This window comes from Streptomyces sp. NPDC091376 (assembly GCF_044757085.1).
Classification (GTDB): domain Bacteria; phylum Actinomycetota; class Actinomycetes; order Streptomycetales; family Streptomycetaceae; genus Streptomyces; species Streptomyces pratisoli.
The window spans coordinates 339,956-394,800 of sequence record NZ_JBIVUF010000006.1; the positions used below are offsets into that span (position 1 = coordinate 339,956).

The window sequence follows — 54,845 nt, forward strand, 5'->3', positions numbered from 1 at the left end:
CTGGCGGATCTCGGCAGCGCCGTGCTGACGGTGAAGTCGCTGCTGGCCGAGGGCGACGAACTGCCGGAGGGGACCCGGCTCGTGGACGCGCCGTTCGTCGAGGGCGCGGTCGCCGCGGTGGTCACCGCGGCGGCGGGAGGCGCTCTGGACGAAGTGGAGGCGGCGGCCCAGGAAGCGTACTCGTATCACAAGGTCTGACGGCGCGCCTCCGTGCGCGGCTTGTGATGTACCTGGTCAAAGCACTAATGTCGCACCGCCTTGGTGAACGGGAAACCGGTGCGGTACCGGTGCGGCCCTCGCCACTGTGATCGGGAAGTCCGGCTCCATCCGCAAGGAAGCCACTGGACCGCCGTGGGAGACCGCGGCGTCCGGGAAGGCGGAGCCCGGGCGGATTGACCCGTCAGCCAGGAGACCGGCCAAGGCGCGTTGTCCATCCACGAGGTGTTGGAGAGGGTCTCCCGACCATGCACATAGCCGAGGGGTATCTGCCCCCGTTGCACGCGGCCGCCTGGGGCGCCGCGTCCGCCCCCTTCGTCATCCACGGCGTCCGGGCGCTCACCCGTGAGGTCAAGGCCCATCCCGAGTCGACTCTGCTGCTCGGCGCCTCCGGGGCCTTCACCTTCGTCCTTTCCGCGCTGAAGATCCCGTCCGTGACCGGGAGTTGCTCCCATCCGACCGGTACGGGACTGGGCGCGATCCTGTTCAGACCACCCATCATGGCGGTACTGGGCACGATCACCCTGCTGTTCCAGTCGCTGCTGCTGGCCCACGGCGGGCTCACCACACTCGGCGCCAACGCCTTCTCCATGGCGATCGTCGGGCCCTGGGCCGGGTACGCGGTGTACCGGCTGCTGCGGCGGTTCGAACTGCCGCTGATGGTGAGCGTGTTCTTCGGCGCGTTCGTCGCGGATCTGTCCACGTACTGCGTCACCAGTGTGCAACTGGCGCTGGCGTTCCCCGACCCGGGCAGCGGCTTCGCCGGCGCACTCGCCAAGTTCGGCGGCATCTTCGCGATCACCCAGATCCCGCTGGCGGTCAGCGAGGGTCTGCTCACCGTGCTGGTGATGCGTCTCCTCGTCCAGTCGAGCAAGGGTGAGCTGACCCGGCTCGGTGTGCTGCTCCAGGGTGGGAACAAGAAGGAGGCCGCGGTCCGATGAGCCGTAACGCGAAGATCAACACACTGCTGCTGGTGATCGTGGCCGCGCTGGCCGTGTTCCCCCTCGTGCTGGGACTGGGCGACCACAAGGAGGAGCCCTTCGCCGGCGCGGACGCCGAGGCGGAGACGGCGATCACCGAGATCGCGCCGGACTACGAGCCCTGGTTCTCCCCGTTGTACGAGCCCCCGTCCGGCGAGGTCGAGTCCGCGCTGTTCGCCCTGCAGGCGGCGCTCGGCGCGGGGGTCCTGGCCTACTACTTCGGGCTGCGCAAGGGCCGCCGTCAGGGCGAGGCCCGTGCCGCGGCGGCCGCTCCCGGGGACGCATCGCGGGCAGCCGTCCCCTCCGACGGTCCCGCTGCCTGATCACCGGTGCTGCCGATCGACGCGGCGGCGCACAGCAGTCGCTGGCGCCGCCGCCATCCCTGCGAGAAGGCGGCGCTGGGACTCGGGCTGACGTTCTGTGCGATCTCACTGCCGCCGTGGCCGGGTGCCGTGCTGGTCGCCGCCGCCGCGCTCGCCGTGCTGCTCGGCCCGGCGGGTGTGGCGCCGCGGCAGCTGTGGCGGGCGTGGCGCGTTCCGCTGGGCTTCTGCGTGACGGGTGCGGCGCCGCTGCTGTTCGCCGTCGGCGGGCCGGACGGCTTCGTGGCGTTCGCGCCGGGCGGCCCGGCGCACGCGGGCGAGCTTCTGTTGCGGACGTCGGCCGCCTCGCTCGGGGTGCTGCTGTTCGCGTTCACCACTCCCGTGTCCGACGTCCTGCCGCGGCTGGTACGGGCGGGTGTTCCGGCGCCGGTGGTCGATGTCGCGCTCGTCATGTACCGCATCAGCTTCCTGCTGCTGGACACGGTCCACCGGATCCGTGAGGCGCAGGCCGCCAGGCTCGGGCACACCTCCCGGGCGGCCACGTGGCGTTCCCTCGCCGGGCTCGGCGCCACCGCCTTCGTGCGGGCCTTCGACCGGGCCCAGCGGCTCCACACAGGGCTGGCCGGGCGCGGCTACGACGGGACGCTGCGCGTACTGGTGCCGCGGGCGACGGTGTCCGCGCGCTTCCTCGCGGCCACCGCCGGGCTGCTCGCCGGGATCGTCGCCCTCACCTTCGTCCTGGAAAGGTCGGTCCTGTGAACACATCGCCCGTGGTGGAGCTGGCCGGCGCGGGATTCGCGTACGCCGACGACCCACCGGTGCTCAGTGGCGTCGACTTTGCCGTGGCCGCCGGCCGGTCCCTGGCGCTGCTCGGCCGCAACGGCAGTGGCAAGACGACCCTCATGCGGCTGCTCAGCGGCGGTCTGCGGTGCGCCGAGGGCCGGCTGCTGCTGGACGGCGAGCCGATCACGTACGACCGCAAGGGGCTGACCCGGCTCCGGTCGACCGTGCAGCTGGTCGTGCAGGACCCGGACGATCAGCTGTTCGCCGCGTCGGTCGGGCAGGACGTGTCGTTCGGGCCGATGAACCTGGGCCTGCCGGAGCGGGAGGTACGGGCGCGGGTCGCCGAGGCACTGGAGGCGCTGGACATCGCCGCCCTGGAGGACCGGCCGACGCATCTCCTCTCCTACGGGCAGCGCAAGCGGGCGGCGATCGCGGGTGCCGTGGCGATGCGGCCCCGGGTGCTGGTCCTGGACGAGCCGACCGCGGGTCTCGATCCGCACGGCCAGGAGCGCCTCCTGGCCGTGCTCGGGCGGCTCGGCGAGGGTGGTACGACCGTGGTGATGGCCACGCACGACGTGGATCTGGCACTGCGGTGGGCCGACGACGCGGCCGTGCTGTCCCCCTCGGGGCTGCGGACGGGGCCGGTCGCCGGGCTGCTGGCCGACGGGGAACTGCTGGACGCGGCGCGGCTGCGGCGGCCGTGGGCGATGGCCGCGGCGGAGGTCCTGCGTGCGCACGGCCTGCTGGCCGCGGACGACCCGGGGCCTCGAACGGCCGAGGAGCTGGGCCGCTGGGCGGTGCCGGCGTAGCGCATCTCACCTCCACCCCGTTGTGCAACTTGTTGCACAACGGGGGGTCAGGCGTCTACAAAGAGGGTCGACGCTCGTTGCGCGAGGAGGAACCCCCGATGACCCCGACCCCCACCCCGGGCCCGTACCCGCATCTGCTGAGCCCGCTCGACCTCGGGTTCACCACGCTCCCGAACCGGGTGCTGATGGGATCGATGCACATCGGTCTGGAAGAGGCGGAGAACGGCTTCGAGCGCATGGCGGCCTTCTACGCCGCCCGTGCGCGCGGCGGCGTCGGCCTGATCGTGACCGGCGGGATCTCCCCCAACGACGCGGGACGGCCGTACGACGGCGGCGCCAAGCTCACCACCGAGGCGGAGGCCGCGCAGCACCGCACGGTGACCGCGGCCGTGCACGAGTCGGGCGGCCGGATCGCCATGCAGATCCTGCACTTCGGCCGGTACGCGTACCACCCGCAGCTCGTCGCGCCCAGTGCGCTCCAGGCGCCGATCAGCCCGTTCGTGCCGAACGCCCTCACCGACGAGGAGGTCGAGCAGACGGTCGAGGACTACGTACGGGCCGCACAGCTGGCGAAGTCCGCGGGATACGACGGCGTCGAGATCATGGGCTCCGAGGGCTACCTCATCAACGAGTTCATCGCCGGCGCCACCAACCGCCGGGACGACCGCTGGGGCGGCTCGTACGAGAACCGGACCCGCTTCCCGCGCGAGATCGTCCGCCGCACCCGCGAGCGCCTCGGCGAGGACTTCATCATCATCTACCGCCTCTCGATGCTCGACCTGGTGCCCGGCGGCTCGTCGCTCGACGAGGTCGTCGCGCTCGCCAAGGAGATCGAGGCGGCCGGCGCGACGATCATCAACACCGGCATCGGCTGGCACGAGGCGCGCATCCCCACGATCGCGACCTCGGTGCCGCGAGGGGCGTACACCTGGGTGACGCGCAAGCTGATGGGGGCGGTCTCGGTGCCGCTCGTCACCAGCAACCGGATCAACACCCCCGAGGTGGCCGAGAAGCTGCTCGCCGAGGGCCGCGCGGACATGGTGTCGATGGCTCGGCCCTTCCTGGCCGACCCGGAGTTCGTCGCGAAGGCCCGCGAGGACCGCGCCGACGCGATCAACACCTGCATCGGCTGCAACCAGGCCTGCCTCGACCACACCTTCAGCGGGAAGATCACCTCCTGCCTGGTCAATCCGCGCGCCTGCCACGAGACCGAGCTGGTCCTCTCCCCCACCCGGAGGAAGAAGCGCCTGGCCGTCGTCGGGGCCGGGCCGGCCGGTCTCGCCTTCTCGGTGTCGGCGGCGGAACGCGGGCATGAAGTAACGCTCTTCGACGCCGCCGAGGAGATCGGCGGGCAGCTGAACATCGCCAAGCGGGTGCCTGGCAAGGAGGAGTTCGAGGAGACGCTCCGCTACTTCCGCACGCAGCTCCGGCTGCGCGGAGTGGAGGTACGGCTGGGGACCCACGTCACGCCCGGGCTGCTGACCGGCTACGACGAGATCGTCGTCGCCACCGGCGTCTCCCCCCGTACGCCCGCGATCGAGGGCGTCGGCCACACGAGCGTCGTCAACTACCTCGATGTGCTGCGTGACGGCGCGGAGGTCGGTGAGCGCGTGGCCGTCGTCGGCGCCGGCGGAATCGGCTTCGACGTCGCGGAGTTCCTCACCGACGGCGGCGAGGGAGCGAGCCTCGACCCGGAGACGTACTTCCGGCAGTGGGGCGTCGACACGGACTACGCGACGCCCGGCGGGCTGCGTGCGCCGGAGCGGCCGAAGCCGCCCCGTCAGGTGCATCTGCTGCAGCGCAAGACGTCCAAGGTCGGCGCGGGCCTCGGCAAGACCACCGGCTGGATCCACCGCACGGAGCTCAGGCACCGGGGCGTCACGATGGTCGCCGGGGCGACGTACGACCGGATCGACGACGAGGGCCTGCACCTCACGGTCGACGGCGCCTCGACGACGCTCGCCGTGGACACGGTGGTGCTCTGCGCGGGCCAGGAGCCGAGGCGTGACCTGTACGACGAGCTGAGCGCGGCGGGCCACACGGTCCATCTGATCGGCGGCGCCGATGTCGCGGCGGAACTCGACGCCAAGCGCGCCATCGACCAGGGCACGCGACTGGCGGCGGCGATCTAGGGGGTGTCCGGTGGGTCAGGCTGGATCAGCGAGCGGCGTCATGCGGCTTCGGATCCCAGGCGGAGGAGGAAGACAACGCGGAGCGTTGGCGCCCGACGACAACGCCGGAGACGGAGTCGCAGGGCGTCGCGAGCCCAGCAAGACCCGCCGGACACCCCCTAGGGCGTCCGCGCCCCTGCCTAGGATGCGGTCATGTCACTCCCGCACGCGATCCTCACCGCCCTGCTCGAGAAGCCGTCGTCAGGGCTGGAGCTGACCCGGCGCTTCGACAGGTCGATCGGCTACTTCTGGTCCGCCACGCATCAGCAGATCTACCGGGAGCTGGGGAAACTGGAGGAGGCGGGGCACATCCGGGCCCTGCCCTCCGGCCGGCCCACCCGGGGCCAGAAGAAGGAGTACGAGGTCCTGCCCGCGGGCCGTGCGGAGCTGACCGCTTGGGTGGGCAGGACCGAGGACCCGAAGCCGATCCGCGACGCCCTGCTGCTGCGGATGCGCGCGGCGGCCGTCGTGGGCACGGCGGGCCTCGAGGCGGAGCTGCGCCGCCATCTCGCTCTGCACGAAGGCCAGTTGGCCGAGTACGAGGACATCGAGAAGCGCCACTTCCCGCCCGAGAGGGACACGGTCGAGGACCGGCTCCGTCATGTGGTGCTGCGGGGCGGGATCGATCTGGAGCGGTTCTGGATCGAGTGGGTCAGGGCCGCGCTGCGGGAACTGGCGGCCCTGCCCACGGCCCCCCGGTAGGGCCGGGCCACGGCCCTCCGGCGAGCGGTCGCCGGAGGGTTCAGGAACGCGCGGGCCGCCTGCCGGACACCGGGCGCAAGGCGATGAGGCACCACACGGCGGCGGCCGTCAGCGCGACGGCCGCCAGTGTCCCCAGCAGCGGCGCTTCGGGCCGCCAGCCCAGCGACAGTCGCGTCCCGAGGCACGTGAGGCCGAAGGCGACGGCCCCCGGAGCGTAGACCGGCACCCTGGCGGCGACCGCACGCAGCGCGGTGGCGGCCAGCAGACCGACCACGGTCCATGCGGCCAGATAGGGCAGCAGGGGGCCGGGGGCGATCACGGGCAGACCGTATTCGTCGGGGCCGATTCGGGACAGCGAGGAGAACCAGCCGAACCCCACTCCCAGGGCGGTGACACCCACCACCCACACCGCATGCCGCCAGAGCGGGCCGGTCAGAACCTCCCCCTCCGATCCGTCCAGGTCGTCGCCTGTGGAGGGTCCCATGTCTTCGATCACGACCGGGAGGACGCCGCCGTGGCGTCGGGGGTTGCCTGCCGGAGCCGGTCAGCCGTCAACGGCCTCCACGGCGTCGGCGACCTGGTCGAAGAAGCGGGCGTGGGCGCCGTCGCTGCAGGGGGCTTCGGGGTTCCAGGGGACGATGCGGGCACCGGAAGCCGCGGCCTGCCAGGACGCGTCGGCGCGAAGGGCGTCGAGGGGGTGGGCGTTGGCGCGTACGTCGACGAGGAGGACGTCGGCGGAGAGTTCCGCGATGGCGGACCAGTCGGCGGTGAACCAGTTGGCGCTCGGACCGCCCTGCGGGGACACCAGGTCGAGGCCGAACGCGGTGAGTTCCCGCAGGTCGGGCCAGGACGGCGGCTTGGCCAGATAGGCGCTGTCGGCGGACGCGGGCGACAGGGCAAGCAGGGCCGGGCGGCGGCCGGCGGCCCCTCGGGCCAGGGCCCGGAGCCTGTTGACGGCACGGGCGAGGGCGATGGCGCCCGCGGTGTCCTGGGCGGCGCCCAGGGCCCGGGCCAGGGCGGCGAACCGTGCGCGGACGTCGGCGAGGGACTGGCCCTGGCCGACGTCGAGCACGACGAGGGGCACCCGCTCCTCGACGTGCTTCGCGGCTTCGGGGTCGATCCCGTACACCTGCCCGCCGCCGTAGGTGACCGCGACCACGAGGTCGGGCGCGCCACGGAGCAGCGCTTCGGCGTCGAGCGCGGCGCCGGAGCCCAGGTAGTCGATGCCGTCGAGCGGCAGCGATCCGGCCTTGACGGGGTCCGGCCCGTCACCGTCGTGGTTCGAGCCGAACAGTCCGGCGGATCGTATGCCGTGCTCCCAGAGGGTCGCTCCGGCCTGTATGTAGGTGACGACTTTCTCCGGCCGCCGGTCGGACGTCGCCAAGTGGCCCCGGTCGTCGAGGAATTGCCAGTTCGTCTGCCGCTCCATGATCGCGCGCTCCTGCCCCTCGCCTGCGACTCGCTGCCTGTCTTCCTGCCCACGGATCACACGGAACGAACGGGAGAACGAACCGGGAGCGAGCGGGGGAACGCACGGGCCCGGGTACGCGCCGTTCGACGCGTACCCGGGCCCGCCGCCGTCACGCCGGGGAGCGGGCTCAGACGATGCCCTCGGCGATCTCCGCCTGCTCGCGGTCGTTCCCGTACGCGGACGGCGTGCTGTACGAGCGCCGGGCGACGTACCACCACACGCTGGCCAGGGCGAGGACGACGACCAGGGCTATGGAGGCGTAGTTCATGGAGTTCACCGTGAGCGGCGAGGACTGCGGCAGACAGAACAGCACCGTCACCACGGCCACCCAGGACACCGCGATCCAGCCGATCGGCCGGCTCCAGCGGCCGAGGTGCCACGGCCCCGGCTGGAAGCGGTCCCCGGCGCGCAGCCGCAGATAGATGGGTATCGCGTAGGCGGGGGTGATGCCGATGACGTTGATGGCGGTGACGGCCCCGTAGGCGGTGGCCGAGTACAGCGACGGCAGCGCGAGCAGAGCGGCCACGCCGACCGAGAGCCACACCGCGGGGACGGGCGTCTGGGTGCCGCTGCTGACCTTGCGCCACAGGGCGGATCCCGGCAGCGCGTTGTCGCGGCTGAAGGCGAACACCATCCGGCTGGCGGCGGCCACCTCGGCGTTGCCGCAGAACAGCTGGGCGACGATCACGACGAGGAGCAGCGCCGAGGCACCCGCGGAGCCGAGCGCGTCCAGCAGGATCTGGGCGGGTGGCACTCCGGTCGCGCTCTCCTGGGTGCCGGCGTAGTCCTGGATGGCGAAGGTCAGCCCGGCGAGCAGGACGAAGCCGGCGATCCAGGAGACCCAGATGGCGCGGACGATGCCCTTGGCGGCGGAGACGGAGGCGTTGGAGGTCTCCTCGGACAGATGGGCGGAGGCGTCGTACCCCGAGAACGTGTACTGCGCGAGCAGCAGGCCGATGGCCGCCACGTAGAACGGGTTGGCCCAGCCGGTGTCGTTGACGAACTCGGTGAACACGAACGAGGGCGACTGGTGGCGGTCGGGCACGATCGCGAGGGCGCCGACGATCACGGCGACACCGGTGAGGTGCCACCACACGCTGATGGAGTTGAGGACGCTGACGAGGCGTACCCCGAACAGGTTGAGCGTCGCGTGCAGCAGCAGGATGCACAGGAAGATGACGAACGTCGACCCGGGGGTGGGGTCGAAGCCCCACTGGAGGTTGAGGAAGGCCCCGGTGAACAGGGCCGCGCCGTAGTCGATTCCGGCGATCGCGCCCAGCAGCCCGAGCAGGTTGAGCCAGCCCGTGTACCAGCCCCAGCGTCGTCCGCCGAGCCGGTCGGCCATGTAGTACAGGGCTCCGGAGGTGGGGTACGCGCTGGTGACCTCGGCGAGGGCGAGACCCACGCACAGGACGAACAGCCCGACGCCCGCCCAGCCCCACATCATCACGGCGGGGCCGCCGGTGTTCAGCCCGAATCCGTAGAGGGTCATGCAGCCGGACAGGATGGATATGACGGAGAAGCTGATGGCGAAGTTGCCGAAGCCTCCCATCCGGCGCGCGAGGACGGGCTGGTAGCCGAGCTCGCGCAGCCGCTGTTCCTCATCCCTGGGCGGAGCCTGGTCCTTGGCGGACCACGCTGTACGGGACATGGACGGACCTCCGGGGGAAGAGAGTTGGACACAACAGGGGGACGGGACGGGGCGTGCCGACCGGCTGAGGGAGCCGTCGGGGGTCATCTGCCGGGGGCGTCGCGTGCCGCCGTGAGGCACCGCCCGCGCGCCCGCAGGAACAGCTCCTCGGTGGCTGCCTTGTCGTTCTGGTCCGCGGTGCGGTAGGTCCAGGGAACGGCGGTGTAGTACGGCCCCAGCGCCTCGAAGACGCGCCCGGCCTCCTCGAAGTGCAGGGCCCCCCACAGGGCGTGGGCGAGATGGCTGAGGTCGAGGAGTGAGCTGGTGGCGGGCCGGGCGTGGTCGAACCAGCCGTGCAGCGCCCGTACGGAGTCGCGGATGGCGTCCTCGGCGACCCAGTGCAGGTCCAGCGCCCGGCGGTGGCCCTGCTCCCTGCGGTAGCGCTCCACCCGTGCGTACAGCGGCAGGGCGTGCAGCGGTGATCCGGGGGCGGCGGTGGAGGCCGCCCATTGCACGAAGTTCACGGCCTCCGACAGGGCGCCCGACCGGCGCACGTAGAGGAACTGCAGCATCCGGTGGTAGGCCTCGCGGTTGCCGGGGTCGCGCTTGTCGGCCTCGCCCAGCAGCCCCCACGGGCCGGGCGGCAGCATCGGCCCGGGCGGGGGCACCCGGTGCTCCTCCATGAACTGCTGGTCGTCGAGCTGCGCGAGAGCGAGCAGGCACACCCAGGGCACAGGATCGTCCGGCGCCATACGGGCGGTCCCGCCACACGCGTCCCAGGCCTCGTGCCACAGGTCCCGGGTCCTGTGGTGACCCTCGCGGTGCGCGCGGACGGCCCGTTCGACGGCGACCCGGGCGTGCATCACGGCGGCGGCGACGCTGTGCGGTTCCTCCGCACGCCAGGCCTTGACGACGTCCGAACCGGCCGCGACCGCCGCGAGGACCTGGGTCCGCTGGGTCCACAGCGACCGGTCGCGGGTGTCGGCGAGGAGATCCCGCATCGACACCCAGCGTCCCGTCCGCAGGTCCTGGAGCGCGCCGCGCAGCGCGTTGTCGTGGCCAGCGGGATGGTAGACGGGGCGGAAGTGGTCATGGGCCATCAGCCCTCCCCGGCACGGTCGTCGGCGGCCGTGACGGAGCCGAGGACCGTACGTGGCACCGTACGTAATCCGGAGCGGGCGTGCGTCGTCATGGGTCCTCCAGGACGGTGGGGGCGAAGGCGGCGAAGGCTGCCGCCGAGGCGTCCTGCTGTTGATCGACGATCAGTGTAGGGGTGGTCGCACTCCGTGGGATCACGTTCTCGGATCTTGCACAACTCTTCGACCACAGCAGCAAACTGATCGGTCATCAGCTTCGTTCGCCGTACGCCTTGCCGACCGCGCCCGGGCCCCGGGTCCGGCCTTGACGAGGGCCGGAGGCTCGGCCAGGCTTGCCGTCGGTGATCACGGTCGCGGCCTTCCCGCGACCGTACCGGGACATACCGAAGAGACGGGACATGGTGTCTGCCGACCCTCGCGCCACCGCCCCGGTGCTCGCCGTGGACCAGGGCACCTCGGGCACCAAGGCACTCGTCGTCTGCCCCGAGCGGGGCGTGATCGGCACCGGCTCGGCGGTCGTACGGCCTCGCTACGGCGCGGGCGGGGTCGTCGAGGCCGACCCGGGTGAGCTGCTGTCGTCGGTCCTGGACGCGGGCCGTCAGGCGCTCGCCGAGGCCGGGGAGCCGGTCGCGGCGGTGGGTCTGGCCAACCAGGGCGAGACGGTGCTCGCCTGGGACCCCGGTACCGGTGAGCCGCTGACCGACGCCATCGTGTGGCAGGACCGGCGGGCCGCTTCCGTGTGCGCCGAGGTGGGCGCGGACGAGGCGGAGGAACTGCGTGCCCTCACCGGCCTGCCGCTCGACCCGTACTTCGCCGCGCCGAAGATGGCCTGGATCCGGCGCGGCCGGACCCGCGAGGGCGTCGTCACCACCAGCGACGCATGGCTGATACACCGGCTGACGGGTGAGTTCGTCACGGACGCGGCGACCGCGGGCCGCACCCAGCTGCTCGACCTCGACCGCGTCGCATGGTCGCCTCGCGCACTGGAGATCTTCGGACTCGACGCCGAACGGCTGCCGCGCGTCGTGGACGCGGCGGGACCGGTCGGCACGACCACGGCCTTCGGACCCGCGCTGCCGCTCACCGGACTGCTCGTGGACCAGCAGGCCGCGCTGCTGGCCCAGCGCGTCACCGAGCCGGGGACGGCCAAGTGCACCTACGGCACGGGGGCGTTCCTGCTGGCACAGACGGGTGCCCGGCCACGGCGCGGGAGTTCGGGGCTGGTCAGCTGTGTGGCGTGGCGGCTCGCCGGACGGTCCAGCTACTGCCTCGACGGGCAGGTGTACACGGCCGCCTCCGCGGTCCGCTGGCTCACCGGTCTCGGTGTGATCTCCGGGGCGGCGGACCTCGATCCGGTCGGCTCGTCGGTGCCGGACTCCGGGGGCGTCACGTTCGTACCGGCGCTGGCGGGACTGGCGGCGCCGTGGTGGCGGGCGGATCTGCGCGGGTCGCTGACGGGGCTCGGCCTGGACACCACGGCCGGGCATCTGGTGCGGGCGCTGTGCGAGGGGATCGCAGCGCAGGTCGTCTCGCTCGCCGACGCCGTGGCCGCCGATCTGGGTGCTCCGCTGTCGTCGCTGCGCGTGGACGGCGGGCTGACGCGGTCGGCGCTGCTGATGCAGACCCAGGCGGATCTGCTGCAACGGCCCGTCGAGGTCTCGGCGTTGCCCGACGCGACCGCCCTGGGGGTGGGGGCGGTGGCGCGACTGGGCCTCAATCCCGGCCTGGGCGTCGAGGCGGTGGTCCCGGCATGGAAACCGGCCGCCGTGTACGAGCCCCGCGTCCCGGCCGCGCGGGCGCGGGAGCGCCTGGCCGCGTTCCGCGCGGCGGTGGACACCCTCACCGCGCAGCGGCCCGACACTCCCCCGCTGCCCGCGCCGGACGCCTCGTGACCGTCACGACGGCCGGCCCGCCGGACGACGACGTGCTCGACGTCGTGGTCGTCGGTGCCGGTGTCGTCGGCACGGCCGTCGCCCGCGAGCTGGCCCGTTACCGGCTGCGCACCGCCCTCGTGGAGGCGTCGGCGGACGTCGGCGACGGCACGTCGAAGGCCAACACGGCGATCCTGCACACGGGTTTCGACGCCGTCCCCGGATCGCTGGAGTCCGCTCTGGTCCGGGACGGCGGCCGGCGGCTCGCCGCCTACGCCGCGCAGACCGGTATCCCCGTGGAACCGCTCGGGGCCCTGCTCGTCGCCTGGGACGAGGAGCAGTCCGCCGCGCTCCCGGGCCTGGCGGAGAAGGCGAAGCGCAACGGCTACGACGCAGCCTCGGTCATCGGCGCCGGGGAGCTGCGAGCCCGCGAGCCACACCTCGGCCCCGGCGCCCTCGGCGCACTCCACGTTCCCGGGGAGAGCATCGTCTGCCCGTGGACGACGACCCTCGCGTACGCGACCCAGGCCGTGCGTTCCGGTGTCACGCTGCATCTCAACTGCCCGGTGACCGCGGTCGGTTCCGTGGACGGACGGCATGTGATCAGCACCGGCCGGGGGACGCTGCGCGCCCGCTACCTGGTGAACGCGGCCGGGCTGTACGCGGACGACATCGACCGGATGCTGGGCCATGACACCTTCACCGTCACCCCAAGGCGCGGCCAGCTCATCGTCTTCGACAAGTTCGCCCGCGGCCTGGTCCGCCACATCCTGCTGCCGGTGCCGACGGCCCTCGGCAAGGGCGTCCTGGTCTCGCCGACCGTGTACGGGAACGTGCTGCTCGGGCCGACCGCCGAGGATCTCGACGACAGGACGGCGACCGGTTCGACGGCCGAAGGTCTCGCCCTGCTGCGCGAGAAGGGCCGCCGCGTCGTGCCGGAGCTGCTCGACGAGGAGGTCACCGCCGTGTACGCGGGGCTGCGCGCCGCGACGGGTCAGGAGGACTACCGCATCCACAGCCGGCCCGGACAGCGGTACGTCACGGTCGGCGGGATCCGCTCGACCGGGCTGACGGCGTCCATGGCGATCGCCGCGCATGTGGTGGACCTGCTCATCGACGCCGGACTCGCTCCCGGCCCGCCGCGCCCGCTCGCGCCCGTCCGTATGCCCAACATCGGCGAGGCGTTCCCCAGGCCGTACCGGGACGCCGAACTGATCGCCACCGACCCGGAGTACGGCACGATCGTGTGCCACTGCGAGCGGGTGACACGCGGCGAGATCAGGGACGCGCTGGCCGCCGACATCCCGCCTGCCACGCTGGACGGTCTGCGGCGGCGGACGCGTGCCCGGGGCGGTCGCTGCCAGGGCTTCTCGTGCGGGGCCGCGGTGCGCGAGCTGTTCGGGGCCCGCCGGTGAACCGGCGCACGGTCGACGTCCTCGTCGTCGGCGCGGGTCCGGCCGGGCTCGCCGTCGCCACCGCGCTGGCCGGGACCGGCGGGTGTTCGGTCGAGGTCCTCGAACGGGAGCGGGAGACGGGCGGCGTGCCCCGCCACTGCGACCGGGGCGGCTTCGGGCTGCGGGATCTGCGGCGCCCGATGAGCGGGCCCGCGTACGCCCGGCACCGGACGGCGGCGGCCCTGCGGGCCGGGGCGGTGCTGCGCACCGGAGTCATGGTCACCGGGTGGGCCGGTCCCCTGACCGTGGAGACGACGAGCCCTACGGGCCTGGAGCAGCTGTCGGCGCGGGCCGTGGTCCTGGCGACCGGCGCGCGCGAACGGCCGCGCAGCGCCCGTCTGGTACCGGGCGACCGGCCCGCCGGGGTCTACACGACGGGCGAGTTGCAGCAGGCCGTCCATCTCTACGGGCAGCGCGTCGGCGAGCGGGCACTGATCGTCGGCGCCGGCCCCGTGGCCCGTGCGACCGTCGGCACGCTGCGGCGGGCCGGCGTCGAGCCCGTCGCCCTGGTGACCGAGGAGCCGGGCCCCCTGCCGCGTCCGGGGCTGCGGCGTCCCGTTCCCGTGCTCACGGGCACGGCCGTGACGGCGCTGCACGGGCGGGGACGGCTCACCCGGGTGGCGCTGCGCCGCCACGACGGCGGCACCGCGGTCGTCGCCTGCGACACCATCGTCTTCACCGGCGACTGGATCCCCGAGCACGAGCTGGCGAGGGCCGCCGGGATCGCGCTGGACGCGGGCACCCGCGGCCCGGCCGTCGACGCCTCGTTCCGCACCGCACGCCCGGGGGTGTTCGCCGTGGGCAACGTCCTGCACGGCGTGGAGAGAGCGGGCGCCGCGGCGCTGGAGGGCCTCCGGGCGGCCGGGCGGGTGCGACGCTTCCTCGACGACGGCCGGTGGCCTCAGGTGCGGGTGCCGCTCGTGACCGAGGGCGCGCTGCGCTGGGCGTCCCCGAACCTCGTCGCTCCGGATGACGCGGAGACCCGGCTGCTGCTGCGCGCGGAGCGGCGGATCGTACGACCGGTACTGACCGTCAGCCAGGACGGCCGTCTGCTGCACCGCGAGCGGCTGCTGCGCACGGCGGGTCCAGAGCGTTCGCTGGTGGTGCCGGCGCGCTGGGCCGGCCGCGTGGACGGCGACGGCGGCGCGGTACGGATCGGCCTCGGCCAGGGCTAGGAACTGTCCGGCGGATCTTGTCGATTCGAGTGGTTGATTCCTTGCAGCTCACCTGTCGGCTGCACTATCAGATCGGTTCGCTAAGGTCTGCGGCCATGACTGAGATCACAGCCGAAGCATGGCCAGAACCTCCACTCGCCGGCACCGAGGCAGCAGCCGTCCTCGGCGCCCTCGAACGCCAGCGGGCTACGCTGGCTTGGAAGTGCTCCGGCCTGGCCGCCTCAGGCCTTCGCGCCACACTCGGCACGTCCACGATCACTCTGGGCGGCCTCCTCAAGCACCTGGCGCACGTGGAGGACAGCCACTTCGCCCGGCTGTGGCTCGGCTCCCCCGTTGGTGCTCCCTGGGACACAGTCGACTGGGACAGCACACCCGACTGGGACTACCGCTCCGCTGCGGGCGACACACCGGAGCAACTGCTCGCTCTCTGGCAGGAATCGGTCGCCCGCTCCCGTGTCATCGTCGACGAGGCGCTCAGCACGGGCGGGCTGGACCAGCTCGGTGCCTACACCACCCTTAGTGGCGAACGCCCCAACCTCCGTCGCATTCTTCTTGACCTCATCGAGGAGTACGCCCGCCACGCCGGTCACGCCGACCTCATCCGTGAATCCGTCGACGGGCTCACGGGCGAGGACCCGCCGAGGTGAACCGCAGTACCTGGTGGCGGGACGATCTGCCCTCGTCTTTCTCACCGCCTACATATGCGCGAATCCCTGCCAAGTGATCACGGCCGGAGCCATAAGCGGATCGCGGCGGTGGTCACCGTGCCGTGGAAGACGTAGGCCCTCTTGATGCCCCTATGGATGTCAAGCTGCAAGGACGTGGGTGGTGGTGCGGGTGATCAGCCGGTGGATCTCGCGTGCGACGTAGCGTTTGAGGCAGCGGAGTGCTTCGCGTCGGGTCTTGCCTTGGGAGACACGCCCGCCGGTCCAGCGGCAGCGAGTACCGCCCCAGACAGTGGCCGACAGATCAAACACAAGGCACCAGGGCCAGTCGTAGCGCGGGTCAGGCCACTGCCCGAAGCGGCACCCAAACATCCTCACAGTCGTATCGGGTGGCCAGGCCGCGCCACTGCTTGAGTTTGTTGATGCACCGCTCGACCGTGTTCCGCTGCTTGTAGGCCTCGCGGTCGAAGGCTGGCGGACGGCCGCCGAGCCGGCCGAGCCGCTTACGGTTCACGGCCTGGTCGGCTGTGGGGCCGGTGCGCCAGTTGACCGCGATCGCGTCGATCACCTGCCGGTGATCACGCCACCGCCCTCCCCGCTTCGGTGTCCGGTCCGGCAGCAACGGCTCGATCCTCGCCCATTGGGCGCCAGTCAACGACACACATCAACCAACAGTCAGATGATCCAAAGGGAACAGCCCAGGGCTGCACCTTCCTCAGGATGTGAGGCGGCCGCACCTCGGCACGGCCTCGTTTACAAAACGGACCGGTGGTCCGTATGATGACTTTCATCCGGACCGTCGGTCCGCTTCCATATCCATAGGATGTGATCACACATGCCCCTGCCCCCCGCGGAGCTCTACCGCCACGGACTGCGGCTGCTGCTGGACAAGGACATCCCCGCCTGGGTGGAACTGTGGGACGAGGACGGCGTCCTCGAGTTCCCCTTCGCCCCGGCGGGCTGGCCCCGGCGCCTGGAGGGCAAGCAGGCCGTCGCGGACTACATGCGCCACTACCCCGACCACATCGACCTCCACGACTTCCCCCAAGTGGAGATCCACCGGACCACCACGCCCGAGACCATCGTGGTCGAGATGCGCGGGGTCGGCCGTATGGTCGAGACCGGCCGCCCCTTCGACATGACCTACATCGCCGTGGTCACGGTCGAGAACGGGCGCATCACCTCCTACCGCGACTACTGGAACCCGCTCGCCGTCCAGGAGGCGGGCGCCGACTTCGCAGGAGGGACCCGATGAACACTCCCGCCACCACCCTCGTCATCGGGGCCACCGGCACCACCGGCCGCCGCGTCGCCGCCGGGCTGACCGCCAAGGGCCTGCGCGTCAAGGCCGCCGGCCGGCGCGCCACCCCGGTCGAGGGCACGCAGGCCGTCCGCTTCGACTGGCACGAGCCCGCGACGTTCGGCGACGCCCTCGACGGGGTCGACCGCGTCTACCTCGTCCCGCCCATCGGATCCATGGACCCCGCCGAGGTCATGCTGCCCTTCCTCCGCCGGGCCCGTGTCACCGGCGTGCGGCGTGCGGTGCTGCTCAGCTCCTCGGCGATGCCGGCCGGAGGGCCGGCGGTGGGCCAGGTCCACCAGGCCCTGCCCGGACTGTTCGACGAGTGGGCGGTGCTGCGGCCCTCCTGGTTCATGCAGAACTTCACCGGCCCCCATCACCATGGGCGCACCATCCGCGAGGACGGCGTCATCCTGACGGCCACGGGAGAAGGCCGCGTCGGGTTCGTCGACGCCGCGGACATCGCCGCCGTCGCCGTTCACGCACTGACCGACGACCGGGCTCCCGACACCGATCTGATCCTCACCGGTCCCGAGACGCTGAGCTACGAGGACGTGGCCCGGATCATCACCGATGTCACCGGCCGGCCCGTGGTACACCGGCATCTGACGTTCGAGCAGCTGCGCGACCGCTGGGCGGCGGGGATGCCGCTGGATTTCGCCTCCATGCTGGCCGGCATGGACCGCGCCATCGCCGATGGCGCCGAGGACCGCACGTCGGACACGGTCGAGCGCATCACAGGCCGTCCTCCGCGGAGTTTCCGCGCGCTCATGGAAGCGGAGATGTCGCGAGGCGGCAGCTGATGGCGGCGCCTGTACCCGACCGGCTCGACGACGCGATCCGACCCGTCAGCACACCGAGGAGGACCCGTGGCCCAGCGACCTGAGCGCGCGGACGCCGTACGCAACCGAGAGGCAGTCCTGGCCGCCGCCGACACCCTGTTCGCCGCCAGCACCAGTCCCCAGAGCGTGTCGATGGACGACATCGCCATGGCGGCCGGTGTGGGCAAGGGCACGCTGTTCCGCCGCTTCGGCGACCGTGCGGGCCTGATCAGGGCGTTGCTCGCGGCCCGGCTCGAACCCCTGCAGCGGGCCGTGCAGGAGACGATGGGCACGGAAGGGTCCGCCGCGCCGCCGCGACAGCTGGTGAGGGACCTGCTCGACGCGTCACTGCGCTTCAAGATCGAGAACCGTCATCTGATGTCGGCGGCCGAGGACGCCGGGCTCGGCAACCCGTACCACGCCGGGCACTACGGCTGGTGGCACGAGACGCTTCGAGACGCCCTGCGCCAGGTGCCCGGCGTCCCCGACGCGGACTTCGCCGCCCATGCCCTGCTGGCCGCCATCCGCGCCGACCTCGTGGTGCATCTGATCGACGATCAGGGGACCGCGCCCGAGCACCTGCGGGCCTCGCTCGCGGCCTACGTCGACACCGTCCTCGGCGACGGCTCCGGCGCGACCCCGCCGAAGCGGCACTGACCCGGCGGCGACGACACGGTCAGGCGGCGGTCCAGACGGTCGTGGTGGTCAGGCGGCGGTCCAGACGGTCGTGGTGGTCAGGCGGCGGTCCAGACGGTCGTGGTGGTCAGGCGGCGGTCCAGACGGTCGTGGTGGTCAGGCGGCGGTCCAGACGGTCGTGGTGTTGCAGAACTCCTTGATGCCGTGCCCGGACAGTTCGCGGCCGTAGCCCGACCGCTTCACGCCCCCGAAGGGCATCGCCGGGTGTGAGGCGGTCATGCCGTTGAAGAAGACACCGCCCGCCTCGATGTCGCGGACGAACCGGTCCATCTCGCCCTCGTCGCGGGTCCAGACATTCGAACTCAGGCCGAAGGGGCTGTCGTTGGCGACGGACACGGCCTCGTCGAGGTCCGCCACGCGGTAGACGGTCGCGACCGGGCCGAAGGCCTCCTCCTGGTGGATGCGCATCTCGGGGGTGATCCCGGTCAGGACGGTCGGGAGGTAGAACCAGCCGTTCGGCTGATCCCCGGGGCGTCCGGCACCGCACATCGCGTGCGCGCCGAGCCGTACGGCGTCGTCGACGAGTTCCTCCAGATCGGTGCGGCCCTGCTCGGTGGCGAGCGGTCCGACGTCGGTGGACCTCTCCAGCGGGTCGCCGACGGTGAGCGCCTCCATCCGGGCTGCGAACCGCTCGGTGAAGGTGTCGTACACGTCCTCGTGGACGATGAACCGCTTGGCCGCGATGCAGGACTGACCGTTGTTCTGGACCCGTGCGGTGACCGCGGTCCGTGCGGCCTTGTCGACATCGGCCGACGGCATCACCACGTACGGATCGCTGCCGCCGAGTTCCAGCACGGTCTTCTTGACCTCGTCCCCGGCGATCGAGGCGACCGACCGGCCGGCGGGCTCGCTTCCGGTGAGCGTCGCGGCGGCGACCCGGGGATCGCGCAACACGCCCTCGACCGCGCCCGAGCCGATCAGGAGGGTCTGGAAGCAGCCGTCGGGGAACCCGGCCCGGTGGAAGAGATCCCCCAGGTAGAGCGCGGTCTGCGGGACGTTGGAGGCGTGCTTGAGCAGTCCGGTGTTGCCGGCCATCAGCGCCGGCGCCGCGAACCGGACGACCTGCCAGAGCGGGAAGTTCCACGGCATCACGGCGAGGACGACGCCCAGGGGGCGGTAGTGGACCCGCGCCCTCGCGGCGCCCGAGTCCACCACGTCGTCGTCCGCGGGGTACTCGTCGGCGAGCAGCCGCTCGGCGTGATCGGCGTACCAGCGCATCGCCTTGACGCACTTCGCCGCCTCGGCCTCGGCCGCCGCGAGGGGTTTGCCCATCTCGCAGGTCATGGTGCGTGCGATGTCGTCGTGGTCCTCCTCGAGCAGCGCGGCCGCCCGTTTGAGGAGCCGGGAGCGCTCGGCGAACGAGGTCGTGCGGTACGTACGGAACGCCGCGTCGGCGGCGGCCAGCCGCTCCTCGATCACCTCGGGGCCGATCGCTTCGAAGGTCTTGAGCGTCTCGCCGGTCGCGGGGTTCACACTGGCGATGGGCATGGCGGTGTCCTCCTTCGGCCGCGCACTTACGACCCTGCCGCGCGCCGCGCGCCGCCGCAACGCGGCAGCCGGGGGCGCCCGCGGCCGCACGGCATTCACCCGAACGGGCAGCGGGTGACCGTGCGGCGTACGCTCGGGAGAGATGGATCACCCGGTTTCGATCCGTTCGCCCGGGGAGACGACGTGACGCGACATCGCCACAGCACACGGGGACCGGCCATCCTGACGGCGTTCGCCATGGCCGCGCTCGCGGCCGGCGGCGGCACCGCGTACGCCGACGACGACATCGAGACGCTCACCGCCCGGCAGATCTCCGAGAAGGCCCGTGAAGCCCTGCTCGGCGCCACATCGGTGCACATCACCAGCAAGGGCGACCTCGGCCGGCCCGGCGCGCCCGACGAACTGGATCTCACCCTGGACCGCGCGGGGAACTGCGCCGGCTCGGTGAGCATGGGCGAGTCGGGATCCGTGGAGGTCATCAAGCGCGGCACAACGGTCTGGCTGAAGCCGGACGCGGCGTTCTGGAAGAACCACGTTCCCGGTGCGGGAGAGGCCGCCGAGGCGATCGTCGGGGACCGCTATGTCCGCGGATCGACCCAGGACAGCATGCTCAAGGGCATGGCCGAGGTGTGCGACCTCGACACGTTCGTGAACCGGCTCACCGGCGCCCCCGAGAGCGACGTCGTCCTCACCAAGGGCAAGAAGACGGAGATCAACGACATCGACGCCATCCCGCTGACGGGCCAGCGGTCGGGCAGGACGATCACGCTGTACGTCGCGACCGAGGGCAAGCCCTACCCGGTGCGCCTGGTCGTGAAGGGCGCCGGTGCGGCCGAGGCGACCGTCGACTTCTCGGCGTACGACACACCGGTCCCGGCCGGAACTCCCCCGGCCGACGAGAGCATCGACCTGTCCACTCTGATGGGTTAGCCGCGGTCCCGCGGGCCTGTCGGCCGGTCACCCCTGGGTGGGCCGAGCCTCGGCCCGGGGCACACCTGCCCGCGGGACAGCGGTGCGTTGGCGGCGCCGCACGGTGCCCAGCAGACTCGGCGCCATGTCGGGCAAGCGAAGCGCGGGCCTCCTTCTCTTCCGGGGCTTGGATCCGGATGTCGAGGTGCTGATCGGGCACATGGGCGGCCCGTACTGGGCCGCCAAGGACGAGGGCGCGTGGTCGATCCCCAAGGGCGAGCACGGCCCCGAGGAACAGCCGGAGGCCGCCGCAAGCCGGGAGTTCGAGGAGGAGCTCGGACTGCCTGCGCCGGACGGGGACCGGATTCCGCTCGGTGAGAGCCGCCAGTCGGGCGGCAAGACCGTCACGGTCTGGGCCGTCGAGGGCGACCTCGACGCCCGGGCGGTGGTGCCCGGCACTTTCACGATGGAGTGGCCGCCACGGTCCGGCGTGCTGAGTGAGTTCCCGGAGATCGACCGGGTCGGCTGGTTCTCCCTGGAGCGCGCGGCGGAGCTGCTCGTCCCGGGCCAGCGGATCTTTCTGGACCGGCTCGGCCACCACATACGCGGCGACCGCTGACAGCGGTCGCCGCTCCTGAACCGGAGGAAACACCCCGTGCCCCCTTACCTCAAGGCCGTCGCCGTCTGCGGCGCGGCGCTTCTCACCGCGACCGCTCTCCCTGCCACCACCTCCCGTGCGTACGCCGAGGGTTCGGTGACGGCCCGGGAACTGCTGGCAGAGGTCAGCAGCTGCTCACGAATATCCGACGGCTACTACCAGACCGACGCGGACGAGGACGAGTCCGTCGCGGTGTGCGGAACCAGGCAGGCCGTGTTCTGGAAAGCGGACATGGACATCGACTGCGACGGCTGGCCGAGCGAGGAATGCAACAGCGACACCGACCCCTACTTCCAGCCCGAAACGGCGTACGCGGACTCCGTGGGAGATCCGCTCGACTCCGCCGAACTGCCCTTCATCGTCGTCCCGGCGGCGAGTTCGCTCTGGGACTACAGCGAGTCCGGGGTACGCGGGGGCAGCGTCGCCGCCGTCATATACCGCAACAGGGTGATGTACGGGGTGGTCGGGGACGCCGGCCCGAGCGAACTCATCGGCGAGGCCTCGTACGCCATGGCCGACGCACTGGGCATAGATCCCGATCCGCAGGGTGGCGGCACAAGTTCCGGCGTCACGTACATCGTGTTCCGTGACTCCAAGGTCTCCCCCATCGAGTCCCACCGGGCGGCCACCACGCTGGGCGACAGGCTGGCGCGGAAGTTCGTCGGCCGTTCGTGACGGGCCCCTGCCATGGACCCCGTGGAAGCACTGGACCGGATCGCCTTCCTGCTGGAGCGCTCCGGGGCTCCCACCTACCGGGTACGGGCGTTCCGCACGGCGTCGGCGGCCGTCGCCGCGCTCGGTGAGCGGGGGACCCGGGAGCGGGCCGAGGCCGGTTCGCTGGAGTCGGTGCGGGGCCTCGGGCCGAAGACCGCGCAGGTCGTGCGGGAGGCGCTGGCGGACGAGGTGCCCGGGTATCTGCGGAGGCTGGAGGACGAGTCGGACGGCGGGCCGGCCGAGGGTGATGCGGGAACGCGGTTGCGCGCGGCGCTGCGCGGCGACTGCCACCTGCACTCGGACTGGTCGGACGGCGGCAGCCCCATCGAGGCGATGGGGCGTGCCGCCGCCGGTCTCGGCCACGAGTGGGCCGTGCTCACCGATCACTCCCCCAGGCTCACGGTCGCGCGGGGGCTGAGCGCGGAGCGGCTGCGCGAGCAGCTGGACGTGGTGGCGGAACTGAACCGGACCTGGGCGCCGTTCCGGCTGCTCACCGGCATCGAGTGCGACATCCTGCCGGACGGCTCGCTCGACCAGGAACCGGAGCTGCTGGACCGGCTCGATCTGGTGGTCGCCTCCGTGCACTCCAAGCTCCGGATGGAGGCGCGGCCGATGACCCGGCGCATGGTGACCGCCGTGACGAATCCGCTGGTCGACGTCCTGGGGCACTGCACAGGGCGGCTGCTGACGGGGCGTGACGGGGGCCGGGGCCGCCCCGAGTCGGAGTTCGACGCGGAGCAGGTGTTCGCGGCGTGTGCCGGGACCGGCACGGCCGTGGAGATCAACAGCCGGCCGGACCGACTGGATCCGCCGCGGCGGCTGCTGCGCGCAGCGGTCGAGGCGGGCACCCTGTTCGCCGTCGACTCCGACGCCCACGCCCCTGGCCAGCTGGACTGGCTGATCAACGGATGCGTCCGGGCGGAGGAGTGCGGCGTGCCCCCGTCCCGGGTCGTCAACACATGGAGTGCGGACGCCCTGCTGCGCTGGACGCGGAACCGGGAGCTGCCGAAGGGCTGAGCGGGGTGCGGGCCGCGGCGGTCCGGGGACTCTGCCCGTGCTGTGCGGACCGTGAGGTGCGACCTTGGAGTGGGACGCCCCGGCAGAGGAGAGGACGGCGATCACCGTGACCGTGACGGACCGGCACGAGGAAGTATCGGTGCAGCTCAGCGGTGCACCGGAGGACGCGGACGCCGTCTTCGGCGCGCTGCTCGCGGCGTACCCCTGCGACCGGGACGCCGAGGAGCACCCGCATCTGGTGGACCGGAGCGGCCACCCGACGATCTGGTCGGCCACCTACGACGTGGCACCCGCCGAGACGGCGGCGCCCGTGGCGGCCACGGCGCTCGGCGCGCCCGTGGCGGCCGAGCTGTCCGGCTCGTACGCGGCGGTGGATCGGCTCGCCCAGGCGCTCACCAGCGGTTTCGCGGTGGAGGTGGAGCACGCGGTGTCGGGGGACGGCGAGAAGCAGCTGCGGGTGCGGCTGGCCTCGTCGCCGGCGGCGAAGGGCTGACCCGGCCGTCGAACCGGCCGTCGAACCGGCCGTCGAACGGGTCGGCACAGGCGAGGTCGTCGAGGCTCCCTTGCATGCCTTGACAGGCATATAACCAGTGACGCATATTCGATGGCATGACGGACGCCATCTGGTCGGCCCTGGTGGATCCACACCGGCGGGCCGTGCTCGATCTGCTGCGTGAGGGCGACCGTGCGGTGGGCGAGCTGGTCGAGCTGCTCGGCCAGTCCCAGCCGAACGTGTCCAAGCATCTGCGGGTGCTGCGCGAGGCCGGGCTCGTCCGGGTGCGCAGACAGGCACAGCAGCGCATCTACGCGATCGAGCCCGGCCCGATCACGGAGCTCGACGCGTGGCTCGCCCCGTACCGGCGTCTGTGGAACGACCGTCTCGACGCACTGGGCCGCTATCTCGACGACGCAGACGGTGTCGGTGCACACACAGAGGAGCCACCATGAACCGCGGAACCTTCATCGACTTCGGGGGCCGCCCCGCCGTCCGCTTCGAACGCAGCTACCCGCACCCCGTGGAGCGGGTCTGGGCCGCCGTGTCCGAGCCGGAGGGGCTCGCCCACTGGTTCCCGTCGAAGGTCCGGATCGAACCGCACGAGGGCGGGAAGATCGAGTTCTCGGAAGACCCCAATCTGCCGGCGACGACGGGCACGGTACTGGTCTTCGAGCCGCCGCACCGGCTCGCCTTCACCTGGGAGGGCGACGAGATCCACCTGGAGGTGACGGCCGAGGGCGAGGGCTGCAAGGTGGCCCTCACCAACGTCCTGGCCGCGCGGAACACCGCGGCCCGCAACGCCGCGGGCTGGAGCGTGTGTCTCACCGAGCTGGACCGGCATCTGGCGGGCACCCGCTCCGAGGGCCCGCACAGCGAGTCGGCCGAGCCGTGGAAGCCGTACTACGACGCCTATGTCTCGGAGGGCATGCCGTCGGGCGCGGAGATTCCGGGCACGCCCCCGCAGGAGTCCTGAACGCCGGGCGCGCGGCCCGGCGCTCGGGACCCGCTGGTCCGGGGCCTAGGGAACCGGCCGTACGGGCAGCTCCTGGACGCTGTTGCCGACGAAACTGGCGTGCCGCGTGAGCTCCGGCTCCGTGGCGGCGAGGTCGAGCTCGGGGAAGCGGCTGAACAGCTGCTCCAGGGCGATGGTCGCCTCCATCCGGGCCAGCGGCGCGCCCAGGCAGTAGTGCGGCCCGTGGCCGAGCGAGAGATGGCGGGTCGCGGACTCGCGGGTGATGTCGAAGCGGTCGGCGTCCGGGCCGTGCGCGGCCTTGTCGCGCCCCGCGGCGGAGTATCCGGCGAGGACCGGGGTGCCCTTGGGGACGACCGTCCCGTCGAGGGTGAGGTCCCGCGTCGGGTAGCGGAAGGGGAAGTAGCTGACCGGGCTGTCCCAGCGCAGCGTCTCCTCGACCACGTCGGTCCAGCTCGCCTTGGCCGAGCGGACCAGCGCCAGCTGGTCGCGGTGCGCGCACAGCGCACGGACGGCGTTCGTGATCAGGTTCAGCGTGGTCTCGTGGCCGGCGATGATCATCAGCAGCAGTGTGCCGATCAGCTCCTGCGGGCTGAGCCGGTCGCCGTCCTCCTCACGGGCGGCGATCAGCGCGCTCGTGAGGTCGTCGCCGGGGTCCTTCATCCGGGCGGCCGCGACGGTGCTGAGCACTTCCACCAGTTCCCTGTTGGCGGCCATCGCCTCCTTGGGGCCGATGTCGGTGGCGACGACCTGGTTCGACAGATGGTGCAGCCGCTCGTGGTACTCGGCGTCCACGCCGAGCAGTTCGCAGATGACGCCCATCGGCAGCGGCATCGCGAAGTGCCGGCGCAGATCGGCGACGCCACCGCCGTCCGTGGCGGCCCGGCCGAGTCCGTCCAGCAGTTCGGCGGTGACCGTCTCGATCCGGGGCCGCAGCTCGGCCACCCGGCGCGCGGTGAACGCCTTGCTCACCAGCGAGCGCAGCCGCCGGTGGTCGTCGCCGTCGGCGGTGGTCATGCCCTGTACGGTCGCGAACGTCTTCAGCGGCCATCCGTCGGCTATCCGGCCCTCGCGCAGCGCGGTGAAGTGCCCGGCGCCCTTGGCGACATCGGGGTGGGCGAGGAACTCCTTGAGCGCGTCGTGCCCGAGCACGGCCATGCCCGCCACGTCACCGGGCAGGACGACCGGGGTGACCGCGCCCCGGGCGAGCAGGCGGGCGTTGTCCGCGTGCGGGCAGCCGCCGGCCGGGTCCATCCGGTGCGGGGTGGTGGGTGAGGTGCTCAACGGGGCTCTCCTGTCTGTGGCGCTGCGTGGGTGGGACGGTCTGCGCGGTCCGGCCGTGGGTGCCGCCGCGCGAGGGGCAGCTGGGGGTCGGTGAACCGCACGGGCAGCGCGGCGAGCCCCTTGCTCCACGGGGAGGAGATCCAGGCCAGCTCCGACTCCTCGACGGCCAGCTCCAGATCGGGCAGCCGGTGCCGGATCGTGTCCACCGCGGTACGGGTGATCAGCCGGGCCGGGTCCTGCGCGGGGCAGGTGTGCGGTCCCGCCCCGAACGCGAGATGGGATCGGTTGCCGGCGACGGGACTCCCGCCGGGGGGCAGCACCGACGGGTCGGCGTTGGCCGCGGCGAGTCCGAGGACGAGCATGTCCCCGGCCTTGATGGACTGGCCGCCGAAGGTCAGGTCACGGGTCGCGTACCGGGCGGGGAAGTTCTGCGTGGGCGGGAAGCGCCACAGCACCAGGTCGAGGGCGTCGTCGACGCTGAGGTGACCGCCTGTCAGCGAGGAGCGGAACGCCGGGTCGCAGAGCAGGATGCGCAGGGTCGTGGCGATCCAGTTCACGGTGGTCTGGTTGCCCGCGACGAACATCACCACCAGGTTGTGCAGCACCTCCTCGTCGGTGAGCCGGGCCGGGTGGTGCAGCAGTGCGGACGTGACGTCGTCACCGGGTCTGGACCGCTTTTCGTCGATCAGCGCCAGCAGGATCGCGTTCATCCGCCGGCTCGCGTTGGCCGAGTCCGCGTTGGCGACGACCATGCCGGCGATGGCGTGGACGAGTCGCTGGCCGGTCCGGTCGTCGAGGCCGAGGAGCCCGGTGATGACCTGCATGGGCAGCTTGCGCGCGTAGTGCGGTACGAGGTCGGCCTCGCGGCGGTCGGCGAACGACGCGATCAGCCGCTCGGCCGCCGCCCGTACGCCGCGCCGCAGTTCGTGCCCGTTGATACCGGCGAGCGCGTCGGAGACGGCGGCCCGCATCCGGCGGTGCTGCTGGCCGTCGGCGAACAGCAGCGCGGGCCGCCAGCCGACGAACGGCAGGATCGGCGAGTCCGCGGGCACCCGTCCTTCGCGCAACAGGCTCCAGTGGCGCGGGTCGTGGGAGAAGTCCTGCTCCTCGCGGGTGAGCCGGAGCAGCTCACGGTGGCCGAGGACGAGCCAGGCCGTGATGCCGGGAGCGACGGTGACGGGGGCCACCGGGCCGTGGGTGCGGCGGAGTTCCTCGTACAGGGCGGGCATCGCGTCGCCGTCGAGATGCGGCCCGTACAGCGCGGTGGCGGCGGGGCGGCGCCCGCCGAAGCCGTCGGCCGGGGGCGGCGAATAGCCGTGCGGGGTGGTCATGAGGACTCCGTGGCGGCGTCGATGAGATGGCGTACGAGAGCGATCAGGGCACGGACCGAGGAGTGGGCGTCGCGTGCGTCGCAGGCGACCAGCGGGGTGTTCGGCAGCAGGTCGAGCGCCGTGCGCAGGTCGTCCTCGGTGTGCTGCGGGCTGCCGGGGAACACGTTGACCGCGACGGCGAACGGAAGGTCGAGGTCCTCCAGGTTGCCGAGGGCCCCGAACGAGGCGGCCAGATCGCGGGTGTCGATGAGCGCGAGCGCGCCGAGCGCGCCCTTGGCCAGGTCCCGCCAGGCGGGCAGGAACCGCTGCTGGCCCGGAGTACCGAACAGATAGAGCACCAGTTCGTCGGCGACCGTGATCCGGCCGAAGTCGAGGGCGACGGTGGTGGTCGTCTTGGCGCGCTCGCCGCCGGTGTCGACGCGGGCGCCGGCCCGGGTCATCACCGCCTCGGTGGACAGCGGACGGATCTCCGAGACGGTCCCGATGAGCGTCGTCTTGCCGACGCCGAGGGGGCCCACGACGAGGATCTTCGCGGCGCCGGCGACGCTCGACGTCAGGTACTTGCCCGCCTGCGCGGCGCCCGGCTCCGCCGCGGACGCCGGGGCTCCCACGGACGCCGGCGGGGCCGTCGGCGCGGCATCCGGGACCCGGTCGTCAGAGACGGCTTTCGAGGCCATGGAGGACCTTTCTCAGCATGGTCACATCGGCGCGTTCGGCCGGGGGGACGGGCGGTCGGGTCACGATCAGGCCCCAGTCGATGAGATCGGCGAGCAGCACCTGGACCACCGAGGGCGGCTGGCCCAGGTACGCGGCCACCTCGGCGACCGACAGCAGGCCCTGACAGTGCGTCAGGATCATCAGGTGCTCGGGCAGGAGGGACTCCGGTGCGGCGGTGTCCGCGGCCATGACCAGGGTCTCCCAGGACAGCGGCGCGGCCCCGGTGCACGCCCGGCCGCCGGTGATCACGTACGGACGTACCGCGCGGGTGGTGGCCCGTCCGTCCGCGCGGTCCGTCATGAGGACGGACTCGCCGGTTCCCGCGGCTGGGTGCTCAGATGGGCGCCGATCTTCGCCACCAGCACCTGCATCTGCTGGGCGACGAGGCCGACGTCGGCCTCGGTGTCGGTGGCGACGGCGAGATGCGCCCCGGCGCCGGCGTGGGTGAACAGCACGAAACCGTGCTCCGTCTCCAGCATCAGCTGGCGCACTCCGGCACCGCCGCCGAACAGCAGCGCGGCGGTGGACCGTCCTGTCATGGTCATCGCGGCGCACGCGGCGGACAGCGACTCGGCCTCCGGCACGCCGAGCCGGGTGACGGGACCGGTGAGGTTCTCGGCGGAGTCGTGGCCGAGCCGCAGACCGTCCTCGGACACCACGACGGCGTGTCTGACACCCGGGATCTCGGTCAGCGGGCGCAGCATCCAGCCCAGGTCGGGCAGCCTCGTTATGGCTCCGGTCACGACCGGCCTCCCTCGTGATCGGTGTCGTCGGGCATGGGGGTGGTGGGCTCCAGGGCGGCGCGGCCGCGCCGCGAGCCGGAGACGACGCTGGCGATGGACGCGCGTGCGGCCTCCGGGGTCCAGCTGCCGTCGGGGGGCGCGGGCCGCGGTGCGGGGAGGGTCCGCTCCACGGCCGCTTCGCGGGCGCCGCGCCGGTTGCGGCGCCGCGGCAGTTCGCCCGGCCCCGGGGCCGGGAAGCCGCCTGGCACCGGCCCGGCGGCGTCGGGCGCGGGGAGGCCCGGCGCGGGATCCGCCGGGCGGGCCGTCGTGCGGGGCGGCTCGTACGGTGCGGGCTCCGGGGCCGCCGCGGGTTCCCGGCGGGGCGCGGTCAGCCGGGACAGCGGCTCGGTGAGCAGCCGGTGGGGTACGAAGGTGACGGCGCGCGTTCCGCCGTACGCCGAGGCGCCCGTCAGCTCGACGTTGAAGCCGAGCTCACGGGACCAGCGGCCGACGCAGGCCAGACCCAGACGGGGCACCGCGCCGAGTCTGGTCAGGTCCAGGTCGTCGCGGAGCTGGGCCGTCGCCTGGTGCAGGACGTCCGGAGGCATGCCGAGGCCCGCGTCGTCGATCTCGACGACCGCCCCGGCGCCCACCTCCCGTACCGTGACCACCACCTGGGTGCTGGAGGGCGAGAACACCGTGGCGTTCTCGAGGAGTTCGGCGACGGCGTGCATCAGGCCCTCGACGGCGGGCGGCACGACGTAGAGCGTCTGGCCGCCGTGCACTTCGACCCGGCCGAACTCGACGATGCGGGACTGCGCGCCGCGCACACAGTCGTACAGCGACACCGGACGCGTCTCCCGGCGGGCCGGCCAGATGCCGCACATCACGAGCAGTGTCTGGGCCTTGCGGGTCATCTGCGCGGCCGCGTGGTCGGCCTTCATCACCTCGGCCATCAGCCGGGGGTTCTCGATCGAGCGCTCGACCTTGTCCAGAACTTGCTGTTGGACCGTGGCCATCGCGTGCATGGTGCGGGCGACGGATTCGAACGCGGACTGCACGGAGTCGCGCAGGGCGCGCTCCCTGCGTACGGCCTCGTCCGAGCCGAGCGCGGTGACGACCGCGGCGAGTGCCCGCGCGAACTCGGCTCCGGTGTCGGCCTCCGTGGCGACCGGTCCGGGAACGCCGTCCAGCCGCTGACCGGTCCGGGTCCGCTCGGCGATGGCCGGGACGCGAACGGCGGCGAGATGCTCGATCTCGGCGCCGCGGGCCGCGGCCAGCTGCGCCGCCCTCGCCCGTTCGAACCGCTCGGAGGCCAGCCTGCGGCGCAGGGATAACGCCCAGATCAGCAGCGACAGCGCGACGATCGCGCCGCCGCCCGCAGTCAGCAGGGCGCCCATGACACGTTGCTTCGGGATACGGCGACCACGGAGAACGAGCCCCTTCCAGACCACGCACGGGCTCCCCGGGCTATCGGGGGCATCCAGATCTTACGGTCAATCGGCCATGACCGAACGCCGGTTGTGCAACTACCGTCACTTTCCGCCAACGTGAGCGGGAGATGTGAATGGCTTTCGGTGCCGGTTTGTCGCATAGTGTGAGCGCGGCTCCGCCTCGCCCTCCGCGAGTGCGACGGCAACCGGGCGATCAGAGGTGCGGATCGATGCGTGCGCGGCGTGCGTCAGCGGTTCCCGCCGTCCTGCTCCTCGTCCTGCTCGCCCTGTTCGGCGGCGGTGCCTTCACCGCGCCGGCGCCCGTCGTGGGCGCGGCCCCGCCGGTGTCCGTGAGCGCGCCGGACGCCGCCGCTCCCTCGCGACACCTCACGCGGCTCCTGCGCGCCGACAGCACCCGGACCCGGCAGGACGGGCCGGGGCGCACAGCGGCCGAACAGCCGTACTCCGCCCGGTCGTCGCTCCTCCCGCCTGGACCCGGTGCAGTCACTCCGTCCCTGCCGCACCTGCCCGTCCCGTGGCACGGCATGCCGCGGGCCCTCCCGGCGCACGACACCGCCCGGACGGCGGCCCCCGTAGCACTGCCGTACGTCCGCGGCCCTCCGGGGACGGCCGGTATCCGGTCCCGTCCCACATCACTGCCGGTACGCCCTTCCTGAGGGCGCCCGGCGCCCTCACGGAGGAAACCCATGACCCGCACCACCGTGGTGCGGGCAGTGCTGGCTGCGCTCGTACTGCTCGCATCCGTCGTCATCGCGCTCACCCAGTCCCCCAGACTCGGCCTGGATCTCCAGGGCGGCACCCGCATGGTGCTCCAGGCCCGTGACTCCGCGTCCGCCGAGGCGGACGCGGACACCACCGACCGCACCATCGAGGTACTGCGCCACCGCATCGACGCGCTCGGCGTCTCGGAGCCGACCCTCACCCGCTCCGGCGAGAACCGCATCGTGGTCGAACTGCCCGACGTCCAGGACCCCCGCAAGGCGTCCGAGGTCCTCGGCCGCACCGCCCAGCTGAGCTTCCACGCCGTCGAGGAGCCCGCCCCCGAACGCGGGGACGGACAGCGGGTGCTGCCCGACGAACGGGGCCGGCCGGTCCGGCTCGGCGCGGCCGAGCTGTCGGGAGCGGGGGTCGAGGACGCCGTGGCCGCCTTCGACACCCAGCAGGGAACGGGCTGGCACGTCGCCCTGGACTTCCACCGGGACGCCGCGCGCGACTGGGCACGGCTGACCGGTCGGGCCGCCTGCCACCCGGTGCAGGACGACCGCCGCCGCGTGGCGATCGTCCTGGACGACAAGGTGATCTCCTCCCCGCAGGTGGACCCTTCCGTCGGCTGCGGTTCCGGAATCGCGTCCGGCTCCACACGTATCACCGGCGCCTTCGGCGCCACGGAGGCCAAGGAACTCGCCCTGCTCATCAAGGGCGGGGCGCTTCCGGTACCGGTCGACACCGTGGAGCAGCGGACCGTGGGCCCGACGCTCGGCGCGGAGGCGATCAGCGCCGGGGCCCGGGCCGCCGCGATCGGTGCGGCCCTCACCGCCCTGTTCATCACCTTCGTCTACCGGCTCTTCGGCGCACTGGCGGCGGTCGCGCTCGCGGCGTACGGCGTCATCTCGTACGCCGCGCTGGTGGCCCTCGGCGTCACCCTGACCCTGCCCGGACTGGCCGGTTTCGTCCTCGCGATCGGCATGGCCGTGGACGCCGACGTGCTGGCCTTCGAACGGGCCAGGGAGGAGTACGCGAACGGTGCGCGCCGCTCCCTGCGCAGCGCGGTGACGGCCGGCTTCCGCAACGCGTGGAGCGCGGTCGCCGACTCCAACGCCACCACACTGCTCGCGGCCGGGCTGCTGTTCCTCCTCGGCTCCGGTCCGGTGAAGGGCTTCGGCATCACCCTCGCGATCGGCGTCGTCGTCTCGATGTTCTCCGCCCTGGTCATCGCCCGGGCCCTGACCGACGTCGCCGCCCGCATCCGCTTCGTCTCCGACTACCGGGACGTCAACGGCGTGGGCCGACCGGGACGGGTGAGGACCTTTCTGATCCGGCGCCGACCGCGGCTCTTCCGCGCTCCCCGGCGCTGGCTCGCCGTATCGGCGGCGCTCGTCGCTGTCGCCGTCCTCGGCATCGTCGTGCGCGGAGTGAACCTCGGGGTGGAGTTCACCGGAGGCAGACTCGTCGAGTACGCCACGGCCCGCCCGGTGGACGCCGGCACCGCCCGTGACGCGATCGCGGACGCCGGATTCGCCGACGCCGAGGTGACCACGGCGGACGGCCGGGACATCTCCGTACGCGGCGACATCGACCACGACGGGGTGGTGGCGATCGGCGGCGCACTCGCCGAACACGGCGGCGGCAGGGCGACGAAGGTCCGCGACGAACTGATCGGCCCCAGCCTGGGCGAGGAACTGCGGCGCAACGCCCTGATCGCGCTTGCCGTCGCCGTGGCCGCCCAACTGGTCTATCTGGCGGCCCGGTTCCGCTGGACGTTCGCGGTGGGGTGCGTCGGCGCGCTCGTGCACGACGTGATCATCGTGATCGGCGCCTTCGCGTGGCTGGGCCGGCCGGTCGACGGCGTCTTCCTCGCCGCGCTGCTCACCGTCATCGGCTACTCGGTGAACGACTCGGTGGTCGTGTTCGACCGGATCAGGGAGCTCCGGCGCAAGGGCCGGGGCGCCGCGCTGCCCGCTCTCGCGAACACGGCGGTCCTGCAGACCGTTCCCCGAACGGTCAACACGGGGATGGGCGCGCTGTTCATCCTCGGCGCACTGGCCGTGCTGGGCAGGGACTCACTGGGCGGCTTCGCGCTCGCGCTGCTCATCGGCGTCTGCGTGGGCACGTACTCGTCGGTGCTGACGGCAGTCCCCGCGGCGCTGGTCCTCGAAGGCCGGTGGGCGGCGCCCGTCGCCGCGGCGGACAGGCGCTCGCGTCCCGCGTCGAGGCGCCGTGATCCGAGCGACAACGGGGCGCGCGTCTGACCCGGGAGCCGCTCCTGCCGGTGCCGGTTCCGTGCCCACTGCGGGCAGGAGCCGGCACCGGACCCCGGCCGGGACGCCGGCGCCTCTGCCGACGCGTTCCGATGCGGTCCGCCCCAGCCGGCCGTGGACCGGTCGTGCTCCGGGCGGAACTCCGTGGCCTGCCGGGTCAGGACATCCCGGCCGCCTCGATCGCCTTCGCGAGCTTGGAGGTCTGACGCCCGTGGAGATCGTTCGGCAGGTCGGCCTTCTTCGGATCCAACAGGTTGAGCGTGAAGAACACGGCCACGTTCCGGCCCTGCCGCACGGCCGTGACCTGCATGGGCATCGCCGAGCCCTGCGCCGTTCCGGTCATCCTCCAGGCCACCGACTCATCGCCGCCCTCGGGGGCCTCCTCCTCCTTCACGGCCACGTACTTCACGGTGGACCCGCCGCTGTTCCCGGTGGTCGAGAAGCCGGCGCCGCAGGTGGCGAGGGCCTTGCGGACGTCCGCGACCGTCCGCCGGGCGTCGTCGCCCTCGTACGAGAACAGGCTGACGGTCACGGTCAGGCCGGGATTGCCGGTGGACACGAAGGACCGGCTCGCGAAGTCGACGGCCTCGGGGGTACGGGCCGTGCCGGACGCGGTCATGTCCGCGAGAGGGCGGCACTCCTCCCGGTCGGCCTGCGGCCGCAGCTCCGAGGGGCTGATCTCCTGGGCCTGGTAGGAGCGCAGTTCGGATTGGGTGACGAGCGCTTTCCTGATCGTGTCGCCGCGGAGCACGGCCAGGCCCGCGGCGGCCTTCTGCGGGCCGGCGAGGGGTTTGCCGGAGGGCGAGGACGAGCCCTGTCCGTCGGAGGAGCCGGTGCAGCCGGTCAGCAGCGCGGCGGTCGCGGCACCCGCGAGGGCGAGCGCGCCGCTGCGCCGCAGGGCCGGGAGCGTGATGTGGGGCATGGGGATCCTGTCGGTCGGTACGGCGGCGGGCGGCTCGCGGCTCCCGGCTCCTGGTGTGCCGGGCGCCCGTACCATCAAGCGCACTCCGCCGCCCGCGGATGACGAGTGGCGAGGAAAGTGTGGCGCGCGTCACGCCTCGAAACCGGTAGGGGCCGTGCGGGGTTGGGCCGTTCCGGTGGCCGTGCGGGCGGGATTCACCGGACCCGCCGTACGACATGCGGGAGGTACTGCTTGCGGTCGAGGGGATTGTGGTCCGTGCGCGGCCGGGCCGGAGGCGTGCCGGTGACCGGGTCGCCGATGCGGATGCCGTCCAGTCCCCAGAGTTCGCCGATCTGCCCTGCGGAGACCGAGGGTGACAGATCGTCCGAGCCGCGATCCTCTCCCCCGCCGGGCCCCGTTCGACCTTGAAGGCGGTGCCGGACACCGGCCCCTCGGCGTCGCCCTCGGCAGCGGGCAGAAGTCCCGCGATGCCGGTCGTGAGGTCGTCCACGCCCGCGCCCGTCATGGTTGAGCCGAAGAAGACGGGATGCACCAGCGCCTGCCCGGTCTGGGTCACGGTGTGCAGCAGCCGCTCGGTCAGGCTCGTCCTGCCGGCGTCGACATGCGCCAGAATCCCCGGGATCCGTGTGCGCACTGCGTGTCATGTCCTCTGGACAGGCGGAAAGTGCCTTCGTGCGGAACATGAACGCAGTGCGCGTGACCGGCTCCTCTGCAGTGGCTGTTGTCGGCAGTGCAGCAGACGGCCGGATCGGGGGCAATCGAGTCTGCGCTAGCCGGCCGTGGGCACCGGCTCCCCCGCCCGCAGGACGCCGATCAGCGAGGTGACCGTCTCGGCCATGGCGCGCCGCCCGACCGAGAGGTACTTACGGGAGTCCACCGCGTCGGCGTTCGCGGCCAGGTACTCACGGATGGCGCCGGTCATGGCGAGGTTCAGCGCGGTGCCGATGTTGACCTTCGCGATCCCGCCCGACACGGCCGCCGACAGTTCTCCGTCCGGTACGCCCGAGGAGCCGTGCAGCACCAAGGGCACGTCCAGTGCCCCGGCCAGCCGGGCCAGCAGCTCGTGGTCGAGCGATGCCGTGCGGGCCGTCATCGCGTGGCTGCTGCCGATGGCGACGGCGAGCGCGTCCACGCCGGACTCCTCGACGAACGTCCTGGCCTCCCCCGGTTCGGTACGGGCCCCGGGGGCGTGCGCGTCGCGCGGCGGAGCGCCGTCCTTGCCGCCGACCTCGCCCAGTTCGGCCTCGATCCAGAGGCCGTTGGCGTGCGCCCAGTCGGCGGCGGACCGGGTCGAGGCGAGGTTGTCCGCGTACGACAGGTGCGCGGCGTCGTACATCACCGAGCTGAACCCGGCGTCGGCGGCCTGCCGCAGCAGTTGCCCGCTGGTGACGTGGTCCAGGTGGAGCGCGACGGGTACCGCGGCCTCCTCGGCCGCCGCCACGGCGGCCCTGGCGAGCGGACGGACGCGGTTGTAGCGGTACTTCACCGCGTTCTCGCTGATCTGGAGGACGACGGGCGAACCCGCGGTCTCCGCCCCGGCGATGACGGCCTCGGCGTGCTCCAGCGTGATGATGTTGAAGGCGGCCACGGCGCGGCGTTCCGCGGCGGCCTCGGCTACCAGCGTTCCGGTCTCGGCGAGCGGCATCGGTCAGGCTCCGGAAAGGATGACGGAACGGGTGAGATGGCGCGGGCTGTCCGGGTCCAGGCCGCGCGCCTCGGCGACGGCGACGGCGAGGCGCTGGGCGCGTACCAGCTCGGCGAGCGGGTCGAGTCCGCCGGCGACCCACATCCCGCCGGTGGCGTGCACCTCGTCGGCCAGCCCGGCGGGAGCGTCGCCGATCATCCAGGTGGCGGTGCCGCGCGTGGTGACGCTGATCGGGCCGTGCCGGTACTCCATGGCCGGGTACGCCTCGGCCCAGGAGGACGACGACTCCCGCACCTTGAGCGCCGCCTCGCTGGCGAGGCCGACGGTCCAGCCGCGGCCGAGGAAGGTGAACTGCGAGCAGCCGGCGAGCCATTCGGGGAGCGGCTCCGCCAGGGCGTCACGGGCGTCGTCCACGACCGCGTCGGAGTGCAGCCCGGCGTGCGCACGCAGCAGGGTGAGGGCGGTGGTCGCGAACCGCGTCTGGACCACGGACCTCTCGTCGGCGAAATCGAGGACGACCGTCTCGTCGGCGACGGTCATCACGGGCGTGGCGGGGTCGGCGGTGATCGCGGTCGTACGGGTCCGTCCGCGCAGCCGGGCGAGGAGTTCGAGCACCTCGGTGGTGGTACCGGAACGGGTGAGGGCGACGACCCGGTCGTAGGTGCGGCCGACCGGGAACTCGGAGGCGGCGAAGGCGTCCGACTCGCCCTGGCCCGCTCCTTCGCGCAGCGCCGCCGCCGCCTGACTCATGAACAGGGACGTCCCGCAGCCGACGAAGGCCACCCGCTCGCCCGCAGCCGGAAGCCCCCCGACCTGGCTCGCGGCGAGTTCCGCGGCCCGGTTCCAACACTCGGGCTGGCTCGCCAGCTCGTTCGCGACATGGCTCATGTCCGCGCTCCACCTTTCAAAGTGTGTGCATCTTTTTGCAAGATAGCGCGAGCTTTCAAGCATCTTCAAGCATTGCGGCGAGTGATGTGCGATAAAGTCACGACGAACGTTCGAGGAAGGGAGCGCCGGATGTCACGCGACGCCCGCTGGAAGGCACTGCTGGAGCTACTGGTCGAGCAGGGCAGGCTGGACGTCGAGGAGGCAGCGGCGGCACTGGACGTCTCGGCCGCGACCATCCGGCGCGACTTCGACCAGCTCGCCGAGCAGCAGATGCTCGTACGCACCCGTGGCGGCGCCGTCGTGCACGGAGTCTCGTACGAACTCCCCCTGCGCTACAAGACATCGCGGCACGCGGAGGAGAAGCACCGCATCAGCGCGGCGGTCGCCAAGCTCATCTCGCCCGGGGAGGTGGTCGGCTTCACCGGTGGCACCACGACCACCGAGGTCGCCCGGGCGCTGGCGGCGCGCCCCGATCTGGCCACGGGCTCCCCGGCACTCACGATCGTCACCAACGCCCTCAACATCGCCAACGAGCTGGCGATCCGCCCCCAGTTCAAGATCGTCGTCACGGGCGGGGTGGCACGTCCCCAGTCGTACGAGCTCATCGGCCCGCTCGCCGACGGGGTGCTCAGCCAGATCACCCTGGACGTCGCGGTCCTCGGGGTGAACGCGTTCGACGTGGTCCACGGCGCCGCCGCCCATGACGAGGACGAGGCCGCGATCAACCGGTTGCTGTGCGAGCGCGCGCAGCGGGTGGTCGTCGCCGCGGACTCCACCAAGCTGGGCGCCCGCGCCTTCGCCCGCATCTGTGCCACGGAGGAGGTCGACACCCTGGTCACGGACGCCGCCGTGACCGAGGAGGCCGCCGCCCGCTTCACGGAGGCGGGTGTGACGGTGGTCCGGGCGTAAGGGCGCGATCCTGGTCCGGGCCTGACCGTCGGCCGGTGCGGCGGTCGCCCGGGCCCGAGCGTCGGCCGGGTGCGACGGCTGTCCCGCAACAGCCCTCGGCAGGGCTATAACTGACTCATGATCATGCACGTGGTAGCGCTCGACGACTGGCTCGCCATCCCGGAACGGGCCTACGCCCCCGCGTCCCTTTCCGCGGAGGGTTTCGTCCACTGCTCACCCGACGAAGCCACCACCCTCGCGGTCGTCGACGCCTACTACCGTGACGTGCCCGGCCCGTTGATGGCCCTGCTGATCGACGAGACGAAGCTCCTCGCCCCGGTCCGCCTCGAACCCGCGGGCTCGGCACCGCCACCGGGCGTCGCACCCGGCACCCTCTTCCCGCACGTCTACGGCCCGATCGACCGCACGGCGGTCGAGGGCATGGTGGAGATCCAGCGCGACGGGACCGGCCGGGCGGTGGGCTTCACCCCCTGGGCCTGACGGGCGGCGGCACGTTCGGACCGCTTTCCCCGGGTCAGATGTCCTTGTCCTGGGGTGGTGGCCAGCGGCGGGCCGCACCGCTGCCGGGGACGAGACGGTCCACCACCTCGGCCAGCTCGCTGCACGCCAGCTCGATCTTGTGGCGGACGGTGTACTGCTCGGTGACGATCGCGGAGAGCAGCAGTCCGGTCAGCGCCGCCGAACCGTTGAGGGCCTGCAGCGTGCTCATGATCGCGAGAAGGCTGTGTCCGGAGAACGGCCCCGTCACATCGGTGGCGGCCGAGATCGCCACGACCGACACGATCAGGACGCAGGGCGCGGCCCCGATCAGCTGGAAGCGCAGCGCCGCCCACATCAGCAGCGGGAACACGAGGAACAGCAGCGTGAGCGCGGTGTGGGTGACGGCGATGGTGACGACGGCGACGCTGAGGAGCAGGAAGCCGGCCTCCACCCACCGGGCGGGACGCATGCCCTTGGGCCATCGGACCGTGCGGCAGACCAGCAGCAGAGGGGTCACGACCAGGACGCCCATGGCGTCCCCGGCCCACCATGCCGACCAGATCTGCCAGAAGTCGTCGGTCGCGAGCACGCCGGCGAGCACGAGCACACCGGCCCCGACGGTCGCGCTGATCAGCATCCCGGCCAGTGCCCCGATGAACACGAGCGCGAGGCCGTCCCGCAGCCGGTCGAGCTGGGTGCGGAAACCGACCCGCCGGAGCATCAGGTATGCGCAGACCGGGGCGAGGGTGTTCCCGGCGAGGACGCCGAGGGAGTAGGTCTCGAACGGGCTGATGACGAGGATGAGCAGGAAGGTGCCGAGGGCGATCCCCGGCCAGACCCGGAGCCCGAACCAGAGCAGACAGGTCAGGGCGATGCCCGTGGGCGGCCAGAGCGGGGTGACGACCGCACCTCCGACGTCCACCTGCAGCGTGAGCCCGACGCGTCCCGCCACGAAGTAGACGGCGGCGACGGCGAGCATCAGGAGGACGACTGCGCCGCTACGGCGGATTTCCTGGATACGGGCCACAGCAGTCATCTCACAACGCCGCCGCGCCCCGCACCCGCGTGACACGCGCCGCCGGGCCCGACGGCACCGGTGCGCCGGAGGTACCTCCGGTGGCTACCCCACGCCGCCCGCCGGCCCGGCCGGCGCCGCGTCATGGCAGAGCACCAGCACCGCGGCGTCGTCCGTGTGGCCGGTGAACTCGGCCGCCTTCATGACCTCGGCCGCCAGGACGTCGGCCCCGGCGCCGATTCCGGCCGCCACCACCCGGGTCACCCGCGCGAGGCCCGCCTCGATCGGCACGGCGGGCCCTTCGATCACCCCGTCCGTCAGCAGCACGAAGGCGCCGCCCTGGGTCAGTCTGCGCGTGGTCACCGGGTACGCCTCGCCCGGCTCGATACCCAGCGGCAGCCCGCCGGGGTCCTGCGCGGCCTCGCACCAGCCGTCGGCCGTGCCCCAGACGGCCGGGACATGACCGGCCCGGGCGCTCTCCAGCACCCACGTCGTCGGGTCGAAGCGGAGAAAGGTACAGGTCGCGAAGAGATCTCGGGCCACCGACACCAGCAGGTCGTTGGCCCGTCCGAGCACCTCGCCCGGGTCGGTCGCCGCCAGCGCCACGGCACGCAGACCTATGCGTATCTGCCCCATGAAGGCCGCGGCCTCGACGTCATGGCCCTGTACGTCGCCGATGGAGAACCCCAGCGAACCGTCGGGCATCACGAAGCCGTCGTACCAGTCGCCGCCTATGTCGAGTCCGTCGCGGGCGGGAGCGTACCTGGCCGCCGCCCGCAGTCCCGGCACGCACGGCAGCGTCTCCGGAAGCATCTCCCGCTGAAGCGCCTCGGCCAGGTCGACGCGGGCACGCTGCTCCTCGGCGCCCTGTCGCGCCTGTGCGGTGAGCAGCCCGAGGGTCGTCAAGAGGTCGTCGGCGCTCGCCGACCGCGGAAGACGACGCGGCGTCATGGACCTCTCCGGAGTGCATCCGTTCCTGCGCCCTGCGGAAACCGTCGTTCATTTTACTTCCGGTGCGGTACGACCGCGTGATGAACAGCTCTGTAGTCAACAAAATGACTAGACACATTGTTGAGTAGTGAGTGAGGAACCGTGATGGAGACCGCAGACCGTTTCCGGGCCGCCGTGGAGAAGCGCGACCTCGGCGCGCTGGACGACCTGTTCACCGAGGACGTACGCCTCTACAGCCCGGTCAAGTTCACGCCCTTCGAGGGCAGGGCCATGGTCCTGGGGCTGTTCGGCGTACTGCTGCGCACGTTCGAGGGGTTCCACTACGTCGGGAGGTTCGACGGCACGGCCGAGACCAGCGCGGACGGCACCGAGGCCCCCTCGGAGATCCTGATGTTCCGGGCCGAGGTGCAGGGCAAGCAGATCCACGGCATCGACCTGCTGCAGTTCGACGACGCGGGCAGGATCAAGGAGTTCACGGTGATGGTCCGCCCGCAGTCGGCGGTGCACGCGCTGGGCGAGGCGGTCCTCGCGGGCCTGGTCGCCGACGGGCTCGTACCGGAGCAGCAGCCATAGGATCACCCCCGGGGATCTCCTCACGGAGATCCCCGCTTCGGGGGAACCGAGCCCGGGAGGCGACGCAGGTGACCGCACCGACAGCTGACAGCACGAAGGCCCGTCCCACGGTGGCCCTGCTGGGCACCGGGATCATGGGCGCGGGCATGGCGCGCTCCCTGATGCGCGCGGGCCTGCCCGTCCGGGTCTGGAACCGCACCCGGGAGAAGGCGGAGGCACTGGTGGCGGACGGGGCGTACGGTGCCGCGTCGCCCGCCGAGGCGGTCGACGGCGCGGATGTGGTGCTGACCATGCTCAACGACGGGCCCCGGGTGCTCGCCGTCATGCGCGAGGCGGCGGACGGTCTCGCGGCCGGCACGGTATGGGCCCAGTCCGCCACGGTCGGCGACGCCGCGACGAGCGAGCTGGCCGGCTTCGCTCGCGAGCGGTCCCTCACGTTCGTGGACGCGCCCGTGCTCGGCAGCCGACAGCCGGCCGAGCAGGGCGAACTGCTGGTCCTGGCGGCGGGCCCGGCCTCCGCACAGGACGTCCTCACCCCGGTGTTCGACGCCGTGGGACGGCGGACTCTCTGGGTGGGGGACGACGGTGCCACCGCGGCGGCGAGCAGGCTGAAGCTGGTGCTGAACAGCTGGGTCTCGGCGCTCAACCACGCCGCGGCCGAGGCGATGAGCCTGGCCCGCGGGCTGGACGTCGACCCGCAGGCGTTCCTCGACGCCGTGGCCGGCGGGGTGCTGGACAACGGCTATCTGCGCGTCAAGGCCGCGGCGATCCTGGCCGACGACTTCTCCCCCAGCTTCACCGTCACCAACGCGCTCAAGGACGGCCGGCTCATCGTCGAGGCCGGCGAGCGCGCGGGGGTGCGGCTGGACCTCGCACAGGGCGGCGTGGCGCGCTTCGAACGAGTGGAGCGCGACGGGCGCGGCGGGGACGACATGGCCGCGTCCTACTTCGCCTCGTTCGACTGACGATCCGGCCGACGAGCCGGCCGACGAATCGGCGGACGAATCGGCGGACGACCGACGATCCGGTCGACGAGCCGTCCGTGTCCACCTCGTCCGGCAGACGGCAGGTTCACGCCTGCGGCGCCTGCGGCGGCGGTTCGTACGGTTCTCCGGTGAGCCTGCGCCGTACCTCGTACTCGTGGAAGAGCCGCCCCACGAGCGCCCCTCCGTAGACGACGAAACCCACCCCGACCAGCCAGGACTGAAGGACCAGCACGGTCCCGATCGACCCGTACGTCACGGCGTTCGTCGCGATCAGGGGCGAGAACACGAACTGGGAGAAGACCCGCAGCCCGAGCAGCCCGACCGCCGTCGCCACGGCCCCGGGGACCAGCGCGCGCCAGCGGAGCCGGCCGCACAGCAGCAGCCACTGCGACCACCAGAAGAAGACGAACGTGCCCAGCAGGTCGACGGCGGGCACCAGCACCCTCTCCAGCGTGGAGGCTTCCGCCGGGGTGGGTGTGTTGACGAAGAGCAGCAGCGCGACCACCAGTACCGCGAGCCAGACGACGTGCCGCCACATCGTGTGCCATCGCGCCGTCGGCAGGTCCCACACGCGCTCGTAGCCGGTCTGTACGGCGGATCCGAACGTCACCCCGAACGCGGCCAGCGCGGCGAGACCGAACGCCGTGGTCCGCTGCAACGCCTCCCCCGGCCGGCCGAAGAGGTCCTCCACCTCCTCCTGCGACACCTGCGACGACACACCGAGCCCCTGCACGAGCCATTTGGCGAAGCCCTTACCGCTCGCCGGGTCTGCCGCGGCGACGACGACCAGCAGCGGTACGAGAGTGAGGAAGCAGAGCGCCGCGAACCCCATGGCGCGGTGCAGCAGCTCCATCTCGCGCCCTCGGTTCCAGGCGAGCCCGGCCACCGAGGTCATCAACCGGCCGTAGAGCCGTGCGAACCAGTGACCGCGGCGCGCCCGGTCGTGGTCCGGCTCGCCGAATCTGAAGGGCATGTGCCCTCGCCTACCCGTAAGCGCGACGTGACCAGTCCGGTGTGCCCCCGAACGGGTGTCGCCTGCGAACCGCTCCCGTCCGGGCCGGTTCCACGTGGCTCCACCCGGTCGGTGACCGGTCGCCCCTTGCGGCGACCCAGTGTTAGAACTGGGACATGATCGGACGTCCCCGCCGGTCCTGGCTGACGGCGGTCATGCCGTCCAGCCGCCCGCGCTCGCGCGATCAGCGCGAGCGCCCGGGGTGGCGTCGTCGTCTGCAGTCGGCCCTGAGCGTGCACAGCCTCGCCACCCAGGTGTTCCTCCTGCAGGCGATCGTGGTGATCCTGCTCGTCATCGCCGCGGCGGTCGCCCTGGTCCTGCAGGCGAAGTACGACAGCTACGAGGACGCCCACAACCGCTCTCTCGCGGCGGCGGAGACGTTCGCGCACGCGCCCGGCACCGCCGAAGCCCTCGAGTCCGGCGACCCGACCGCCGCCCTGCAGTCCGCCACCGAGAAGGCCCAGCGCGGCGCCGGGGTCGACTTCATCTCCGTACTGGGCAAGGACGGGATCCGCTACACCGACCCGGAGCCGCAGCTGATCGGACAGCGGGTGGAGGGCGACATCTCGCGGGCGGCCGCGGGAGAGTCGTTCACCGAGAGGTTCGAGGGCGAGCCGCACAACGCGGTGCGGGCCGTCGTCCCCGTGCTGGACTCCGGCAGGCGCGTCGTCGGCCTCGTCACCGCCGGCATCCAGGTCGCGAACGTCGGCGATCTGCTGGACCGGCAACTGCCCGTCCTGCTCACCTCGGCCGCCGGCGCGCTGGTGCTCGCCACCGGCGGGGCGGCACTGGTCAGCCGGCGGCTGCGGCGGCAGACCCACGGGCTCGACCCGGCCGAGATGACCCGGATGTACGAGCACCACGACGCCGTTCTGCACGCGGTGCGGGAGGGCGTTCTGATCGTCGGCGGCGACGGCCGGCTGCTGCTCGCCAACGACGAAGCGCGGCGGCTGCTCGATCTGCCCGCCGACGCGGACCGCCGGCCTGTGACCGAGCTGCGACTCGGCCCGAGCTTCACCCGGCTGCTGGTGTCGGGCAAGGAGGTCTCCGACGAGGTGTTCCTTTCCGGGGACCGGCTGCTTGCCGTCAACACGCGGCCCACGGCCCCGTACGGCGGAGTGACCGGCCTGGTGGCGAGCCTTCGCGACACCACGGAGCTGCGGGCCCTGTCGGGACGGGCCGAGGTGGCCCGGGAGCGTCTGACGCTCCTGTACGAGGCCGGGGTGCGGATCGGCACCACGCTGGACGTGCGCAGGACGGCGACGGAGCTCGCGGAGGTGGCCGTCCCGCGGTTCGCCGACTTCGTCACCGTGGAGCTGCTCGATCCCGTGCTGCGTGGTGACGAACCCACGGGTGTGCTCAGCGAGATGCGGCGCACCGCGCTCATCGGCATCCGGGAGGACCATCCCCTCCAGCCGGTCGGCGATCTCATCCCCATCAACGTCACCCCGATGACAACCGCGCTCGACAACGGCCGCGCGCTGATCGAACCCGATCTCGCCACGTCCGGGACCTGGGGGGTCGAGGACCCGGAAGGGGCCAGGCAGGCGCTGGCGTACGGCATCAGCTCGCTGATCACCGTGCCGCTCCAGGCCCGTGGCGTCGTGCTCGGCCTGGTCAACTTCTGGCGGTCGGCGGACGCCCCGCGCTTCGACGAGGAGGACACCTCGTTCGCCGAGGAGCTCGCGGCCCGGGCGGCGGTGGCGATCGACAACGCGCGACGGTTCACGCGGGAGCACGCGATGGCGGTGACGCTGCAGCGGAGTCTGCTCCCGCGGGATCTGCCCGAGCAGGACGCGCTCGACGTGGCCTGGCGGTATCTGCCCGCGCAGGCGGGAGTGGGCGGCGACTGGTTCGACGTGATCCCGCTGCCGGGGCTGCGGGTCGCGCTGGTCGTCGGGGACGTCGTCGGGCACGGGATGCACGCCGCGGCCACGATGGGCCGGCTGCGTACGGCCATCCTCAACTTCTCCTCGCTCGACCTGCCGCCCGCCGATCTCCTCGCCCACCTCGACGACCTGGTGCTGCGCATCGACGCGGACCAGGCGCCCGGGTCGGAGGTCGACCGGGCGACGGTGACCGGCGCGACCTGTCTGTACGCGATCTACGACTCGGTCAGCGGACGCTGCACCCTCGCCCATGCCGGGCACCTCGCGCCCGCGCTCGTCGACCCCTGGAACGGGGTGACGTATCCGGAGCTGCCCGTGTCGCCGCCGCTCGGCGTCGGCGGCCATCCGTTCGAGGAGACCGAGGTGGATCTGGCCGAGGGCAGCCGGCTCGTGCTCTTCACCGACGGGCTGGTCGAGGACCGGCACCGGGACGTCGACGAGGGACTGGCGCTGCTGAGCAGCGCGATCGCACCGGCCGGGCTGACGCCCGAGGAGACCTGTCTCGCCGTGACGGACGCGATGCTGCCCGGCCAGCCCAGCGACGACATCGCGCTCCTCGTCGCCCGCGCCCGGCGTCTCGACCAGTACAGGTCCGCGGTGTGGGACGTTCCGCTCGACATGTCGGCCGTGTCCCGGGTCCGGGCCGAGGCGGGGCGGCGGCTCGAGGAATGGGGACTCGAGGAGTCCGTGTTCGTCACCGAACTCGTGCTGAGCGAACTGCTGACCAACGCGCTCCGCTACGGCGCCGAGCCCGTGCGGGTGCGGCTGTTGTACGGCCGCACACTCTTCTGCGAGGTCTCCGACGGCAGCAGCACCTCACCGCACCTCCGCCGCGCCGCCGCGACGGACGAGGGCGGCCGCGGGCTCTTCCTCGTCGCGCAGTTCTCCCAGCGCTGGGGCACACGCTATGTGAGCCCGGGCAAGATCATCTGGGCGGAACTCGCCCTGGGCGCGGAGATCCCGGAGGCCTCCGTGACGATGTTCGACGACGAACTGGCCTGGTGAGCCGCCCGCCCGATGCGTCTAGGGCTGGACCACGGGTCTGACCTCGACACCGGAGGCGGGCTGCTGGTGGCCGCCGCTGGCGATCATGCGGACCTCGCCGCGGTCGCTGATCTCCGCTTGGACGATGCCGGTGTCATCGGCGTAGATCGGATGCCCGCCCGGTCCCTTTCGGTCGGTGCGGTGCACCACGACGGCGTCCTCGCCGTCGGGCACCGACGCGGCCCCACCCGTGAAGACCAGTTCGAACGCTTCGTCCCGACCCATGAGGCCCTCCTTCGCGGCAATCCGCACATCGCATCGGGCGATAGCCCTGAATGGCCATTATGCGACTTTTATCCGAATCGCGATGGTCGGCTGAGGGCTCGGCCACCGAGCGGGACGGACGCGGCGACGAGCCGCCGCTCCAGCTCCACCAGCAGGGCACTGGCCAGACCCCGCCCCCGCCAGGCGGAGGCGATGGCGATGGCGATCCGCATGACCCAGGCCCGCTCACCGGCGACGGTCGCGAGCGCCGCGCCGATGGAGACTCCCTGGTGGACGGCGACGACGGCCGGCTGCCGGGAAGTGAGCGCAGCGATGCACTCGGCCGCCGCTATGAGCGAGATGGAGCCCGAGGAGCATCTGAACAACCGTGAGTCGTCGACCGGTACCAGGAAGCCGTCCAGATGTACCAGGGCGAGCTCGCCGAGTAGCGCCGCCTCAAGGCCGCGGCCGAGAAGGCCGTCGCAGCCCGCCGACGCACCCTCCTCGCCGTCGGACAGGACACGGTTCAGTTGGCCGGCTGCGAGCAGCGTCGGTGAACGACGAAACGCAGCTGCCTGCGGACGTCGAAGCGCAGGTGCGCACCCCGCTCGCCAGTTCACCCGCGACCGGCGCGTGGATCCGGTCTTCGATTCGATGCTTCAGAGCTCATCCACGGGCCGGGGCGGGAATCTCCTGGTCCTCGCTCAGGCTGCCGATGAGCCGCGATGGGCATCGATCCGTGACAGCCTGGCAGGTCAGGAAGCCCTCACCGAGCAGGGCAAGCACCGCGGTGCCGGCGCAGTGGATCTCGTGGTGGCCGCGGCCGCGGAGCTGCAAGGTCTCACCCTCCTGTACCGCGACCACGACGTCTTCGTCTCCTGTCCGTTGCGCATCGAGCCCGAGCCCACGGCTGGGGCGACCGGCGAGGCGATGTGGGGAGCCCGGGGCGACAGCTCCCATCACCTGCGATTTCCCCCCGGCTAACGGCGGATGCGCACAGTCGTATATCACTGGACCCAGCGGGAAGGCGATCATGAAGCAGTCAGCAGAGGTCTCGCGCGCGCCTCGAGTCCTGAGCATTCACCGGGGAGACGCTCTCAAGTTCGTCGAGTCACATCCGAGTGAACCGGGAACGGGTAGCCGGGTGGCGACCTTCCTCGGCCCGGAAGACGGTGCCACTCACCTGTCGATCGCGATCGTCGAACTGGAGCCGGGGGGACACGTCATCGGACACCGGCACCCGTTCGAGGAGTCGTTCTTCGTTCTGGAAGGCAACCCACTGCTCGCGGTCGCCGACCACAACTACGCTCTGCGTCCGCAGGACTTCGGTTTCGTGCCCCATGCGGTGGGTCACGCTTGGAGCAACCCGTCCGATGAGCGCGTACGCATGCTGCGTGTGCACGCTCCGCAGCCGCGCCCCATTGACGGCAGGGGGACGTGGGGGGTGTTCGAGGCGCCGGAGACGCAAGTGCCGACACAGGGCGTAGACGTTGACGAGCTCGACCCGGCCAAGCCGTACGTCGGTCACTTCGATCAATCGGACATGGCGCCCCCAGGGTCGATCTCCATGCCGGGCTACCACGGCGCGAACGTACAGAACGTCCAGATCCGCATGATGGTCGACGATCTCCTCGGGACGCGCCACCACGCGATGTTCATGGTGCAGTTCACGCCCAGCGTCGTGGACGACGCCCCGTTCAAGACCGCGAAGGAACACTTCCACCCGTTCGAGGAGACCTACTACTTGATCTCCGGGCAGACGCGAGCCTTCTGCGACGGCAAGGAGGACCTCGCCGGGGTCGGCGACCTCGTCTTCGCACCCGTCGGCGCGTCGCACGGCTTCGCGGCGCTCGGCACGGAGCCGCTGTGCTGGATCGAGGTGCAGTCACCGACGCCGCCGGCGAGCGGCGGATTCACCTTCCACAACGATTGGGCGAACCACACCAACATCGGCTGATGGCCGTTGTCGCGGGCGGGACCCGCGAAGCCGGCCGAGTCGGAAAGCGAGCCGGACAACGTCGAAGGGTCCCACCGCGAACGGTGGGGCCCTTCGACATCGTGCCCGGTGCGGCCGAATGCCGTCCGAACGGCCCCGGACGCAACCGGAACACTGCACGGCGCCGAAGGAGACGAGGATGTCAGTTCTTCCGCCTCCCTTGTCGATGACTTCTGAGTTACGCGACTCCGCAGAGTGCTGGGCGCGCCAGACAGCGACGATGCGATCGGACTTGCCCTGCCGGGGCGCGTCCTCTCCGCCATCGGCCAGTACGAGTCGGGCACGGTGTGCCGGCTCACGCCGACCTCAACGCCCGCGCCTGCAGTAAGGCGCATCACTACTGTTCGCGAGCCGCGGGTCGCGGCTCGCGGACCGACGGCGTACGAGGACCGCGGCCACCGCCGCCGGTGTGCGAGAGCTCCCGGGGCTCAGCAGATGCGCGGCAGTTGCTCCCCGAGCGGCATGTCGACCACCCGGGTGCCGCCGAGCCCCGTGCGGGCCACCACCATGCCGGGATGGGCCGCAACCGCCTCTCCGATCACCGCGGCCTCGCGGCCCAGTGGATGCGCGCGCATGGCCGCCAGCACGGCGTCGGCGTGCTCGCGCGGGACGAACGCGACGAGTTTGCCCTCGTTCGCCACGTACATGGGGTCGAGGCCGAGCACGGCGCAGGCGTTGGCGACGGCGGCCGGGACGGGGACGGCGCGCTCCTGGACGACGACGCCCGTGCCGGAGGCGGAGGCGATCTCGTTGAGCGCGGCGGCCAGTCCCCCGCGCGTCGGGTCCCGCAGGACGTGCAGATCCTCGGTGACGGCGAGCATCGCCTCCACCAGACCGGCGAGCGGGGCGCAGTCGCTCTCGATCTCCACGCCGAACTCCAGGCCCTCGCGCACGCTCATGATGGCCACACCGTGGACACCGACGGGTCCGCTGACGACCACCACGTCGCCGGGCACAACGCGCTGGGGACGCAGGTCGACACCGTGCGGGATCAGGCCGATGCCCGAGGTGTTGATGAAGACGCCGTCGCCGTGGCCCGCCTCCACGACCTTGGTGTCACCGGTCACCACCTCCACGCCCGCGGTCCGCGCGGCCGCCCCGAGGGCTTCGGCCACGCGCTGCACGACCGACAGCTCGACGCCCTCCTCGAGGATGAACCCGCAGGACAGGTACGCGGGCCGGGCACCGCTCATGGCGAGGTCGTTGACCGTTCCGTTGACGGCGAGGTCGCCGATGCTTCCGCCGGGGAAGAACAGCGGCCGCACCACGAAGGAGTCCGTGGAGAACGCCAGCCGCGCGCCGCCCAGTTCGAGCGCCGCGGCGTCGACCGTACCGGCGAGTTCGGGCCCTCCGAAGGCGGGCACGAAGAGGTGCTCGACCAGCTCCGCGGACATGGCGCCGCCACCGCCGTGGCCCATGACCACGCGCGGCTGGTTCCGCAGCGGCGCCGGGCATGTCCACCCGAGGACGTCGAGGGTTCCGGCTCTCGGTTCGGTCGTCTCAGACAACGGCGCTGCCCTCCAGGGAATCCGATGCGGCGGCGGGCGTCAGGTCCAGCCGCCGGTAGAGGTAGTAGGCCGCGCACGCGCCCTCACTGGAGACCATCGTGGCTCCCAGCGGGGTGCGCGGGGTGCAGCTGGTGCCGAAGGCCTCGCACTCGTGAGGCTTCAGCAGGCCCTGCAGGACCTCTCCGCTGCGGCACGCCGCCGGTTCGCGGGTGGCGATGCCGGTCACCGAGAAGCGGTGCTCGGCGTCGTACTCCCGGTAGCGCGGGGACAGCCGCCATCCACTGTCGGGGATCACCCCGATGCCGCGCCAGGAGCGGTCGGTGACCTCGAAGACGTCGGCCAGCATGGCCCGGGCGGCGGGGTTCCCCTCGGGCCTGACGGCCCGCGGGTAGGCGTTGTCCACGGTGTGCTCGCCGCGTTCCAGCTGGAGGACGGTGCGGCGTACTCCTTCGAGGATGTCCAGGGGCTCGAAACCGGTCACCACGATGGGGACCTCGTACCGCTCGGCGAGATCCGGGTACTCGCCGGTGCCCATCACGCTGCACACGTGGCCGGCGGCGAGGAAGGCCTGTACGCGGCAGCTAGGGGATCGCATGATCGCGTCGATCGCGGGCGGTACGCGCACATGGGACACCAGCAGGCTGAAGTTGGGGATGCCGAGCTTGCGGGCCTGGTACACGGTCATGGCGTTGGGGGGCGCGGTGGTCTCGAAGCCGATGCCGAAGAACACGACCTCGCGGTCCGGGTTCTGCTGGGCGACCCGCAGCGCGTCGAGCGGCGAGTACACCACCCGTACGTCGCCGCCCTCGCTGCGCACCTGGAACAGGTCGCGGTCCGTTCCCGGCACGCGGAGCATGTCCCCGAAGGAGCAGAAGATCACCCCGGGCCGGGACGCGATCGCCAGCGCCTTGTCGATGACCTCCAGCGGGGTGACGCAGACCGGGCAGCCCGGGCCGTGGATCAACTCCACCTCATCGGGGAGGAGTTGGTCGATGCCGTGCCGGATGATGGTGTGGGTCTGGCCTCCGCAGACCTCCATCAGCGCCCACGGCCGGGTCACGGTGGAGCGGATCTCGTCGAGCAGCCGCCTCGCCAGGGCGGGGTCCTGGAACTCGTCGATGTACTTCACTGCTGGGCCTCCAGGGGGTCGCCGAACTCCTCCTGGAGGAGGCCGAGGGTCTCGAACAGCTCCAGGGTCCGCCGCGCCGACTCCTCGTCCAGCCGCTGCAGGGCGAACCCCACGTGGACGATGGCGTATTCACCGACCCGCAGATCGGGCAGGTACTCCAGGCACACCTCCTTGACGACGCCGCCGAAGTCGACGGTGGCCATCCGGGTGCCGTCCCGGTCCTCGATGTCCAGCACCCTGCCGGGTACCGCCAGGCACATGCGTCTCTCCTCGCTGTCGTGCCGCGTGCCGCTGTCGTGCTTCGTGCCGCCGCGTCATCCGCTCTCTCCGGTGCCGGCCCCTCCCGTGCCGGTTCCCGCCGCCCGGCGGGCGGCCACGACGAGCTGGCCGAGCGCCAGTCCTCCGTCGTTCGGGGGGATCCTGTGGTGGCGCAGTACGGTGAACCCGTCCTCCCGCAGACCCCGGGCGCAGGCCGAGGAGAGCAGCGCGTTGGCGAACACTCCGCCGGTCAGCGCCACCGTCCCAAGCCCGTGCCGTTCGCGGGCCATCACGCAGATCCTGCGCACCAGTGCCGCGACCGCCGCGTGGAAGCGCGCCGCGACGACGGGTGCCGGCACGCCCGCGCGTACGTCGTCCACGACCGCCGCCAGGACGGGTGCGGAATCCGCGGTCAGCGCGGCCCCGGGGCCGGCGCCGGCCGGCCGCAGGGTGAAGGCGTAGGCCTCGCCGTACCCGCTCCCGGCCGCCACCGCGGCCCCTTCGAGCTCGATGGCCGCCTGCGCCTCGTACCCGGCGCTGTGGCACACGCCCGCCAGCGAGGAGACGGCGTCGAACAGCCGGCCCATGCTCGATGTGGGCACACAGTTCAGGCTCCGCTCCAACTGCTGTTCCAGGAGCCGCAGTTCCTGGGGCGGGCAGGCGGCCACGCACGGCAGGTCACCACGCCGTTCGAGGCCCGCGGCGCGCAGATGCGCGAGGGCCATGCGGTACGGGCGCTGTACGGCCGCGTCGCCGCCGGGGAGCGGAACGTACGCGAGGTGTGCGTACCGGATGAAGCCGTCGTAGTCGGCGAGCAGGAACTCTCCGCCCCACACGGCTCCGTCGTCGCCGTATCCGGTGCCGTCGAAGGCGACTCCGATCACCGGCCGCCCGCCGTCCAGTCCGTGCTCGGCCATGGCGGCGGCGACATGCGCGTGATGGTGCTGCACGCGGACGAGGGGCCGGCCCTCCGCGTTGTGTGCCGCCCAGCGGGCGGAGCGGTAGCCGGGGTGGCGGTCGGCCGCCAGCATTGCGGGCCGTACCCCCGTGATCTCCTCCAACTGCTCCTCTGCGCAGGCGAAGGCATGGTGCGTGGCCAGGTCGTCCATGTCGCCGATGTGGGCGGACAGCCAGGCCTTGCGGTCCTTGCCGAGACAGAAGGTGTTCTTGAGGTCGCCGCCGACCGCGAGGGCCGGGCGGACGGGCACGGGCAGGGTGACGGGCAGCGGGGCATGGCCGCGGGACCGGCGCAGCGTCAGCGGTTCTCCGTCGCAGACGCGCACCACGGAGTCGTCGCACGGGACATGGATCGGTCGGTCGTGCAGCAGCCAGGCGTCGGCCAGGTCGCCCAGCCGCTCCAGTGCTTCCTCGTCGTCGGTGACGATCGGCTCACCGGCCACGTTGCCGCTGGTCATGACGAGGAGACGGGGTCCGGGTCCCTCGTCGCCGGGAAGCCCGAGCAGCAGGTGGTGCAGCGGGGTGTACGGGAGCATGACGCCGAGGTCCGGGCTCCCGGGGGCGACCGCCTCGGCCGGCCTCGGGGCTCCGGGCCGCGGGAGGGGTTCGCCACGGCGGCGCAGCAGGACGATGGGCCGGATGCTCCCGGTGAGCAACTCCCTTTCGACCTCGTCCAGATGGACGAGGTGCTCGACGTCCGTGAGGTCCCCGGCCATCAGCGCGAAGGGCTTGTCACCGCGCGCCTTGCGGCGGCGCAGCAGGGCCACGGCGGCCGCGTTCGTCGCGTCGCAGGCGAGGTGGTAGCCGCCGAGCCCCTTCACCGCGAGGATCGCGCCGTCGGACAGGAGCAGACGGGCCTCGGCGACCGGGTCGGCGCCGACCGGCCCGCCCAGGCTCCGGTCGTTCGGGTCGGGCGCGACCACGTGCCGGGGCCGCAGCCCGGGCGCGGCGGGCGCCACGATCATCCGCAGCCGGGGCCCGCAGCAGGGGCAGGCGACGGGCTGGGCGTGGAAGCGGCGGTCGGCCGGATCGGCGTACTCCCGGGCACAGTCGGCGCACATCGGGAAGTCGGCCATCGTGGTGTGCTCGCGGTCGTAGGGCAGGCCGGTGACGATGGTGAAGCGCGGACCGCAGTGCGTACACGTGATGAAGGGATGCCGGTGGCGGCGGTCGGCCGGGTCGGCGAGCTCCCGGAGGCAGTCGGCGCAGGTGGCCGTGTCCGGGGAGACCAGGGTGCGCACCGGGCCGTCCTTCGTCGAGGCGACGATGATGAATCCGCTTCCGCCGGTTACGGGAACCTCCTGGTCGTGGACCGATTCGACGAGCGCGAGGGGCGGGGCCTCCTCGGCGATCCGGGCACAGAACCTGGCCACGGCGAGCGGTGTCCCCTCGACCTCCGCGACGACTCCTTCGCCGGTGTTGGTGACATGGCCGGCCAGCTCCAGTTCCGTGGCGAGGGTGTAGAGGAACGGCCGGAAGCCGACGCCCTGCACCACGCCCCGGACGGTGACCCGGCGCCGCCGCGCGGACGGGTCGACGGCGAGCCCCGGCATCGGGGCGGCCAGGCCCTGCCGGGACGTGGTCACGACCTCGCCCGCGCCATCACCGGCGTGTGGACCCCGGTGCCTTCGGTGGCGGCCAGCGCCCGGTCGAGCAGGACTCCGGCCCCGTCACCGGTGCGCGCGGACGTCAGGACCACATCCACACCGGGGTTGACCTGTTCGACGTGGGCGCGGAAGGCGGCCTCGTCGAAGCCGACGGCCGTCGCGATGTCGGTCTTGGTGACGACGACGAGCTGGGCGAGTCCGAAGGCGGTGGGGTACTTCAGCGGCTTGTCCTCGCCCTCGGTGACCGAGGCGAGCACGACTCTCAGCGACTCGCCGAGGTCGTACGAGGCGGGGCAGACGAGGTTGCCGACGTTCTCCACGAACAGCAGCCGGGTGTCCTCGGGCAGCCAGCCGTCCAGGTGGCCGGCGAGCATGTCCGCCTCAAGATGGCAGAGCCCGTCGGTGAGGACCTGCTTGACCGGGAGTCCGGACCTGGCGAGGCGCACGGCGTCGTTCTCGGTGGCCAGGTCGGCCGTGAGGGCCGCGGCCCGTACGCCCCGCTCACGCGCCAGCATCAGCTCGGCCTCGAGCAGTGCGGTCTTGCCGCTGCCCGGGCTGGAGAGCACGTTGACGACCGTCGTCCCGCGGGCCGCCAGCTCAGCGCGCAGTGTCTGCGCTGTCGCGTCGTTCTTGGCCAGCACGGCCTGTTGCAGATGGACCACACGGCACATGGATCAGCCCTCCTCGGAGATCGGTTGGCGGACGCGTACGTCCGCGGGGTCGTCGTCCCACTCCACGGCCGCGATCCGCAGCTCACGGCCCGCCACCAGCTCCGCGGTCGCCTGCCCGCACTCCGGGCAGCACAGCCGCGGTGGCATGCCCACCGCCCATTCGTCCGCGCACGCCGCGCAGCGGGCGCGGCCGGGAACGGGCTCGGTGACCAGCGCGGCTCCTTCCAGAACGGTCCCTTCGCAGGCGAGCTGGAAGGAGAAGGCGAGCGCGTCGGGGACCACTCCGGCCAGTTCGCCGATCCGCAGGCGTACGGTGCGCACCGCGGTGGCGCCGTGGGAGCGCGCCGCTTCCTCGACCTGGTCGACGACGGCCAGCGCGATGGACATCTCGTGCATCGGTCTCCGTCCTGCGGGGCAGTCGGCCCGTGCGGCCCGATGACAGGCGACGCGGCCGTGCCCATTACAGGCGCGGCCGCGGGGGCCCGGGCGACCGGCACGCCGACGGCACCCGGTTGCGTACGCCGTTCGGTGCAGCCGCCGGGTGCCCGCGTCCGCTCACGCGACGCCGCGTCACATCCGGCGCATGCGCAGGTAACGCTTGAGGTCGGGGAAGATCCCCTTGACGAGGGCGGCCAGCGCGGTGGCAGCGGCGGCGGCTCCGCCGACGACTTTCTTGTTCACGGTGTGCTCCTCATGTCAGGGCTGTGTGGTGCACCAGGTCCATGACCATCCGGACCGCCTCCGGTACGGCGGCGGCCACCTGCGGGCTGAGTCCGATGCCCTCGTCGACGCGGGCGGGTTCGCAGCCGACGACGAAGGTACGGCGCGGCGGGTGGGCTCCCGTGCCCGCGCAGAGGGTGTCCAGCAGGGCGAGGACGGCGTCCGGTGACATCCGGTGGCCGTCGAGCGGCACGCCGTCCGCGGTGCCGCCGGTGCCGTCGGTGCCGCCGGGTGTGCTCGTCCCGTCGGACGCGCCGGCCTCGATCAGATGGAGCGTTCCGGGCTCGCTGCCGCGCGCGGTCGCGTCGACGAGGACGAGGGTGTCGTAGCCGTCGAGGAGCTGGTAGGCGAGGTGGACACCCCGGATGCCGATGTCCATGACCTCGACATGGCCCGGCAGTTGACGACTCGTGAGCGCGCGTACGGTCTCGACGCCGAAGCCGTCGTCGCCGAGGAAGATGTTGCCGACGCCGGCGACCAGCGTCCGGTTGTCGTTCACGACTCCCCCAGGGGTTCGACCTCGTCGGGCTGGAAGTACAGGAACCGGCCCTGCTCCCGGCGGATGTCGGCGCCCGGGTCGCC

56 protein-coding genes, 5 pseudogenes and 1 riboswitch (2 of these 62 running past the window's edge) are annotated in these 54,845 nt (G+C 72.2%); of the genes and pseudogenes, 30 read left to right on the top strand and 31 right to left on the bottom strand.

What is annotated here, in order from left to right; genetic code table 11:
- The 7 genes from ACIQMR_RS15850 to ACIQMR_RS15880 all read left to right on the top strand — a co-directional run.
- On the top strand, positions 1–198 hold the 3' portion of the coding sequence (locus ACIQMR_RS15850) for a PTS-dependent dihydroxyacetone kinase phosphotransferase subunit DhaM (RefSeq protein ID WP_401386588.1). It extends 213 nt beyond the left edge of the window; 198 of the gene's 411 nt are visible here — the last part of the coding sequence; its start codon lies beyond the left edge, outside the window; its stop codon occupies positions 196–198.
- Positions 199–214: 16 nt separating this feature from the next.
- A riboswitch (cobalamin riboswitch) is annotated at positions 215–436 on the top strand.
- 28 nt (positions 437–464) lie between these two features.
- Positions 465–1,157, top strand: a complete 693-nt coding sequence (locus ACIQMR_RS15855; RefSeq protein ID WP_401386591.1) for an energy-coupling factor ABC transporter permease — start codon at positions 465–467, stop codon at positions 1,155–1,157.
- Positions 1,154–1,519, top strand: coding sequence for an energy-coupling factor ABC transporter substrate-binding protein (locus tag ACIQMR_RS15860; RefSeq protein ID WP_266377340.1), 366 nt, complete (start codon positions 1,154–1,156; stop codon positions 1,517–1,519). The genes ACIQMR_RS15855 and ACIQMR_RS15860 overlap by 4 nt, the downstream gene beginning before the upstream one ends.
- Positions 1,520–1,525: 6 nt before the next feature.
- The gene (gene cbiQ / locus ACIQMR_RS15865) at positions 1,526–2,275 is read left to right on the top strand and encodes a cobalt ECF transporter T component CbiQ (RefSeq protein WP_401386594.1); all 750 of its coding nucleotides are present in this window, start codon (positions 1,526–1,528) and stop codon (positions 2,273–2,275) included.
- Positions 2,272–3,108 (top strand): energy-coupling factor ABC transporter ATP-binding protein, encoded by an 837-nt coding sequence (locus tag ACIQMR_RS15870; RefSeq protein WP_401386597.1) that lies wholly within the window; start codon positions 2,272–2,274, stop codon positions 3,106–3,108. Before cbiQ ends, ACIQMR_RS15870 begins: the two co-directional genes overlap by 4 nt.
- 98 nt (positions 3,109–3,206) lie before the next feature.
- On the top strand, positions 3,207–5,240 hold the full coding sequence (locus ACIQMR_RS15875) for an FAD-dependent oxidoreductase (protein ID WP_401386600.1): 2,034 nt from the start codon (positions 3,207–3,209) through the stop codon (positions 5,238–5,240).
- Between the two features lie 192 nt (positions 5,241–5,432).
- Complete coding sequence (locus ACIQMR_RS15880; RefSeq protein WP_401386602.1) at positions 5,433–5,981, top strand: PadR family transcriptional regulator; 549 nt, start codon at positions 5,433–5,435, stop codon at positions 5,979–5,981.
- A 40-nt stretch (positions 5,982–6,021) separates the two neighbouring features.
- On the opposite strand, the gene ACIQMR_RS15885 is transcribed toward ACIQMR_RS15880, so the two are convergent.
- The 4 genes from ACIQMR_RS15885 to ACIQMR_RS15900 form a co-directional block, all read right to left on the bottom strand.
- Positions 6,022–6,465, bottom strand: a complete 444-nt coding sequence (locus ACIQMR_RS15885) for a hypothetical protein (protein ID WP_401386605.1) — start codon at positions 6,463–6,465, stop codon at positions 6,022–6,024.
- Between the two features lie 60 nt (positions 6,466–6,525).
- On the bottom strand, positions 6,526–7,410 hold the full coding sequence (locus tag ACIQMR_RS15890) for an ABC transporter substrate-binding protein (protein WP_401386608.1): 885 nt from the start codon (positions 7,408–7,410) through the stop codon (positions 6,526–6,528).
- Positions 7,411–7,579: 169 nt separating this feature from the next.
- Positions 7,580–9,103: an amino acid permease gene (locus ACIQMR_RS15895; protein WP_401386610.1), complete on the bottom strand. Its 1,524-nt coding sequence runs from the start codon at positions 9,101–9,103 to the stop codon at positions 7,580–7,582.
- A gap of 83 nt (positions 9,104–9,186) precedes the next feature.
- On the bottom strand, positions 9,187–10,182 hold the full coding sequence (locus tag ACIQMR_RS15900; protein WP_401386612.1) for a hypothetical protein: 996 nt from the start codon (positions 10,180–10,182) through the stop codon (positions 9,187–9,189).
- A 395-nt stretch (positions 10,183–10,577) separates the two neighbouring features.
- Between ACIQMR_RS15900 and ACIQMR_RS15905 the strand changes: the two genes are divergently transcribed.
- From ACIQMR_RS15905 to ACIQMR_RS15920, 4 genes are all read left to right on the top strand, one after another.
- Positions 10,578–12,071: an FGGY family carbohydrate kinase gene (locus tag ACIQMR_RS15905; RefSeq protein WP_401386615.1), complete on the top strand. Its 1,494-nt coding sequence runs from the start codon at positions 10,578–10,580 to the stop codon at positions 12,069–12,071.
- Positions 12,068–13,465 carry an FAD-dependent oxidoreductase gene (locus tag ACIQMR_RS15910; RefSeq protein ID WP_401386618.1) on the top strand — a complete coding sequence of 466 codons (1,398 nt, stop codon included), beginning with the start codon at positions 12,068–12,070 and terminating at the stop codon, positions 13,463–13,465. The genes ACIQMR_RS15905 and ACIQMR_RS15910 overlap by 4 nt, the downstream gene beginning before the upstream one ends.
- On the top strand, positions 13,462–14,679 hold the full coding sequence (locus ACIQMR_RS15915) for an NAD(P)/FAD-dependent oxidoreductase (RefSeq protein WP_401386621.1): 1,218 nt from the start codon (positions 13,462–13,464) through the stop codon (positions 14,677–14,679). Before ACIQMR_RS15910 ends, ACIQMR_RS15915 begins: the two co-directional genes overlap by 4 nt.
- Positions 14,680–14,774: 95 nt before the next feature.
- Positions 14,775–15,326, top strand: a complete 552-nt coding sequence (locus ACIQMR_RS15920) for a DinB family protein (protein ID WP_401386624.1) — start codon at positions 14,775–14,777, stop codon at positions 15,324–15,326.
- Positions 15,327–15,684: 358 nt separating this feature from the next.
- Here ACIQMR_RS15920 and ACIQMR_RS15925 read toward each other — a convergent pair.
- Positions 15,685–15,867: pseudogene (locus tag ACIQMR_RS15925) on the bottom strand (hypothetical protein); the annotation flags it as partial.
- Positions 15,868–15,888: 21 nt separating this feature from the next.
- A pseudogene (locus tag ACIQMR_RS15930) lies at positions 15,889–16,005 on the bottom strand (transposase); the annotation flags it as partial.
- A 174-nt stretch (positions 16,006–16,179) separates the two neighbouring features.
- On the opposite strand from ACIQMR_RS15930, the gene ACIQMR_RS15935 reads away from it, so the two are divergent.
- From ACIQMR_RS15935 to ACIQMR_RS15945, 3 genes are all read left to right on the top strand, one after another.
- A complete protein-coding gene (locus ACIQMR_RS15935; RefSeq protein WP_401386626.1) occupies positions 16,180–16,599 on the top strand; it encodes a nuclear transport factor 2 family protein in 420 nt (139 codons plus the stop codon).
- Entirely contained in the window at positions 16,596–17,447 is an 852-nt protein-coding gene (locus tag ACIQMR_RS15940) for an NmrA family NAD(P)-binding protein (protein WP_401386629.1), read from the top strand. The genes ACIQMR_RS15935 and ACIQMR_RS15940 overlap by 4 nt, the downstream gene beginning before the upstream one ends.
- 66 nt (positions 17,448–17,513) lie before the next feature.
- Entirely contained in the window at positions 17,514–18,122 is a 609-nt protein-coding gene (locus ACIQMR_RS15945) for a TetR/AcrR family transcriptional regulator (RefSeq protein WP_401386631.1), read from the top strand.
- Positions 18,123–18,257: 135 nt separating this feature from the next.
- Here the strand turns inward: ACIQMR_RS15945 and ACIQMR_RS15950 are convergent, their stop codons facing one another.
- On the bottom strand, positions 18,258–19,649 hold the full coding sequence (locus tag ACIQMR_RS15950; RefSeq protein ID WP_401386634.1) for an NADP-dependent succinic semialdehyde dehydrogenase: 1,392 nt from the start codon (positions 19,647–19,649) through the stop codon (positions 18,258–18,260).
- A 183-nt stretch (positions 19,650–19,832) separates the two neighbouring features.
- Between ACIQMR_RS15950 and ACIQMR_RS15955 the strand changes: the two genes are divergently transcribed.
- The 7 genes from ACIQMR_RS15955 to ACIQMR_RS15985 all read left to right on the top strand — a co-directional run bounded on the left by ACIQMR_RS15955 (position 19,833) and on the right by ACIQMR_RS15985 (position 24,416).
- On the top strand, positions 19,833–20,579 hold the full coding sequence (locus tag ACIQMR_RS15955) for a hypothetical protein (RefSeq protein WP_401386637.1): 747 nt from the start codon (positions 19,833–19,835) through the stop codon (positions 20,577–20,579).
- A gap of 124 nt (positions 20,580–20,703) precedes the next feature.
- On the top strand, positions 20,704–21,177 hold the full coding sequence (locus ACIQMR_RS15960; protein WP_401386640.1) for an NUDIX domain-containing protein: 474 nt from the start codon (positions 20,704–20,706) through the stop codon (positions 21,175–21,177).
- A gap of 36 nt (positions 21,178–21,213) precedes the next feature.
- Positions 21,214–21,891: a glycoside hydrolase family 75 protein gene (locus ACIQMR_RS15965; protein WP_401386643.1), complete on the top strand. Its 678-nt coding sequence runs from the start codon at positions 21,214–21,216 to the stop codon at positions 21,889–21,891.
- A 12-nt stretch (positions 21,892–21,903) separates the two neighbouring features.
- On the top strand, positions 21,904–22,947 hold the full coding sequence (locus tag ACIQMR_RS15970) for a PHP domain-containing protein (protein ID WP_401386646.1): 1,044 nt from the start codon (positions 21,904–21,906) through the stop codon (positions 22,945–22,947).
- Positions 22,948–23,011: 64 nt separating this feature from the next.
- Entirely contained in the window at positions 23,012–23,440 is a 429-nt protein-coding gene (locus tag ACIQMR_RS15975; RefSeq protein WP_401386648.1) for a hypothetical protein, read from the top strand.
- A 116-nt stretch (positions 23,441–23,556) separates the two neighbouring features.
- Positions 23,557–23,895: an ArsR/SmtB family transcription factor gene (locus ACIQMR_RS15980; RefSeq protein WP_401386651.1), complete on the top strand. Its 339-nt coding sequence runs from the start codon at positions 23,557–23,559 to the stop codon at positions 23,893–23,895.
- Complete coding sequence (locus tag ACIQMR_RS15985) at positions 23,892–24,416, top strand: SRPBCC family protein (protein ID WP_401386654.1); 525 nt, start codon at positions 23,892–23,894, stop codon at positions 24,414–24,416. The genes ACIQMR_RS15980 and ACIQMR_RS15985 overlap by 4 nt, the downstream gene beginning before the upstream one ends.
- 45 nt (positions 24,417–24,461) lie before the next feature.
- Here the strand turns inward: ACIQMR_RS15985 and ACIQMR_RS15990 are convergent, their stop codons facing one another.
- The 6 genes from ACIQMR_RS15990 to ACIQMR_RS16015 are packed head-to-tail and all read right to left on the bottom strand — an operon-like array spanning position 24,462 to position 29,867.
- Positions 24,462–25,667 (bottom strand): cytochrome P450, encoded by a 1,206-nt coding sequence (locus tag ACIQMR_RS15990; RefSeq protein ID WP_401386899.1) that lies wholly within the window; start codon positions 25,665–25,667, stop codon positions 24,462–24,464.
- A gap of 26 nt (positions 25,668–25,693) precedes the next feature.
- Positions 25,694–27,028 (bottom strand): cytochrome P450, encoded by a 1,335-nt coding sequence (locus tag ACIQMR_RS15995; RefSeq protein WP_401386657.1) that lies wholly within the window; start codon positions 27,026–27,028, stop codon positions 25,694–25,696.
- Positions 27,025–27,705: a GTP-binding protein gene (locus tag ACIQMR_RS16000; RefSeq protein ID WP_401386660.1), complete on the bottom strand. Its 681-nt coding sequence runs from the start codon at positions 27,703–27,705 to the stop codon at positions 27,025–27,027. Before ACIQMR_RS16000 ends, ACIQMR_RS15995 begins: the two co-directional genes overlap by 4 nt.
- Positions 27,683–28,045: a DUF742 domain-containing protein gene (locus ACIQMR_RS16005; RefSeq protein ID WP_328724370.1), complete on the bottom strand. Its 363-nt coding sequence runs from the start codon at positions 28,043–28,045 to the stop codon at positions 27,683–27,685. The genes ACIQMR_RS16000 and ACIQMR_RS16005 overlap by 23 nt, the downstream gene beginning before the upstream one ends.
- The gene (locus tag ACIQMR_RS16010) at positions 28,042–28,488 is read right to left on the bottom strand and encodes a roadblock/LC7 domain-containing protein (protein ID WP_401386663.1); all 447 of its coding nucleotides are present in this window, start codon (positions 28,486–28,488) and stop codon (positions 28,042–28,044) included. The genes ACIQMR_RS16005 and ACIQMR_RS16010 overlap by 4 nt, the downstream gene beginning before the upstream one ends.
- Positions 28,485–29,867, bottom strand: a complete 1,383-nt coding sequence (locus tag ACIQMR_RS16015; RefSeq protein WP_401386901.1) for an ATP-binding protein — start codon at positions 29,865–29,867, stop codon at positions 28,485–28,487. The genes ACIQMR_RS16010 and ACIQMR_RS16015 overlap by 4 nt, the downstream gene beginning before the upstream one ends.
- 263 nt (positions 29,868–30,130) lie before the next feature.
- Here ACIQMR_RS16015 and ACIQMR_RS16020 point away from each other — a divergent pair, with 263 nt between their 5' ends.
- Positions 30,131–30,577 (top strand): hypothetical protein, encoded by a 447-nt coding sequence (locus tag ACIQMR_RS16020; protein WP_401386666.1) that lies wholly within the window; start codon positions 30,131–30,133, stop codon positions 30,575–30,577.
- 30 nt (positions 30,578–30,607) lie between these two features.
- Positions 30,608–32,890 carry a protein translocase subunit SecD gene (secD, locus tag ACIQMR_RS16025; RefSeq protein ID WP_401386669.1) on the top strand — a complete coding sequence of 761 codons (2,283 nt, stop codon included), beginning with the start codon at positions 30,608–30,610 and terminating at the stop codon, positions 32,888–32,890.
- 166 nt (positions 32,891–33,056) lie between these two features.
- Here secD and ACIQMR_RS16030 read toward each other — a convergent pair whose 3' ends face one another.
- From ACIQMR_RS16030 to ACIQMR_RS16045, 4 genes and pseudogenes are all read right to left on the bottom strand, one after another.
- Positions 33,057–33,821, bottom strand: a complete 765-nt coding sequence (locus ACIQMR_RS16030; protein ID WP_401386672.1) for a hypothetical protein — start codon at positions 33,819–33,821, stop codon at positions 33,057–33,059.
- Positions 33,822–34,015: 194 nt separating this feature from the next.
- Positions 34,016–34,377 (bottom strand): annotated as a pseudogene (locus ACIQMR_RS16035) (hypothetical protein); the annotation flags it as partial.
- Positions 34,378–34,590: 213 nt separating this feature from the next.
- Complete coding sequence (locus ACIQMR_RS16040) at positions 34,591–35,466, bottom strand: ketose-bisphosphate aldolase (protein WP_401386675.1); 876 nt, start codon at positions 35,464–35,466, stop codon at positions 34,591–34,593.
- A gap of 3 nt (positions 35,467–35,469) precedes the next feature.
- The gene (locus ACIQMR_RS16045) at positions 35,470–36,354 is read right to left on the bottom strand and encodes an SIS domain-containing protein (protein WP_401386677.1); all 885 of its coding nucleotides are present in this window, start codon (positions 36,352–36,354) and stop codon (positions 35,470–35,472) included.
- A gap of 129 nt (positions 36,355–36,483) precedes the next feature.
- Here ACIQMR_RS16045 and ACIQMR_RS16050 point away from each other — a divergent pair, with 129 nt between their 5' ends.
- Complete coding sequence (locus ACIQMR_RS16050; RefSeq protein ID WP_401386681.1) at positions 36,484–37,263, top strand: DeoR/GlpR family DNA-binding transcription regulator; 780 nt, start codon at positions 36,484–36,486, stop codon at positions 37,261–37,263.
- A gap of 117 nt (positions 37,264–37,380) precedes the next feature.
- On the top strand, positions 37,381–37,743 hold the full coding sequence (locus ACIQMR_RS16055) for a DUF952 domain-containing protein (RefSeq protein WP_266377234.1): 363 nt from the start codon (positions 37,381–37,383) through the stop codon (positions 37,741–37,743).
- A gap of 34 nt (positions 37,744–37,777) precedes the next feature.
- Here the strand turns inward: ACIQMR_RS16055 and ACIQMR_RS16060 are convergent, their stop codons facing one another.
- The gene (locus tag ACIQMR_RS16060) at positions 37,778–38,770 is read right to left on the bottom strand and encodes an MASE1 domain-containing protein (protein ID WP_401386904.1); all 993 of its coding nucleotides are present in this window, start codon (positions 38,768–38,770) and stop codon (positions 37,778–37,780) included.
- Positions 38,771–38,863: 93 nt separating this feature from the next.
- The gene (locus ACIQMR_RS16065) at positions 38,864–39,709 is read right to left on the bottom strand and encodes a PP2C family protein-serine/threonine phosphatase (RefSeq protein ID WP_401386684.1); all 846 of its coding nucleotides are present in this window, start codon (positions 39,707–39,709) and stop codon (positions 38,864–38,866) included.
- Positions 39,710–39,853: 144 nt separating this feature from the next.
- On the opposite strand from ACIQMR_RS16065, the gene ACIQMR_RS16070 reads away from it, so the two are divergent.
- Both ACIQMR_RS16070 and ACIQMR_RS16075 read left to right on the top strand, forming a co-directional pair.
- Positions 39,854–40,282, top strand: coding sequence for a nuclear transport factor 2 family protein (locus tag ACIQMR_RS16070; RefSeq protein WP_401386687.1), 429 nt, complete (start codon positions 39,854–39,856; stop codon positions 40,280–40,282).
- A 68-nt stretch (positions 40,283–40,350) separates the two neighbouring features.
- Positions 40,351–41,247 (top strand): NAD(P)-dependent oxidoreductase, encoded by an 897-nt coding sequence (locus ACIQMR_RS16075; protein ID WP_401386690.1) that lies wholly within the window; start codon positions 40,351–40,353, stop codon positions 41,245–41,247.
- Between the two features lie 106 nt (positions 41,248–41,353).
- On the opposite strand, the gene ACIQMR_RS16080 is transcribed toward ACIQMR_RS16075, so the two are convergent.
- The gene (locus ACIQMR_RS16080; RefSeq protein ID WP_401386693.1) at positions 41,354–42,241 is read right to left on the bottom strand and encodes a YhjD/YihY/BrkB family envelope integrity protein; all 888 of its coding nucleotides are present in this window, start codon (positions 42,239–42,241) and stop codon (positions 41,354–41,356) included.
- A gap of 194 nt (positions 42,242–42,435) precedes the next feature.
- Between ACIQMR_RS16080 and ACIQMR_RS16085 the strand changes: the two genes are divergently transcribed.
- Positions 42,436–45,174: a SpoIIE family protein phosphatase gene (locus ACIQMR_RS16085; protein ID WP_401386907.1), complete on the top strand. Its 2,739-nt coding sequence runs from the start codon at positions 42,436–42,438 to the stop codon at positions 45,172–45,174.
- 18 nt (positions 45,175–45,192) lie between these two features.
- Here ACIQMR_RS16085 and ACIQMR_RS16090 read toward each other — a convergent pair whose 3' ends face one another.
- Positions 45,193–45,438, bottom strand: coding sequence for a DUF6296 family protein (locus ACIQMR_RS16090; RefSeq protein ID WP_266377221.1), 246 nt, complete (start codon positions 45,436–45,438; stop codon positions 45,193–45,195).
- Positions 45,439–45,551: 113 nt separating this feature from the next.
- A pseudogene (locus ACIQMR_RS16095) lies at positions 45,552–45,767 on the bottom strand (GNAT family N-acetyltransferase); the annotation flags it as partial.
- A 406-nt stretch (positions 45,768–46,173) separates the two neighbouring features.
- Here ACIQMR_RS16095 and ACIQMR_RS16100 point away from each other — a divergent pair.
- A pseudogene (locus ACIQMR_RS16100) lies at positions 46,174–46,401 on the top strand (hypothetical protein); the annotation flags it as partial.
- A 160-nt stretch (positions 46,402–46,561) separates the two neighbouring features.
- Entirely contained in the window at positions 46,562–47,374 is an 813-nt protein-coding gene (locus ACIQMR_RS16105; protein ID WP_401386697.1) for a cupin domain-containing protein, read from the top strand.
- Between the two features lie 467 nt (positions 47,375–47,841).
- Here ACIQMR_RS16105 and hypE read toward each other — a convergent pair whose 3' ends face one another.
- The 9 genes from hypE to ACIQMR_RS16150 form a co-directional block, all read right to left on the bottom strand.
- A complete protein-coding gene (gene hypE, locus ACIQMR_RS16110) occupies positions 47,842–48,921 on the bottom strand; it encodes a hydrogenase expression/formation protein HypE (protein WP_401386700.1) in 1,080 nt (359 codons plus the stop codon).
- Entirely contained in the window at positions 48,914–50,050 is a 1,137-nt protein-coding gene (gene hypD, locus ACIQMR_RS16115) for a hydrogenase formation protein HypD (RefSeq protein WP_401386703.1), read from the bottom strand. Before hypD ends, hypE begins: the two co-directional genes overlap by 8 nt.
- Complete coding sequence (locus ACIQMR_RS16120) at positions 50,047–50,310, bottom strand: HypC/HybG/HupF family hydrogenase formation chaperone (protein WP_266377212.1); 264 nt, start codon at positions 50,308–50,310, stop codon at positions 50,047–50,049. Before ACIQMR_RS16120 ends, hypD begins: the two co-directional genes overlap by 4 nt.
- 54 nt (positions 50,311–50,364) lie before the next feature.
- A complete protein-coding gene (gene hypF, locus ACIQMR_RS16125; RefSeq protein WP_401386910.1) occupies positions 50,365–52,818 on the bottom strand; it encodes a carbamoyltransferase HypF in 2,454 nt (817 codons plus the stop codon).
- Between the two features lie 29 nt (positions 52,819–52,847).
- A complete protein-coding gene (gene hypB / locus ACIQMR_RS16130) occupies positions 52,848–53,543 on the bottom strand; it encodes a hydrogenase nickel incorporation protein HypB (protein ID WP_401386706.1) in 696 nt (231 codons plus the stop codon).
- A gap of 3 nt (positions 53,544–53,546) precedes the next feature.
- Entirely contained in the window at positions 53,547–53,939 is a 393-nt protein-coding gene (gene hypA / locus ACIQMR_RS16135; RefSeq protein WP_401386709.1) for a hydrogenase maturation nickel metallochaperone HypA, read from the bottom strand.
- Positions 53,940–54,113: 174 nt separating this feature from the next.
- Complete coding sequence (locus ACIQMR_RS16140) at positions 54,114–54,224, bottom strand: DUF6893 family small protein (RefSeq protein ID WP_401386712.1); 111 nt, start codon at positions 54,222–54,224, stop codon at positions 54,114–54,116.
- Between the two features lie 10 nt (positions 54,225–54,234).
- Positions 54,235–54,762, bottom strand: coding sequence for a hydrogenase maturation protease (locus ACIQMR_RS16145; RefSeq protein ID WP_401386714.1), 528 nt, complete (start codon positions 54,760–54,762; stop codon positions 54,235–54,237).
- Positions 54,759–54,845, bottom strand: partial view of a hypothetical protein gene (locus ACIQMR_RS16150; protein WP_401386717.1) — the 3' portion only. 1,320 nt of this gene lie beyond the right edge of the window; only the last 87 of its 1,407 coding nucleotides appear in the window; its start codon lies off the right edge, out of view — the gene reads right to left on this strand; it ends in the stop codon at positions 54,759–54,761. The genes ACIQMR_RS16145 and ACIQMR_RS16150 overlap by 4 nt, the downstream gene beginning before the upstream one ends.

Bases quoted from the DNA above. Each gene is read 5' to 3' on its own strand.
- ACIQMR_RS15860 (WP_266377340.1), top strand. From the start codon at position 1,154: ATGAGCCGTAACGCGAAGATCAACACACTGCTGCTGGTGATCGTGGCC.
- ACIQMR_RS15885 (WP_401386605.1), bottom strand. From the start codon at position 6,465: ATGGGACCCTCCACAGGCGACGACCTGGACGGATCGGAGGGGGAGGTT.
- ACIQMR_RS16050 (WP_401386681.1), top strand. From the start codon at position 36,484: ATGTCACGCGACGCCCGCTGGAAGGCACTGCTGGAGCTACTGGTCGAG.
- ACIQMR_RS16015 (WP_401386901.1), bottom strand. From the start codon at position 29,867: ATGGGCGCCCTGCTGACTGCGGGCGGCGGCGCGATCGTCGCGCTGTCG.
- ACIQMR_RS16000 (WP_401386660.1), bottom strand. From the start codon at position 27,705: ATGGCCTCGAAAGCCGTCTCTGACGACCGGGTCCCGGATGCCGCGCCG.
- ACIQMR_RS15940 (WP_401386629.1), top strand. From the start codon at position 16,596: ATGAACACTCCCGCCACCACCCTCGTCATCGGGGCCACCGGCACCACC.
- ACIQMR_RS15905 (WP_401386615.1), top strand. From the start codon at position 10,578: ATGGTGTCTGCCGACCCTCGCGCCACCGCCCCGGTGCTCGCCGTGGAC.
- ACIQMR_RS16020 (WP_401386666.1), top strand. From the start codon at position 30,131: ATGCGTGCGCGGCGTGCGTCAGCGGTTCCCGCCGTCCTGCTCCTCGTC.
- ACIQMR_RS15935 (WP_401386626.1), top strand. From the start codon at position 16,180: ATGCCCCTGCCCCCCGCGGAGCTCTACCGCCACGGACTGCGGCTGCTG.
- ACIQMR_RS15855 (WP_401386591.1), top strand. From the start codon at position 465: ATGCACATAGCCGAGGGGTATCTGCCCCCGTTGCACGCGGCCGCCTGG.
- ACIQMR_RS15895 (WP_401386610.1), bottom strand. From the start codon at position 9,103: ATGTCCCGTACAGCGTGGTCCGCCAAGGACCAGGCTCCGCCCAGGGAT.
- ACIQMR_RS15995 (WP_401386657.1), bottom strand. From the start codon at position 27,028: ATGACCACCCCGCACGGCTATTCGCCGCCCCCGGCCGACGGCTTCGGC.
- ACIQMR_RS15880 (WP_401386602.1), top strand. From the start codon at position 5,433: ATGTCACTCCCGCACGCGATCCTCACCGCCCTGCTCGAGAAGCCGTCG.
- ACIQMR_RS16085 (WP_401386907.1), top strand. From the start codon at position 42,436: ATGCCGTCCAGCCGCCCGCGCTCGCGCGATCAGCGCGAGCGCCCGGGG.
- ACIQMR_RS15900 (WP_401386612.1), bottom strand. From the start codon at position 10,182: ATGGCCCATGACCACTTCCGCCCCGTCTACCATCCCGCTGGCCACGAC.
- ACIQMR_RS16070 (WP_401386687.1), top strand. From the start codon at position 39,854: ATGGAGACCGCAGACCGTTTCCGGGCCGCCGTGGAGAAGCGCGACCTC.
- ACIQMR_RS15990 (WP_401386899.1), bottom strand. From the start codon at position 25,667: ATGGACCCGGCCGGCGGCTGCCCGCACGCGGACAACGCCCGCCTGCTC.
- ACIQMR_RS16040 (WP_401386675.1), bottom strand. From the start codon at position 35,466: ATGCCGCTCGCCGAGACCGGAACGCTGGTAGCCGAGGCCGCCGCGGAA.
- ACIQMR_RS15985 (WP_401386654.1), top strand. From the start codon at position 23,892: ATGAACCGCGGAACCTTCATCGACTTCGGGGGCCGCCCCGCCGTCCGC.
- ACIQMR_RS16120 (WP_266377212.1), bottom strand. From the start codon at position 50,310: ATGTGCCTGGCGGTACCCGGCAGGGTGCTGGACATCGAGGACCGGGAC.
- secD (WP_401386669.1), top strand. From the start codon at position 30,608: ATGACCCGCACCACCGTGGTGCGGGCAGTGCTGGCTGCGCTCGTACTG.
- ACIQMR_RS16045 (WP_401386677.1), bottom strand. From the start codon at position 36,354: ATGAGCCATGTCGCGAACGAGCTGGCGAGCCAGCCCGAGTGTTGGAAC.
- hypF (WP_401386910.1), bottom strand. From the start codon at position 52,818: ATGCCGGGGCTCGCCGTCGACCCGTCCGCGCGGCGGCGCCGGGTCACC.
- ACIQMR_RS15980 (WP_401386651.1), top strand. From the start codon at position 23,557: ATGACGGACGCCATCTGGTCGGCCCTGGTGGATCCACACCGGCGGGCC.
- hypB (WP_401386706.1), bottom strand. From the start codon at position 53,543: ATGTGCCGTGTGGTCCATCTGCAACAGGCCGTGCTGGCCAAGAACGAC.
- ACIQMR_RS16080 (WP_401386693.1), bottom strand. From the start codon at position 42,241: ATGCCCTTCAGATTCGGCGAGCCGGACCACGACCGGGCGCGCCGCGGT.
- ACIQMR_RS16005 (WP_328724370.1), bottom strand. From the start codon at position 28,045: ATGACGGACCGCGCGGACGGACGGGCCACCACCCGCGCGGTACGTCCG.
- hypA (WP_401386709.1), bottom strand. From the start codon at position 53,939: ATGCACGAGATGTCCATCGCGCTGGCCGTCGTCGACCAGGTCGAGGAA.
- ACIQMR_RS15890 (WP_401386608.1), bottom strand. From the start codon at position 7,410: ATGGAGCGGCAGACGAACTGGCAATTCCTCGACGACCGGGGCCACTTG.
- ACIQMR_RS15920 (WP_401386624.1), top strand. From the start codon at position 14,775: ATGACTGAGATCACAGCCGAAGCATGGCCAGAACCTCCACTCGCCGGC.
- ACIQMR_RS16065 (WP_401386684.1), bottom strand. From the start codon at position 39,709: ATGACGCCGCGTCGTCTTCCGCGGTCGGCGAGCGCCGACGACCTCTTG.
- ACIQMR_RS16055 (WP_266377234.1), top strand. From the start codon at position 37,381: ATGATCATGCACGTGGTAGCGCTCGACGACTGGCTCGCCATCCCGGAA.
- ACIQMR_RS15875 (WP_401386600.1), top strand. From the start codon at position 3,207: ATGACCCCGACCCCCACCCCGGGCCCGTACCCGCATCTGCTGAGCCCG.
- ACIQMR_RS15950 (WP_401386634.1), bottom strand. From the start codon at position 19,649: ATGCCCATCGCCAGTGTGAACCCCGCGACCGGCGAGACGCTCAAGACC.
- ACIQMR_RS16030 (WP_401386672.1), bottom strand. From the start codon at position 33,821: ATGCCCCACATCACGCTCCCGGCCCTGCGGCGCAGCGGCGCGCTCGCC.
- ACIQMR_RS15970 (WP_401386646.1), top strand. From the start codon at position 21,904: ATGGACCCCGTGGAAGCACTGGACCGGATCGCCTTCCTGCTGGAGCGC.
- ACIQMR_RS16090 (WP_266377221.1), bottom strand. From the start codon at position 45,438: ATGGGTCGGGACGAAGCGTTCGAACTGGTCTTCACGGGTGGGGCCGCG.
- ACIQMR_RS15960 (WP_401386640.1), top strand. From the start codon at position 20,704: ATGTCGGGCAAGCGAAGCGCGGGCCTCCTTCTCTTCCGGGGCTTGGAT.